Origin of the sequence: Streptomyces sp. ADI96-02 (genome assembly GCF_003846185.1) — a bacterium.
GTDB lineage: Bacteria > Actinomycetota > Actinomycetes > Streptomycetales > Streptomycetaceae > Streptomyces.
Genome location: NZ_ML123034.1, coordinates 400212 through 455100, shown reverse-complemented (window position 1 = coordinate 455100; position 54889 = coordinate 400212). Strand labels below are relative to the sequence as shown.

The 54889-nt window shown below is 73.6% G+C and carries 54 protein-coding genes and 3 pseudogenes (1 of these 57 running past the window's edge); 27 read left to right on the top strand and 30 right to left on the bottom strand.

Annotated features, from left to right (window positions below; translation table 11 throughout):
- Window positions 1-547, bottom strand: the 5' portion of a protein-coding gene (locus EES43_RS02020; RefSeq protein ID WP_124267049.1) for an aspartate aminotransferase family protein. Its footprint begins 776 nt before the window's first position; only the first 547 of its 1323 coding nucleotides appear in the window; the start codon lies at window positions 545-547; the stop codon falls past the left edge of the window.
- A 234-nt stretch (window positions 548-781) separates the two neighbouring features.
- Here EES43_RS02020 and EES43_RS02015 point away from each other — a divergent pair, with 234 nt between their 5' ends.
- Window positions 782-1735: a LysR family transcriptional regulator gene (locus EES43_RS02015; RefSeq protein ID WP_124267048.1), complete on the top strand. Its 954-nt coding sequence runs from the start codon at window positions 782-784 to the stop codon at window positions 1733-1735.
- A 73-nt stretch (window positions 1736-1808) separates the two neighbouring features.
- On the opposite strand, the gene EES43_RS02010 is transcribed toward EES43_RS02015, so the two are convergent.
- Window positions 1809-2282 (bottom strand): DUF5709 domain-containing protein, encoded by a 474-nt coding sequence (locus EES43_RS02010; RefSeq protein WP_124267047.1) that lies wholly within the window; start codon window positions 2280-2282, stop codon window positions 1809-1811.
- A 92-nt stretch (window positions 2283-2374) separates the two neighbouring features.
- A complete protein-coding gene (locus tag EES43_RS02005) occupies window positions 2375-2701 on the bottom strand; it encodes a plasmid stabilization protein (RefSeq protein WP_124267046.1) in 327 nt (108 codons plus the stop codon).
- 646 nt (window positions 2702-3347) lie between these two features.
- On the opposite strand from EES43_RS02005, the gene EES43_RS02000 reads away from it, so the two are divergent.
- A complete protein-coding gene (locus EES43_RS02000) occupies window positions 3348-4613 on the top strand; it encodes a cation:proton antiporter (RefSeq protein ID WP_206429979.1) in 1266 nt (421 codons plus the stop codon).
- 72 nt (window positions 4614-4685) lie between these two features.
- Here EES43_RS02000 and EES43_RS01995 read toward each other — a convergent pair whose 3' ends face one another.
- The 3 genes from EES43_RS01995 to EES43_RS01985 all read right to left on the bottom strand — a co-directional run bounded on the left by EES43_RS01995 (window position 4686) and on the right by EES43_RS01985 (window position 7219).
- On the bottom strand, window positions 4686-4868 hold the full coding sequence (locus EES43_RS01995) for a hypothetical protein (protein ID WP_124267045.1): 183 nt from the start codon (window positions 4866-4868) through the stop codon (window positions 4686-4688).
- A 464-nt stretch (window positions 4869-5332) separates the two neighbouring features.
- Entirely contained in the window at window positions 5333-6400 is a 1068-nt protein-coding gene (locus EES43_RS01990; RefSeq protein ID WP_124267044.1) for a Rieske 2Fe-2S domain-containing protein, read from the bottom strand.
- Between the two features lie 147 nt (window positions 6401-6547).
- Window positions 6548-7219, bottom strand: a complete 672-nt coding sequence (locus EES43_RS01985; protein ID WP_241192309.1) for a DUF6518 family protein — start codon at window positions 7217-7219, stop codon at window positions 6548-6550.
- 175 nt (window positions 7220-7394) lie between these two features.
- Between EES43_RS01985 and EES43_RS01980 the strand changes: the two genes are divergently transcribed.
- From EES43_RS01980 to EES43_RS01960, 5 genes are all read left to right on the top strand, one after another.
- Window positions 7395-8084 carry a M24 family metallopeptidase gene (locus tag EES43_RS01980; protein WP_124267043.1) on the top strand — a complete coding sequence of 230 codons (690 nt, stop codon included), beginning with the start codon at window positions 7395-7397 and terminating at the stop codon, window positions 8082-8084.
- A gap of 234 nt (window positions 8085-8318) precedes the next feature.
- Window positions 8319-8942 (top strand): molybdopterin-dependent oxidoreductase, encoded by a 624-nt coding sequence (locus tag EES43_RS01975; protein WP_124271743.1) that lies wholly within the window; start codon window positions 8319-8321, stop codon window positions 8940-8942.
- A gap of 19 nt (window positions 8943-8961) precedes the next feature.
- Window positions 8962-9645 carry a pyridoxine/pyridoxamine 5'-phosphate oxidase gene (locus EES43_RS01970; protein ID WP_124267042.1) on the top strand — a complete coding sequence of 228 codons (684 nt, stop codon included), beginning with the start codon at window positions 8962-8964 and terminating at the stop codon, window positions 9643-9645.
- 104 nt (window positions 9646-9749) lie between these two features.
- Entirely contained in the window at window positions 9750-10322 is a 573-nt protein-coding gene (locus tag EES43_RS01965; protein ID WP_124267041.1) for a PadR family transcriptional regulator, read from the top strand.
- Window positions 10323-10452: 130 nt separating this feature from the next.
- Window positions 10453-12171 (top strand): acyl-CoA dehydrogenase family protein, encoded by a 1719-nt coding sequence (locus tag EES43_RS01960; protein ID WP_124267040.1) that lies wholly within the window; start codon window positions 10453-10455, stop codon window positions 12169-12171.
- Between the two features lie 111 nt (window positions 12172-12282).
- Here EES43_RS01960 and EES43_RS01955 read toward each other — a convergent pair whose 3' ends face one another.
- The 3 genes from EES43_RS01955 to EES43_RS01945 all read right to left on the bottom strand — a co-directional run bounded on the left by EES43_RS01955 (window position 12283) and on the right by EES43_RS01945 (window position 15881).
- The gene (locus EES43_RS01955; protein ID WP_124267039.1) at window positions 12283-13590 is read right to left on the bottom strand and encodes an amidohydrolase family protein; all 1308 of its coding nucleotides are present in this window, start codon (window positions 13588-13590) and stop codon (window positions 12283-12285) included.
- 64 nt (window positions 13591-13654) lie between these two features.
- The gene (locus EES43_RS01950; protein WP_124267038.1) at window positions 13655-14944 is read right to left on the bottom strand and encodes an amidohydrolase family protein; all 1290 of its coding nucleotides are present in this window, start codon (window positions 14942-14944) and stop codon (window positions 13655-13657) included.
- Between the two features lie 205 nt (window positions 14945-15149).
- Window positions 15150-15881, bottom strand: coding sequence for a GntR family transcriptional regulator (locus EES43_RS01945; protein WP_124267037.1), 732 nt, complete (start codon window positions 15879-15881; stop codon window positions 15150-15152).
- Between the two features lie 149 nt (window positions 15882-16030).
- Here EES43_RS01945 and EES43_RS01940 point away from each other — a divergent pair, with 149 nt between their 5' ends.
- Window positions 16031-17212, top strand: a complete 1182-nt coding sequence (locus tag EES43_RS01940) for a low temperature requirement protein A (protein ID WP_124267036.1) — start codon at window positions 16031-16033, stop codon at window positions 17210-17212.
- 68 nt (window positions 17213-17280) lie between these two features.
- Here the strand turns inward: EES43_RS01940 and EES43_RS01935 are convergent, their stop codons facing one another.
- From EES43_RS01935 to EES43_RS01925, 3 genes are read right to left on the bottom strand one after another with little or no spacing between them, the layout of a single operon-like run.
- Window positions 17281-18066 (bottom strand): 3-oxoacyl-ACP reductase, encoded by a 786-nt coding sequence (locus EES43_RS01935; protein ID WP_124267035.1) that lies wholly within the window; start codon window positions 18064-18066, stop codon window positions 17281-17283.
- 5 nt (window positions 18067-18071) lie between these two features.
- Window positions 18072-19466: an aldehyde dehydrogenase family protein gene (locus tag EES43_RS01930; protein WP_124267034.1), complete on the bottom strand. Its 1395-nt coding sequence runs from the start codon at window positions 19464-19466 to the stop codon at window positions 18072-18074.
- Between the two features lie 50 nt (window positions 19467-19516).
- Complete coding sequence (locus tag EES43_RS01925) at window positions 19517-20881, bottom strand: glutamine synthetase family protein (RefSeq protein WP_124267033.1); 1365 nt, start codon at window positions 20879-20881, stop codon at window positions 19517-19519.
- 73 nt (window positions 20882-20954) lie between these two features.
- On the opposite strand from EES43_RS01925, the gene EES43_RS01920 reads away from it, so the two are divergent.
- From EES43_RS01920 to EES43_RS01910, 3 genes are all read left to right on the top strand, one after another.
- The gene (locus EES43_RS01920; protein WP_124267032.1) at window positions 20955-21737 is read left to right on the top strand and encodes a FadR/GntR family transcriptional regulator; all 783 of its coding nucleotides are present in this window, start codon (window positions 20955-20957) and stop codon (window positions 21735-21737) included.
- Between the two features lie 205 nt (window positions 21738-21942).
- A complete protein-coding gene (eat, locus tag EES43_RS01915; RefSeq protein WP_124267031.1) occupies window positions 21943-23412 on the top strand; it encodes an ethanolamine permease in 1470 nt (489 codons plus the stop codon).
- Between the two features lie 96 nt (window positions 23413-23508).
- The gene (locus tag EES43_RS01910; RefSeq protein ID WP_124267030.1) at window positions 23509-24252 is read left to right on the top strand and encodes a gamma-glutamyl-gamma-aminobutyrate hydrolase family protein; all 744 of its coding nucleotides are present in this window, start codon (window positions 23509-23511) and stop codon (window positions 24250-24252) included.
- Window positions 24253-24300: 48 nt separating this feature from the next.
- On the opposite strand, the gene EES43_RS01905 is transcribed toward EES43_RS01910, so the two are convergent.
- On the bottom strand, window positions 24301-24882 hold the full coding sequence (locus EES43_RS01905; RefSeq protein ID WP_124267029.1) for a TerD family protein: 582 nt from the start codon (window positions 24880-24882) through the stop codon (window positions 24301-24303).
- Window positions 24883-25223: 341 nt separating this feature from the next.
- On the opposite strand from EES43_RS01905, the gene EES43_RS01900 reads away from it, so the two are divergent.
- Together EES43_RS01900 and EES43_RS31100 are read left to right on the top strand one after the other, a co-directional pair.
- On the top strand, window positions 25224-25652 hold the full coding sequence (locus tag EES43_RS01900) for a BlaI/MecI/CopY family transcriptional regulator (RefSeq protein WP_124267028.1): 429 nt from the start codon (window positions 25224-25226) through the stop codon (window positions 25650-25652).
- Window positions 25649-25771, top strand: a pseudogene (locus tag EES43_RS31100) (M56 family peptidase); the annotation flags it as partial. The gene EES43_RS01900 and the pseudogene EES43_RS31100, both read left to right, overlap by 4 nt.
- An 82-nt stretch (window positions 25772-25853) precedes the next feature.
- Here the strand turns inward: EES43_RS31100 and EES43_RS01890 are convergent.
- Both EES43_RS01890 and EES43_RS01885 read right to left on the bottom strand, forming a co-directional pair.
- A pseudogene (locus tag EES43_RS01890) lies at window positions 25854-26399 on the bottom strand (FAD-dependent oxidoreductase); the annotation flags it as partial.
- 118 nt (window positions 26400-26517) lie between these two features.
- Window positions 26518-27111 carry a DNA polymerase ligase N-terminal domain-containing protein gene (locus tag EES43_RS01885; protein ID WP_124271742.1) on the bottom strand — a complete coding sequence of 198 codons (594 nt, stop codon included), beginning with the start codon at window positions 27109-27111 and terminating at the stop codon, window positions 26518-26520.
- A gap of 249 nt (window positions 27112-27360) precedes the next feature.
- On the opposite strand from EES43_RS01885, the gene EES43_RS01880 reads away from it, so the two are divergent.
- The gene (locus EES43_RS01880) at window positions 27361-28353 is read left to right on the top strand and encodes an aldo/keto reductase (RefSeq protein ID WP_206429978.1); all 993 of its coding nucleotides are present in this window, start codon (window positions 27361-27363) and stop codon (window positions 28351-28353) included.
- A gap of 37 nt (window positions 28354-28390) precedes the next feature.
- Here the strand turns inward: EES43_RS01880 and EES43_RS01875 are convergent, their stop codons facing one another.
- The 3 genes from EES43_RS01875 to EES43_RS01865 all read right to left on the bottom strand — a co-directional run bounded on the left by EES43_RS01875 (window position 28391) and on the right by EES43_RS01865 (window position 31079).
- On the bottom strand, window positions 28391-29599 hold the full coding sequence (locus tag EES43_RS01875; protein WP_124271741.1) for a serine/threonine-protein kinase: 1209 nt from the start codon (window positions 29597-29599) through the stop codon (window positions 28391-28393).
- Window positions 29600-29864: 265 nt separating this feature from the next.
- A complete protein-coding gene (locus tag EES43_RS01870; protein ID WP_124267026.1) occupies window positions 29865-30554 on the bottom strand; it encodes an HAD family hydrolase in 690 nt (229 codons plus the stop codon).
- 42 nt (window positions 30555-30596) lie between these two features.
- Window positions 30597-31079 carry an Lrp/AsnC family transcriptional regulator gene (locus EES43_RS01865; RefSeq protein WP_124267025.1) on the bottom strand — a complete coding sequence of 161 codons (483 nt, stop codon included), beginning with the start codon at window positions 31077-31079 and terminating at the stop codon, window positions 30597-30599.
- Between the two features lie 258 nt (window positions 31080-31337).
- On the opposite strand from EES43_RS01865, the gene EES43_RS01860 reads away from it, so the two are divergent.
- On the top strand, window positions 31338-32840 hold the full coding sequence (locus EES43_RS01860) for an FUSC family protein (protein WP_124271740.1): 1503 nt from the start codon (window positions 31338-31340) through the stop codon (window positions 32838-32840).
- A gap of 87 nt (window positions 32841-32927) precedes the next feature.
- Window positions 32928-33995: a lactonase family protein gene (locus EES43_RS01855; protein ID WP_124267024.1), complete on the top strand. Its 1068-nt coding sequence runs from the start codon at window positions 32928-32930 to the stop codon at window positions 33993-33995.
- Between the two features lie 136 nt (window positions 33996-34131).
- Here the strand turns inward: EES43_RS01855 and EES43_RS01850 are convergent, their stop codons facing one another.
- From EES43_RS01850 to EES43_RS01840, 3 genes are all read right to left on the bottom strand, one after another.
- Window positions 34132-35064 (bottom strand): sirohydrochlorin chelatase, encoded by a 933-nt coding sequence (locus tag EES43_RS01850; RefSeq protein ID WP_124267023.1) that lies wholly within the window; start codon window positions 35062-35064, stop codon window positions 34132-34134.
- A gap of 135 nt (window positions 35065-35199) precedes the next feature.
- Entirely contained in the window at window positions 35200-36252 is a 1053-nt protein-coding gene (locus EES43_RS01845) for an N-acetylglucosamine kinase (RefSeq protein ID WP_124267022.1), read from the bottom strand.
- Window positions 36249-36926, bottom strand: a complete 678-nt coding sequence (locus EES43_RS01840; protein WP_124267021.1) for a uracil-DNA glycosylase — start codon at window positions 36924-36926, stop codon at window positions 36249-36251. The genes EES43_RS01845 and EES43_RS01840 overlap by 4 nt, the downstream gene beginning before the upstream one ends.
- Window positions 36927-37327: 401 nt before the next feature.
- On the opposite strand from EES43_RS01840, the gene EES43_RS01835 reads away from it, so the two are divergent.
- From EES43_RS01835 to EES43_RS01820, 4 genes are all read left to right on the top strand, one after another.
- Complete coding sequence (locus tag EES43_RS01835; RefSeq protein WP_124267020.1) at window positions 37328-37801, top strand: hypothetical protein; 474 nt, start codon at window positions 37328-37330, stop codon at window positions 37799-37801.
- A gap of 96 nt (window positions 37802-37897) precedes the next feature.
- Entirely contained in the window at window positions 37898-38293 is a 396-nt protein-coding gene (locus EES43_RS01830; protein ID WP_124267019.1) for a hypothetical protein, read from the top strand.
- Between the two features lie 137 nt (window positions 38294-38430).
- Entirely contained in the window at window positions 38431-39537 is a 1107-nt protein-coding gene (locus EES43_RS01825; protein WP_124267018.1) for an NADH:flavin oxidoreductase/NADH oxidase, read from the top strand.
- Window positions 39538-39611: 74 nt separating this feature from the next.
- A complete protein-coding gene (locus tag EES43_RS01820) occupies window positions 39612-40340 on the top strand; it encodes a class I SAM-dependent methyltransferase (RefSeq protein WP_124267017.1) in 729 nt (242 codons plus the stop codon).
- Between the two features lie 39 nt (window positions 40341-40379).
- Here the strand turns inward: EES43_RS01820 and EES43_RS01815 are convergent, their stop codons facing one another.
- Together EES43_RS01815 and EES43_RS01810 are read right to left on the bottom strand one after the other, a co-directional pair.
- Window positions 40380-41741 (bottom strand): FAD-dependent oxidoreductase, encoded by a 1362-nt coding sequence (locus tag EES43_RS01815; RefSeq protein WP_124267016.1) that lies wholly within the window; start codon window positions 41739-41741, stop codon window positions 40380-40382.
- 66 nt (window positions 41742-41807) lie between these two features.
- The gene (locus EES43_RS01810) at window positions 41808-42491 is read right to left on the bottom strand and encodes a DUF305 domain-containing protein (protein WP_206429977.1); all 684 of its coding nucleotides are present in this window, start codon (window positions 42489-42491) and stop codon (window positions 41808-41810) included.
- A 170-nt stretch (window positions 42492-42661) separates the two neighbouring features.
- Between EES43_RS01810 and EES43_RS01805 the strand changes: the two genes are divergently transcribed.
- Window positions 42662-44152: an LVIVD repeat-containing protein gene (locus tag EES43_RS01805; RefSeq protein WP_124267015.1), complete on the top strand. Its 1491-nt coding sequence runs from the start codon at window positions 42662-42664 to the stop codon at window positions 44150-44152.
- A gap of 344 nt (window positions 44153-44496) precedes the next feature.
- Here EES43_RS01805 and EES43_RS01800 read toward each other — a convergent pair whose 3' ends face one another.
- The 5 genes and pseudogenes from EES43_RS01800 to EES43_RS01780 form a co-directional block, all read right to left on the bottom strand.
- Window positions 44497-44676: a hypothetical protein gene (locus EES43_RS01800; RefSeq protein WP_124267014.1), complete on the bottom strand. Its 180-nt coding sequence runs from the start codon at window positions 44674-44676 to the stop codon at window positions 44497-44499.
- Between the two features lie 57 nt (window positions 44677-44733).
- Window positions 44734-45057: pseudogene (locus EES43_RS01795) on the bottom strand (HAD family hydrolase); the annotation flags it as partial.
- A 17-nt stretch (window positions 45058-45074) separates the two neighbouring features.
- Window positions 45075-45782 carry a phosphatase PAP2 family protein gene (locus tag EES43_RS01790; RefSeq protein ID WP_124267013.1) on the bottom strand — a complete coding sequence of 236 codons (708 nt, stop codon included), beginning with the start codon at window positions 45780-45782 and terminating at the stop codon, window positions 45075-45077.
- A gap of 34 nt (window positions 45783-45816) precedes the next feature.
- Window positions 45817-46752, bottom strand: a complete 936-nt coding sequence (locus EES43_RS01785) for a M56 family metallopeptidase (protein ID WP_124267012.1) — start codon at window positions 46750-46752, stop codon at window positions 45817-45819.
- Window positions 46753-46849: 97 nt separating this feature from the next.
- On the bottom strand, window positions 46850-47476 hold the full coding sequence (locus tag EES43_RS01780) for a DUF5134 domain-containing protein (protein WP_124267011.1): 627 nt from the start codon (window positions 47474-47476) through the stop codon (window positions 46850-46852).
- Window positions 47477-47679: 203 nt separating this feature from the next.
- Here EES43_RS01780 and EES43_RS01775 point away from each other — a divergent pair, with 203 nt between their 5' ends.
- Complete coding sequence (locus tag EES43_RS01775; protein ID WP_124267010.1) at window positions 47680-48252, top strand: GNAT family N-acetyltransferase; 573 nt, start codon at window positions 47680-47682, stop codon at window positions 48250-48252.
- Between the two features lie 50 nt (window positions 48253-48302).
- On the opposite strand, the gene EES43_RS01770 is transcribed toward EES43_RS01775, so the two are convergent.
- A complete protein-coding gene (locus EES43_RS01770; protein ID WP_124267009.1) occupies window positions 48303-48986 on the bottom strand; it encodes a glycerophosphodiester phosphodiesterase in 684 nt (227 codons plus the stop codon).
- Between the two features lie 306 nt (window positions 48987-49292).
- Between EES43_RS01770 and EES43_RS01765 the strand changes: the two genes are divergently transcribed.
- Genes EES43_RS01765 through EES43_RS01755 form a run of 3 tightly spaced genes read left to right on the top strand, consistent with a single transcriptional unit; the run spans window position 49293 to window position 52542 of the window.
- On the top strand, window positions 49293-50690 hold the full coding sequence (locus EES43_RS01765) for a DUF6421 family protein (protein ID WP_124267008.1): 1398 nt from the start codon (window positions 49293-49295) through the stop codon (window positions 50688-50690).
- A gap of 26 nt (window positions 50691-50716) precedes the next feature.
- Complete coding sequence (locus tag EES43_RS01760; RefSeq protein WP_124267007.1) at window positions 50717-51484, top strand: SDR family NAD(P)-dependent oxidoreductase; 768 nt, start codon at window positions 50717-50719, stop codon at window positions 51482-51484.
- Complete coding sequence (locus tag EES43_RS01755) at window positions 51481-52542, top strand: threonine aldolase family protein (protein ID WP_206430160.1); 1062 nt, start codon at window positions 51481-51483, stop codon at window positions 52540-52542. Before EES43_RS01760 ends, EES43_RS01755 begins: the two co-directional genes overlap by 4 nt.
- A gap of 127 nt (window positions 52543-52669) precedes the next feature.
- Here the strand turns inward: EES43_RS01755 and EES43_RS01750 are convergent, their stop codons facing one another.
- Window positions 52670-53392: a lysophospholipid acyltransferase family protein gene (locus EES43_RS01750; RefSeq protein ID WP_124267005.1), complete on the bottom strand. Its 723-nt coding sequence runs from the start codon at window positions 53390-53392 to the stop codon at window positions 52670-52672.
- Window positions 53393-53624: 232 nt separating this feature from the next.
- Between EES43_RS01750 and EES43_RS01745 the strand changes: the two genes are divergently transcribed.
- Complete coding sequence (locus EES43_RS01745; RefSeq protein ID WP_124267004.1) at window positions 53625-53951, top strand: TlpA family protein disulfide reductase; 327 nt, start codon at window positions 53625-53627, stop codon at window positions 53949-53951.
- Between the two features lie 196 nt (window positions 53952-54147).
- Window positions 54148-54654, top strand: a complete 507-nt coding sequence (locus tag EES43_RS01740; protein ID WP_124267003.1) for a flavin reductase family protein — start codon at window positions 54148-54150, stop codon at window positions 54652-54654.
- Window positions 54655-54889 lie beyond the last annotated feature (235 nt).

Below are 54889 nucleotides of genomic sequence, written 5' to 3'. Positions count from 1 at the left end.
GCGCCCCGTCCGCGCCGACGATGTCCGGGCGGAAGCGGTCCGGCACCGGCAGGGCGAAGTTGCCGGGCACGGCCGGTCCGTACCCCTTGCGCCCCGCGCTGTACGTGGCGTTGGCGGCGGCCTGCGTCATGCCGTGCCAGGACCGGGCGAACGAGACGATCTCATGGCGGCCGGTGACGAGTTTCGCCATGCGCACCGCCGCCTCGTTGGACTCGGCCCCGGTGGTGAGGAGCAGCACCTTGTCCAGCGGGCTCGGCAGCGTCGCGGCCAGCCGGTGCGAGAGTTCGACGACGGGGCGGCTCAGCATGCCGCTGTGCAGATGGTCCAGGACGCCGACCTGCCGCCGGACCGTCTCGACGATCCGCGGGTGCGCGTGTCCGAGGATCGCGCTCATCTGGCCGGACGTGAAGTCCAGCAGCTCACGGCCCGACTCGGTGAACAGCGACGTGCCCGCCGCCCGCGCGATGATCTCCGGTGAGAAGGCCGCACGACCGCTGTAGCGGATGAGGTGGCGCTCGGCGTCGTCGTGGGGTGCGTGTGTGTCCATGGACCGACGGTAGACGCGGGGCGGGTCGTCCGGGAACAGCTCGACCGTGACAGCCGTCGAGCGGCTCTCACCCGCCGCCGGAGCCCGTCGCACCCGGACCGCGCGGGTTCTCGGCGAAGGCCGCCTGCCCCAGGGCCCCGTCCCGTGGTATTGGTTCGACGTTCACGACGCCAGGGCGTCACCACCGCCGCGACCGGGCGACGGGATCGCGTCGCAGCCATGCCGGGAGGGAACGTGTTCGACACCGAGGCACTGCGTCTGCTGGTGACCGTGGCCGAGACCGGGTCGTTCACCAAGGCGGCCCTGAAGCTCAGTTACACGCAGTCCGCGGTTTCACGGCGTATCGCCTCGCTCGAACAGCACGCGGGCGGGCCCCTGTTCGACCGGCTTCCGCGCGGGGTGCGGCTGAACTCCGCCGGACGCGCGTTGCACCGCCACGCCGTGGACGTACTGGAGAGCCTGGCCGGAGCGGAACGCGAACTCGCCGCGCTGCACGCGGGCCGCGGCGGACTGCTGCGCGTCGGCGCGTTCGCCACCGCCAACATCTCCCTGGTGCCCACCGCGCTCCGCGCGCTGCGGCGGCTCAGGCCCGACGTCGAGGTCACCGCGGTGGAGGGCCGGAGCAGCGCTCTGGTGGCGCGTCTGCTGGAGGGCGAACTCGACCTGGCGGTCGTCAGCGACTACCCGTCCGGTCTGCCGCCGGCCGACGGTGTCACGATGGCGGCTCTGCTGCGGGACGAGTTGCTCGTCGCGCTCCACCGCGACCATCCGCTGGCCGGCTCCGGAACCGTCGACCTGAGGGACCTGCGCGACGAGGTCTGGCTCCAGAACGCCTCCGCGGACAGCCCCGGCATGCTGGCCGACGCGTGGGCCCGCGCGGGCTTCACACCGAGGAGGGTCATCAGGATCGCCGAGTGGGCGGGGAAGTTCGGCTACGCCGCAGCCGGACTGGGGGTCGCCCTGGTCCCCTCGCTGGCGATCCGGGCCGTGCCGGCCGGACTCGCGCTGTGCCGACTCGGCCGCCTCCCGCCGCAGCGGACCGTGCACACAGCCCTGCCCGCCGCCCCGGTGCCGGCGGCTCTGGTGCTGCGGGACCTCCTCCGGGAGGCCGCCGACCACGCCGCGCTGCCCGGCCCCGGCCCGGCCTCCGGAGGCTATGAGGGAGGGGGCGGCGGCTCGCACCCGTAGGCGCGGGGCCGGACGGCTTCCGCCCGCCGGGCCGGTGAGCCATCGGTGCGTCCGGCCGGTCGGTCCCCGTCCGTCACGCGCCGCGGGGCCTCTCGTCGTCCGGTTCGTCGACGACGTGCACGGCGGCCTCCTCGGCCGATGCCGCTCCGCCGTCGATGCCGACGTCCTCGGCGAAGCCGTCCGTGTGACGTCCGTCGGGGTCCTCCGCGGCGCTGAGCCGTCCGGCGCGCTCCTCGTCGCCGGTCCGCTCCCGCGGTTCGCCCTCGCCCTCGGCGAGGTCGCCGATGCCGTCGCCGCCGGGCGGTTCCACGTCCTCGACCTCCTGGGCGAGCCGCTGGTCCAGGGACTCGCCACGGCTCTCCTCCGCGCCCGTCGTGCCGAACTTGTCCACGGCCAGGGGGCGTTCGGGCGGCGAGTAGCCCTCTTCCAGCTGATCGTCCAGATCGCGTTCGCCGAGGGTGTTCTCCATGTCCAGCTCGTCGTTCGGCGCGTCCTGGCCGTCGTCCTGCGGCTGGTAGACGTCGTCGCCGCGTGCGTCTGCGGGCATGACCTGCTCCTCTGCTCTTCGGTCCGGCCGCCTGCCCGGGGGCCGGTCGCGTCGTCGCCGTGTGCCCGCCCCGGGCGGGAGCTTCGGAGCGGTCAGCGTCCCAGCGCCCTGCGCAGCTCGTCCTTGTTCATGGCGGAGCGCCCCTCGATGTTCTTCTTCCTCGCCTCCGCGTACAACTGGTCCCTGGTGGGGCCCTGCGCGCCCCGGTGGGACCTCTCGCCACCGCGGGCGTAGGCGGACTTCCCGTCCCGCGTGGACGTTCCGCTCGCCGTCCGCGACTCGCCGGACCGGGCCCGTTCCTTGTTCACGGTCCGGGCGGCGATCTCCTTCGCGCGGCGTTCGGACGTGCCCCGCTCCTCCTGGCTCTCCTTGATGTGTTCGTACTGGCGTTCGCGCTTGGCGCTGGATCCAGCAGGCATGACGTTCTCCTTCTCCGACCCGCCGCCCGGAGGGCGCGAGGTCGTTCGTCGGCGAGGTCGAGTCACTTCCGGATGGACGCTCACCCGCGTTTCCCCTGCACGCCCCACTAAACAACGCCGACCCGGCGGCGGCATACGCGACCGGGTTCCGCGCCCGTCCATCCGGCTCCGGCAGGTGGATGCGCCCGGCGCGCCCGCCACCGGCGCGCGGGGGCGAATTCCGAGCCGAGCGCCGCATGCGCGGCCCGCCGACGCCCGGCGCACGGGAGAGCCGACGCCCGACGCATCGCGGAGCGGTCATGCGGCGCGCGTGGCGGGTCCACTGGAGTGACAGGGCTCGGACGCGAGCCCGCGAGGTGCTGCGCGTGCCGGAGCACGGCGGAGACGAGAGACGGGCTGCGCGCCCGCACGCGGCGGGACCGGGTGTCCGTGCCCGCACGCGGCGAGGGGACGGAAGCCGTACGGGAGCGGGCGGCGGGCCCACCCGCCCGCAAGCCGGTTCGAAACCGGACGCAGGGGTAGGCGGCGCGGCGACCGGTCCGCCGGTCGCCGGCCGGCAGCCGGCCGAGGCGGGACCCGCGTCCGTACGCGTCCGGCGGAGAGCCGCGGCGGCACGGACGGACACGACAGAAGGGAGCGGCACCACGTGTCGATCACCACCACGGGCGCGGTGTACGGCTGCCTCGGCATCGGAGCCCTCCTCGCCGCCGCACTGCCGCGCCTGCTCTCCCGCCTCCCGGTCTCCGTACCGATCGTGTTCCTGGCGGCCGGAGTGGCGCTCTACCTGCTGCCGCTGCCGCTGCCCCGGGTCGACCCGGTCGCGGACGGCCCCTGGGTGCGGCACCTCGCCGAACTCTGCGTGATCACCTCCTTGATGGGGGCGGGACTGGCCATCAACCGCCCCTTCGGGTGGCGGTCCTGGGCGGCCACCTGGCGGCTCCTCGGCCTGGCGATGCCCCTCACCATCGGCGCGACGGCGCTCGCCGCCTGGTGGCTGCTCGACTGGCCGCCGTCCGCCGCGCTCCTGGTCGCCGCCGCGCTCGCCCCCACCGACCCCGTACTGGCCTCCGAGGTACGGGTGGGAGAACCGTCCGCCGCGGAGTACGACGAGGACGAGGTCCGCTTCGCCCTGACGAGCGAGGCGGGGCTCAACGACGGGCTCGCCTTCCCGTTCGTCCTGGCGGCCGTCGCCCTCGCCGCGGCGGGCGACGTCTGGTCCGCCGACTGGCTGGTGCACTGGGCGTGGAGCGACGTGCTCGTCCGCGTCGTCGTCGGCGTGGCGGTCGGCGCGGGCATCGGCGTCCTGCTGGGCCAGGTGCTCTTCCAGTCCCGCGCCAGGTCGCTCCGCCTCGCCGAACACGGCGAGGGCTTCGTCGCGCTCGCGGCGACGTTCCTGTCGTACGGCGTCACCGAGGCGCTGCACGGGTACGGCTTCCTCGCCGTCTTCGCGACGGCGTGCGCGCTGCGCCGGTCCGAGCGGAGCCACGGCTACCACAAGGTGATGCACGGCTTCGTCGAGCAGATCGAACGCCTGCTCATGGCGCTGCTCCTCTTCGGCGTCGGCGCGTTCGTGGCCACCGGCGGCCTGGCGTCGCTGACCTGGCGGGGCGCGGCGATCGGCGTGCTGCTGCACCTCCTCATACGCCCCGTCACCGGGTGGCTCGCGCAGCTTCGCGGTCCGGGAGCGCCCAAGGAGCGGGCGGCGACCGCGTTCTTCGGCATCCGGGGGATCGGCTCGCTCTTCTACCTGGCCTACGCCTGCGGCGAGGGAGATTTCGGACCGTACGAACGGGAGATGTGGGCGGTCGTGGTCTTCACCGTGCTGATATCCGTCGTCCTGCACGGCATCGCCGCGACCCCGGTGACCTCCTACCTGGACCGGCTGTCGGGCGACGACCGGCGACCTGCCTGACCTTCCTCGGTGCGTCGGCGGGCCGGGTCCGGTTCCCGGGTGCCGCTTCGTGTCTCAGCGCCGCTTCGTCCCTCAGCGCCGCTTCCCGTCGCCGTCGTCGGCCGCACCGGGATCCACGGGCCAGCGCGCCTCCTGCCGTTCCTCCTCGGTGCGCCGGTCGAGCTCCTCGGCGTCGGGGCGGCGTGGCATGCCGCGGCTGTGACCGTGCTCCGGATCCCCTTCGACCGCTTGGTTGGACTTGTGGTGATGAGCCATCGCCTTCTCCTCAAGGCCATGCGGACGCCATCGTGGAGCGGATGCCTTGTCGGCCCGACCGCTGTCCTGGACCCGACCGCTTGAGCGGAGGGGAAAGGCGGATGGCCGTGCGCTCGACACCGGCGCCTCGCCGTCGACACCGTCGCTGCCCGACGGACGGACCTGTGCGCGTGGCGTGCCCGCCGCTCTCCGGGGGCCGTCGGCCGCGATCGTGTCGGCTAGTCCCGTCGCCGGGGAGCCTTCTGGACACGGCGCTCCCGGTGCGGGAGGGACACTCACACTCAAACCCGCCGCCGGGAGGGCCGCAACCGGGGGAGCGGGTGCCCGCCGCGGTCGCATCGGTCCGCGCCTACGTGGTGAGTGCACGTACCGTCGCGTGCCCGGCGTGCCCGGCGTGCCCGGCGTGCCCGGCGGATTCGGGAGTGCGACCCCTCGGCCACCGGTCCGGCGGAGGGCCGCCGCCGTCACGCCGGCGGGGCGGCCTCAGCGCCGCTCCTGGCGGCCGGCCCGGGATAGAACCGTCGGGCCCAGCGCCGGAACGGGCCGATCGGGCCGTCGCCGGGAGCGAGCCGGGGCGGCTGCTGGTACTGCTTGTGGTGCCAGATGGGGAAATCGGCGGCGGTGAACTCGCAACTCGACCGGAAGACGGCCCGGTCCAGAAGACGGGCCGCGCTCCTGCTGACCGCCCGGGCGAGCGGAGGCGGCAGCCGGGCGGGTTCGGCGAAGGCGATGCGGTTCAACTGACGGAACTGCATACGGTTGGGCGCGATCGCCGTCGGCATCACCATCGTGCACATCCGCAGTCCGAAGCGCGGGGTGTGCACATCGGCGTGCAGGCAGGCGAGCCCGTAGCCGTCCACCCGAACGTCGACGGTGAAGTCGCCCACCATCGGGGCCGTCTCGTGGGCGCGCATGGACACGTGGAACGCGGCGTCGTCATAGGCCACCGGTCCGCCGATCTCGGCCTTGGCCCAACCGTGCAGGGTGGCGAAGTGCCCGAGGTCGACCGAGTTCTCGATGACCTCCTGGACGTTTCCCGCGAGCTCCCAGGCGGCGGTACGGGCGGGCCGGTGGCCGATCTCGTGCCACGCGGGAATCGACCAGTCCGGCTCCCGGCCGTCGTGGTGCCGCCAGACGAACACCGCGCCGTTCACCTCCAGTACGGGCAACTGCGTCAGCGGGGAGCGCGGCGGCGGAGTGCCGTATCCGGTGCGCACGCACGTGCCGTCCGGGCCGAACGAGAAGAAGTGGAACGGGCAGGTGAGATCCTCCCCCTCCACCTTCGCCAGGCCGAGATGGGCGCCCAGGTGCGGGCAGTACGGCCGTACGGCGCGCAGCGCTCCGGTACCGAGCCGGTAGAGCACGACGTCCTGTCCCGCCAGCGGCCGGGTCAGCACCGCACCCGGCCGCAGCTCGTGAGAGAAGGCCAGCGCGGACCAGCCGCTCGGATACGGCAGGGCGGGCGCCCCCGCCACGTCGGCCGGTGTCGGACCTTGGCTGATGGCACGCCCGTACTCGCGCGAAACTCCCACGACCTCCCCCTCCACGATGGGTCGCCCGGAGACTGCCCACCCCGCTGCGTGATCCTCTCGCCGCGCCGACGTTCACCCGAAAGGGGGGTGAGGGGGCGATGGTTGACGGGTGAGCGGGCCAGGGCCCAGGCGGCGGCGTGGTCCGGCTCAGACGGAGAGGGAGTTCAGGGGTATCGTCACGAGCGCGTGGGCGAGCAGGGCGCAGGGCACGGCGGCCAGCAGGGCCAGGCCGCGCTCCCGATGGCTGCGGGCCATGAGCAGCGGAACCAGCAGGAAGGCCGCGAGGCAGGCCCACGCCTGCGGGGCGTAGTGGAGGGTCCAGGCGTACATGATGCCCTCCATGCCGAAGAGTCCGGCCAGTGCGGCCAGGGCGGTTACGCGTCGCCACGGGCTCTCCCCGCGCCACCACAGGCCCGCGACGCCGAAGAGGGGACCCGCGACGAACGCCATGGCGAGCCAGACGAGCGGGAAGAAGAGGGAACCCGCGCCGGAGCGGCCGAATTCGGCGTAGCCGTAGTATCCGACGACCAGCCCGGCCTCCGCGCACAGGCCGGCGATCGCGGCACGGCGCGGAGAGCCCGACCGTTTCAGCAGCGCCCCGGCGGCGAACGCGACAACGGTCCAGGCGGCAGCGGAATTGGCGATCTGGTTCCAGGCGCCCGGGAGGACGCCCTGGCCCAGGTTGGTGAGGACGCCGAGCGCCAGGCCGCACGCCAGCGCCACCGCGACCGGGGTGGCCGCGGGCTGCCACCCCGGTGTCCCCACGGAATCGATCGTGGTGCTGGTGCTGGTGCTGGTGCTGGTGCTGGTGGTCGTCATGATGCCTCCGGGATCGTCCTGCTGGCGGACCACGCACTATACGTAAGGTGTATAGATGGTCGTGCGGCGACACGGACCGAGACGTGGTTGCCCGGCCCGCAGGGGCCGCCTACGGTCGGCACGGTCCGGTCCCGCCTTTCGCCCTGAACCGGACCTTCGACCCATGGGGGGACGCATGACCACCGAAGTCGGCCGCACCCGGAGCCTGCTGGAAGCCCAGGCCAAGGCCGCCGAGCTCTTCGCCGAGGTCGAGACACGAGGACTGGTCGCGCCGGGCCGGGGGGAGCGGGCCGTGAGCGACGCGGTCCGGGATCTGGCGAACGAGATGTTCGGCCCCACCCGCCACTGGCACAAGCGCATCGTGCGCTCGGGTCCGAACACCCTCCACCCGTACAAGGAGAACCCCCCGGACCGGACCATCGGCGAGGACGACATCGCCTTCGCCGACTTCGGCCCGATCTTCGAGGAGTGGGAGGCCGACTACGGCCGCACCTTCGTCCTCGGTGACGACCCGGTCAAACACCGTCTGCGCGACGACCTCCCCGAGGTCTTCGCGGCCGGCCGCCGCGCCTTCGAGGCCGATCCCGCCATCACCGGGGCGGCGCTGTACGCGGAAGTCGACCGGCTCGCCGTCGAACGCGGCTGGCGGCTGGGCGGCTGGCACGCCGGCCACCCGGTGGGCGAGTTCCCGCACGAGAAGATCGACGGTGCGGACGTCGAGTCCTACGTCACCCCCGGAAACGAGACCCCGCTGCGCCGCCTCGACCGCGCCGGACGCGTCTGCCACTGGATCCTGGAGATCCACCTGGTGGACCCGGACCGCGGCTTCGGCGGCTTCCACGAGGAACTGCTGGACCTCGGCTGACGAGACCGGCTCGCGAGCGCTGATCCGGTCGGCACCCGCCCGGCCGGGGCCCGCCCGAGGCATGACCGGGAGCGGCCGGCCGGCCGCTGCCGCGCCGCCTGATCCCGCAGATGCGAGTTGTACGATCGTTCGCGACGCTCTGTGTCAGGCGATGAGGTGGACCGCCCGGCAGATGCGCCTGCCAGGACGCCGGGCGTGGAGGGCGGGAGCGCGGTGGAGAGCGGGAGGCGGGGCGTGGCGGGCGGTGACCGAGGGACCCGGACCGAGGAGGGAGCGCTGCTCCCGCCGGGGCAGCACCTGGTCCGGGGATGGCCGGTCTCGCACTACGGTCCGGTGCCCCGCTTCCGCCCCGAACGGTGGGATCTGCGGATCACCGGAGCCACCGCCGACGGCGACGAACACCGCTGGAACCTGGAGGAGTTGAGTCTGCTCCCGCACACCACGGTCGTCGCCGACCTGCACTGCGCGACCGGGCCGACCTCCACCGGGCACGAGTGGTTCGGCGTTCCCGCGCGGCTGATGCTCGAACTGGTGCCGCCCGCGCCCCGGGTGACGCAGGTGATGGCCTGGGCGGAGTACGGCTACGGCGCCAACCTCCGCCTGTGCGACCTCACCTCGCGCCGGTCGCTGCTGGCCACGCACCACCAGGGGGATCCGCTCACGGCCGAGCACGGCGCCCCCCTCCGCCTCGTCGTCCCCCACCTCTACGGCTACAAGGGTCCCAAGTGGCTGCGCTCACTGGAGTACCTGACCGAGGACCGGCGAGGCTTCTGGGAGGAGCGCGGATACCACCGGATCGGCGACGTCTGGCGGGAGCAGCGCTACTCCCACCAGGAGGAGCCGGACGGGAACCCCTGACGGACGACCGGAGGCGGAGATGGCCGGAGCAGAGGAACGAGCACGGAAGGCGGGCGACGTACGCGCGTGGCTGCGGGGACTGGATGTCTTCGCCGGGCCGCTGCCGTCGTTCGACCCGGAGGAGTCGCCGGACGATCCGGTGGAGCTGTTCGTCACCTGGCTGCAGCGGGCGGTCCAGGACGGGGTCCCGGAACCGCACGCGATGACGCTCTCGACGGTCGACGCCGAGGGCCGGCCCTGGGCGCGGGTGCTGATCCTGAAGAACCTGGACGCGGCGGGATGGCAGTTCGCCGTCCACGGCCTGAGCCCGAAGGGACGGCAGCTCGCGGACCGGCCGCAGGCGGCGCTGACCTTCCACTGGCCCCGGCAGGGCCGCCAGGTCCGGGTGCGCGGTCCGGTGACCGCCGAACCGGCCGAGCGGAGCGCCGAGGACTTCCTGGCGCGTTCGCCGGGGGCGCGGGCCGAGGCCCTGCTCGGGCGGCAGAGCGGGCCGGTGGGCGACCTGGCGGAGCGCGACGCGGCCATGGCCCGGTCACTCGGGCGCGTCGAGCGGGAGCCCGGCCTGGTGGCGGAGGAGTGGACCCTGTACACCCTGGCCCCGGTCGAGGTCGAGTTCTGGCAGGCGGACCCGGGACGCAACCACACCCGCCTGTCCTTCGCCCGGACGCCGACGGGCTGGGAGCGACGCCTTCTCTGGCCCTGAGGCCGGCACGCCCGATGACGCCCACCAGGGGCGGCCGGGTGAGCCGCGTCTCACCCGGCCGCCCCGGCTTGTCCATGCAACGAGTTGCATAGCAGGATCGCGGCATGGCGCTCGAACACGCGATCCTCGTGTCGCTGCTGGAGAAGCCGGGATCCGGCTACGAGCTGGCCCGGCGGTTCGAGCGGTCCATCGGGTACTTCTGGACCGCGACCCACCAGCAGATCTACCGCGTTCTGGGCCGGATGGAGGCCGATGGCAGGCTCATCGTCCGCGAGGTGCGGCAGCAGGGCCGGCCGGACAAGAAGGAGTACTCCGTCGCGGCCCCGGGCCGCACCGCCCTGTCGGCATGGCTGCACAAGCCCATCGAACCGGAGAGCCTGCGGCACGACCTGGCCGTGAAGATCCGCGGAGCGGCCTTCGACGACCCGGCGGCGCTGATCCGCGAGGTCGAACGCCACCACCAGGAACACCGGGACCGGCTCGCCCGCTACCTCGCCGGGGAGCGGCGCGACTTCCCGGGGTCGGACCCGGCCGCCCCGTCCGAAACGCCGGACGCCGGGAGGGAGTTGCAGCACGTCGTGCTGCGGGGCGGTATCGCCTTCGAGCGCATGACGATCGCCTGGCTCGACGACGTCCTCGCCACCCTCCACCGGCTCCGGGCCGGGCCCGTCCCGTAACCCTGGCGCGCGCGACGACGGCCGCGGCCCCTCGACGCGTCGTCGGAACGCCCGCGCCGGTCCCCGTCCCGGCGCCGCGACGAGCCCCGCGCCACCACACCCTCACTCACGGAAGGCACCTCCACCCCTCATGGCCGACTCCCTGCTCTTCAACCCGCGCACCTACGACCCGCGGCACTTCGACCCGGAGACCCGCAGGCTGCTGCGCGCCACCGTCGACTGGTTCGAGGAGCGGGGCAAGCGGCGGATCATCGAGGACTACCGCTCCCGCGCCTGGCTGGGCGACTTCCTGGAGTTCTCCGCGAAGGAGGGCCTGTTCGCCACCTTCCTCACCCCGGCCGCCGCCGGGGAGCGGGACGACCAGCGCTGGGACACCGCGCGGATCGCCGCCCTCAATGAGATCTTCGGGTTCTACGGCCTCGACTACTGGTACGCCTGGCAGGTGACCATCCTCGGCCTCGGGCCCGTCTGGCAGAGCGACAACGCCGACGCCCGCGCCCGTGCCGCGCAACTCCTCTCCCTGGGAGAGGTGTTCGCCTTCGGACTGTCGGAGAGGGCCCACGGGGCCGACATCTACTCCACCGACATGCTGCTGGAGCCGGACGGCGACGGCGGCTTCCGGGCCACCGGTTCCAAGTACTACATCGGCAACGGCAACGCGGCCGGACTCGTCTCCGTCTTCGGCCGGCGCACCGACGTCGAGGGCCCCGACGGCTACGTCTTCTTCGCCGCGGACAGCCGCCACCCGGCGTACCACCTCGTGCGGAACGTCGTCGACTCCTCCAAGTACGTCAGCGAGTTCCGGCTGGCCGACTACCCGGTGTCCCCCGCCGACGTCCTCCACACCGGCCGCGCCGCCTTCGACGCCGCGCTCAACACCGTCAACGTCGGCAAGTTCAACCTCTGCACCGCCTCGATCGGCATCTGCGAGCACGCGATGTACGAGGCCGTCACCCACGCCTCCCGACGCGTCCTCTACGGCCGGCCCGTCACCGCCTTCCCGCATGTGCGCCGCGAACTGACCGACGCCTACGTGCGGTTGGTCGGGATGAAGCTGTTCAGTGACCGCGCCGTCGACTACTTCCGGTCGGCCGGCCCCGACGACCGCCGTTATCTGCTGTTCAACCCGATGACGAAGATGAAGGTCACCACGGAGGGCGAGAAGGTCATCGACCTGATGTGGGACGTGATCGCCGCCAAGGGCTTCGAGAAGGACACCTACTTCGCCCAGGCGGCCGTCGAGATCCGGGGCCTGCCCAAGCTGGAGGGCACGGTCCACGTCAACCTCGCCCTCATCCTCAAGTTCCTGCGCAGCCACCTGCTGGACCCGGTCGACCACCCGGCCGTCCCGACCCGCCTCGACCCCGCCGACGACGCCTTCCTGTTCCGGCAGGGACCGGCCCGCGGCCTCGGCTCCGTACGGTTCCACGACTGGCGCGCCGCCTACGACGCGTACGCCGAGGTGCCGAACGTGGCCCGCTTCCGCGAACAGGCGGACGCGCTCTGCGAGTTCGTCCGGACCGCGGCGCCCGACGAGGAGCAGAGCCGCGACCTCGACCTGCTCCTCGCCGTGGGCCAGCTCTTCGCGCTCGTCGTCCACGGCCAGCTGATCCTGGAACAGGCCCGGCTGACCGACCTGGACGAGGAGCTGCTGGACGAGCTGTTCGCCGTGCTCGTACGGGACTTCTCCGCACACGCTGTCGACCTGCACGGCAAGGACTCCGCCACCGCCGAGCAGCAGCGCTGGGCGCTCGACGCGGTGCGGCGCCCGGTCGTCGACGCGGCGCGGTCGGCCCGTGTCTGGGAGCGGGTCGAGGCACTGTCGGGAGCGTACGAGATGACGCCGTAACCGTCGCGCACCCGGCGCGGCTCCCCTCGCCGTTTGCCCGCCGCCCCGGGCCGCCTGCCGCCCGGGGCGGGGACCGGCGGCCGGGTCCCCCACAGAACCCGGCCGCCGGGGTCAGTGGCCGGCCGGCTCCCCGTCCCGGGCGACGATCCGTCCGGCGCGCACGACCAGCTCGCGCCGGGGCAGGTCGACCACCACCTGCGGCAGGCACTCGCCGCGCACCAGCAGGAAATCGGCCGGCGAACCGGGCTTCAGGTCGACCACCGGAAGGCCGAGGAGCCGCGCTCCGCCGTCGGCGCCGGCCCGGAAGGCCGCCTCCAGCTCTTCGTCGAGGCGGGCGGCGCGCACCCACGCCAGCAGATGCGAGCGGTGCAGCATGTCGGCGTTGCCGAACGGACTCCAGGAGTCCCGTACGCCGTCGGAGCCGAGACCCACCTCGACCCCGTGCTCACGCAGCCGGTCGATCGGCAGTACCAGGTCCGAGGAAGGCGCCACCGTCGTCAGCGAGATCCCGGCCTCCGCCAACTCAGATGCCAGGGAGTCGAGTTCACGCTCGGGAAGGCCCGGCACGCAGAAGACATGGCTCACGGTGACCTTGCCCTGGAGGGACAGCGCCTTCGTGCGGGCGATGATCGCGCGCAGGGACCGAAGACCGGTCGCGGCCCGCTCGTGCAGGTGGATGTCGACGCCCACGCCGTGCCGGTCGGCGATGCCGAAGACGATGTCGAGCTGTTCGTCCAGCGCCTCGTCGAAGCCGATCGGGTCGATGCCGCCGACCCGGTCGACCGCGCCGCTGCGCGCGGCCTCCTCCAACAGCTCCCGCGTCCCCGGCGTCCGGACCACCCCGTGCTGCGGGAACGCCACGATCTCGACGTCCAGCGCATGCCGCAGCGCTCCGCGGGCGGCCCCGACCCCTTCGACGCCGACCAGGTCGAAGGCGGGCGCGACGTCGACATGGGCGCGCATGGCCCGGGTGCCCTGTGCCACGGCGTGGCCCATCAGACGCCGGGCGCGCTCGTGAAGAGGCGTGCGGAGCGCGTGGTGGAGCTTCACGTCCTCGGCGGTGTACTCGGCGAGGGAGCCCGCCGGGTCGCGGACCACCCACGGCTCGCCCCACGCCGTCTTGTCCGGGTGGATATGGGCGTCGACCAGCGTGGGCAGCGCGATCCCGCCCGCGCAGTCGACGATCGCGGCTCCGCGCGGCGCGGGGGAGCCGCTGACCACGCCGTCCACGACCGTGAGGTCGACGGGCCGCTCCGCGCCGAAGGGCCGCACGTCGCGGAAGACGGTGGCACGCGGTTGCCCGCCCGCCCGGTCCCGCTGCTCCGCGACCCGGTCGGCGGCGGACGCGGCGGACGCCGGGGACGGGACCGCGCCGGCAGCGGAGGAGACGGACTGTGCGGCGGAGGACGGTTCGTGCATCGAAGGCTCCTTGACCGGGGGAAGGCGGAGAGGGGGAGGAGCGCGGTCCGTGCGGACGGACGGCTCAGACCGCGAGACCGGCCCGCACCACGCGCACCGGCCGCGCCAGCACGGTGACGTCGGCGAGCGGGTCGCCGTCCACCACGAGCACGTCGCCCGCGAAGCCGCGCGCGAGCCGGCCGACCGAGCCGTCCAGGCCGAGAAGCCGCGCCGCGCCGGTGGTGGCCGTGCGGATCGCGTCGAGCGCGGACAGCCCCGCCGAGCGCATGAGTTCGACCTCGCGTCCGATCGGGTCGACCGTGCCGCCGGAGGAGTCCGTGCCCGCCGCCAGCGGAACGCCCAGCTCGTGCGCGGCCAGCACCGCCCGCTTGAGGACCGGCAGGTAGGTACGCCCGCGCTCCGCCAGTATCGGGTCCGAGGACTCGGCGAGCCCGGCGATCGCGGTGAGCGTCGGGGTGAAATACGTGCCCTTGCGGCGCATGGCGTGCAGGGTGCGCTCACCGACGAACGCGCCGTGCTCCAGCGAGCGGATCCCGGCCGTGACCGCGTCGTGGCAGCCCTGCTCGCTGTAGCTGTGGCACAGCACGCCCTTGCCGCCGCGGCGGGCGGCGGCCACGATCTCCGACAGCTGGTCGACGTCGTAGACCTGGGCGAGCGGATCCTGTTCCGGCAGTCCGGCGCGCTCGTTCACCCGGGTCTTGACGGTGTCGACGCCGCGCGCCAGGTTCACCTCCACCACGCGCCGCAGCGCCTCGGGCGAGCGCACGCCCTCGCGCAGGCGTGCCAGGGGCGCCAGGTCCGGGTCGGCCAGGATCGTGTCGCCGAGGTCCGGAGTGACGAAGACGCCCGCGGCACGCAGACGGGGCGCCCGCTCGGGGGCCTGGCGGGCCAGCTCCCGCACCGCGATGTCCTGGTAGAAGCCGGTCGATCCGCTGCGTGCGCTGGTCGCGCCCTTGCGGACCGCGTCGCGCGCCTCCGCCGCCGTGTTGAGGTGGATGTGCGCGTCGATGAGACCGGGCAGGATCCATCGGCCGTGGGCTCGCAGCACCGGAGTCCCGGCGGGCGCTCCCGGCCCGGTGCGACCCCGCCGGCCGGCCGACCGTACGACGCCCCCGACGATGACGACGACCGCGTCCTCGGTGACCTCGCCCGTCGCCGGGTCCAGCAGTGTGCCGCCCTCGACCACCAGGTCGCCGCCGCGGGCGGGGGAGTGGCCGGCGGCCCCGGTCGCCGCGGAGGCCGGGGGAGAGGCCGCGGCCAGGACCGCGGAGGTGCCGGCCAGGGCCGCCGCCCCGGCGAGCACGCCGCGCCGGGTCAGCCGGCTCGGCGGGGGCGGAGTGGACTCGACGCACATGGAGGGCTCCTTGGATCGCGGAAGGCGAACGGGGGCCTTTTGTATACCAGGATCTTCGGGTGTCTGGGAAGAAGGGATTCCGCTCGCCCGCATCTGCGCGTCATGCGGCGAATGATCCTGATGTAAGGCAAGGTGAGCGCGCGGATCTCAGCTGTCCAGGATCTTTGGTATACAAAGATGGAGCGCAGGGTCGGGTGCCGTTGGACTAGACGTCGTCGAACAGGGACCTCAGAGCCACGGCCCGGCTGTCGCGCACGTGCAGCAGCGTGCTCGCCGCCGCCGACTCCTCGTCGCCCGCCGCGATGTACCGGAACATCAACGCATGCTGCGCCCGCATGTGCGCGGGCTCCTCGCGCATCCCGAACAGCAGCCGGAGCTGGCCGCCCAACTGCTCCATCGTCCTGGCGAGGAGCGGGTTCCCGCTCAGTGCCACGATGTCCTCGTGGAACGCGGTGTGGGCGGCGACCTCGCGCGCGCCCTCGTCGTCGGACGCCGCCTCCTCGGCCCGGTCGAGAGAGGTCCGCAACGCCCTGAGGTGCGCCGGCTGCTCCGGTGCGGCGCACGCCACCCGTCGCGCCGCGAGCCGCGACGCCTGCACCGCGAGCGGCTCCCACACCTCGTACAGGTGCTCCACGTCCGCCCGCTCCAGCCGGCGCACCCGTACCCCGCTGTGCGGCAGCAGTTCGAGCAGCCCCTCCGCGACGAGCGCGCGCAGCGCCTCGCGCACCGGCACCCGGGACATCCGCAGTTCCTCGGCGATCTCGCGCTCCACCAGGCGGGCGCCCTGCGGATACCGGCGGTCGGCGATCCGCTGCCGCACCGCGTCCCGCGCCCGGGTGCTGAGCGAGGTGCGCCCGGCGGCGGCCCCACCGCCTTCCGGGAGGCCGTCCGGCCGCGTACCGTCACGTCCTGCGCTGCTGCCCGCCACGTACGCCATCCTCCGCTCGGCACGTCCCCGCCGAGGATACGCGGAGCGGCCCCGGGCCGCCCGGACACGGCGCGGCCCGGCGGGAGCGGCGGAACGGACGCCGGAGTGCCCCTGCGTCCTTGCGCCGCCAGGGGCCGAGGCTGACCCATGATCTCCTCATGAGCACTCACCGGCCGCCCGTCGAACGGCACGCCTCCTGGATCGAGCTGTTCTTCGACCTGGTCGTCGTCGCGGGCGTCCTCCAGCTCTCGCACCTGCTCCACGACGGCACGACCTTCGCCGACCTCGGCCTGTACGCGGTGCTGTTCCTGGCCTTCTGGATCGCCTGGGTCTGCTTCACGGTCTACGGCAACGTCGAGGGCGAACAGGCGTGGACGACGCACACGTTCCTGCTGGCGATGCCGGGGCTGGGCGTCATGGTCAGCGCCGTTCCCGGTATCCGTACCGATCACGCGGTGGCGTTCGCGCTCGCGTACGTGTTCCTGCGCTGGCTCTCGGGCCGGCTCTGGCGGCCCGGCCGGGTCGTCGTGGACTGGCCCCTGGTCCACCTCGGCGGCGGCACGCTGCCCTGGATCGTCTCGCTGTGGACGGACCCGCCGCTGCGGTACTGGCTCTGGGCCGCGGGCCTGGCGTTCGACCTGCTGATCATCCTCACCGCCTCCGGCAGCCGCCTGCTGCGGCGCGCCCAGGAACAGATCGCCCTCCTCGTCAGGCTGCGCGGGGCCCGCGAGCACGTGCCGGCGGTCGAGGCGGCCTACCCCGACCTGCCTCATCTGGTCGAGCGGCTGGGCCTGTTCGTCATCATCGTGCTCGGCGAGGGCGTCATCCAGATCACCTCCGCCGCCGGCTCCACCCCATGGGACATGGACCTGGCCGGGGCCGGTGCGGGAGCCTTCGTCCTGCTCATCGGCGTGTGGACGATGTCGCTGCGCTACGGTTCCGGCGGCGTGCCCCGCCCCGGCCCGCGCGACCTGCCGGTCCGCCTCGCCGTGGCGCTCCACTGGGTGACGTCCTGCTCGATCGCCGCGCTGGCCACCGGACTGGGGCTGGTCGTCGCCCACCCGCACGGCTCCACGCCGCAGTCGGTGCGTCTGCTGCTCTGCGGCAGCCTCGCCGTGTACTTCGCGGTCGGGGTGCTGGCCGCCCGGTTCACCGGCGCCCGGCTCGGGCGCAGCGCCGCCTGGGCGGCGCCCTGTCTGCTGCTGGCCGTCGCCCCGGTGGTGTTCGCCGGGCGCTTCGGGCCGGTGTGGCTGATCTGGCTCCTGGTCCTCGCGGTCGGCTGGCAGATCCTGTGCGTGGCCGAGCCCTTCCGGACCCGGCGGCACGCCCGAGCCGGGTGACCGGCCATCCGGCGGACCGGCGTCCCGCGGCGGCGGCCGGGAGCCCGACCGCCGCCGCGGAGCGGTGATCAGACCGGGGTGACGTACGCGCCGGAGATCCCGCCGTCCACCAGGAAGTCGGTGGCGTTGACGAACGAGGAGTCGTCGCTGGCCAGGAAGGCCACGGCGGCGGCGATCTCGGTCGGCTCGGCGAACCGGCCGACCGGGATGTGCACCAGCCTGCGCGCGGCCCGCTCCGGGTCCTTGGCGAACAGCTCCTGGAGCAGCGGGGTGTTGACCGGACCGGGGCACAGCGCGTTGACGCGGATGCCGTCGCGCGCGAACTGAACGCCCAGCTCGCGCGACATCGCCAGGACGCCGCCCTTGGACGCGGTGTACGAGATCTGCGAGGTCGCCGCGCCCATCCGGGCCACGAACGAGGCGGTGTTGATGACCGAGCCCTTGCCCTGGCGGCGCATGTAGGGGATCGCGGCCTTGCAGCAGAGGTAGACGGAGGTGAGGTTGACCTCCTGCACCCGGCGCCACGCCTCCAGCCCGGTCTCCAGGATCGAGTCGTCGTCGGGCGGCGAGATGCCCGCGTTGTTGAACGCGACGTCGACCGAACCGTAGGTGTCGAACGCCGTCTTGAACAGGGCCTCGACCTGTTCGGCGTCGGTGACGTCGGTGCGGACGAACAGGCCGGCCGACTCCTCGGCGGCGGCCTTGCCGCGCTCCTCGTCCACATCGGCGCAGACGACGTGCGCGCCCTCGGCGGCCAGTCGCCGGACGGTGGCCAGTCCGATGCCGCTGCCGGCTCCGGTGACGACGGCGGTGCGGCCGACCAGGCGGCGGCAGACAGAAGGGGTGTCGGTCATGGTGATCAGGCCTCCGTGCTGATGAAGACGTTCTTGGTCTCGGTGAAGGCGACCGCCGCGTCGGGACCGAGCTCACGGCCCAGGCCCGACTGCTTGTAGCCGCCGAAGGGGGTCGAATAGCGCACGCTGGAGTGCGAGTTGACGGAGAGGTTGCCGGCCCGCAGTCCCTGGCCGACCCGCAGCGCCCGGCCGACGTCGCGGGTCCAGACCGAGCCGGCCAGGCCGTACTCGGTGGCGTTGGCCAGCCGTACGGCGTCCTCCTCGTCGTCGAACGGCAGGACCACGGCGACCGGTCCGAAGACCTCCTCGACCGCCACCGGCGCGTCGGGCGCCACCCCGGCGAGGACGGTCGGCGGGTACCAGAAGCCCGGCCCGTCGGGCGCCGAACCGAGGATGGTCCGTACGCCGGGGCCGTTCCCGTCGCCGGCGACGAAGCTCCGCACCCGCTCCCGCTGGACCGCCGAGATCAGCGGGCCCATCTGCGTCCGCTCGTCGGCCGGGTCGCCCACCACGACGGCGGAGAGGGCCGGGGCGAGCAGGTCCAGGAAACGGTCGTGGACCGACCGCTCGACCAGGATGCGGGTGCGCGCGCAGCAGTCCTGGCCCGCGTTGTCCAGGAAGGACATCGGGGCGGCGCCCGCCGCGGCCTCCACGTCGGCGTCGGCGAAGACGATGTTGGGGCTCTTGCCGCCCAGCTCCAGGGTCAGCCGCTTCACGCGTTCCGCGCAGCGCGACATGATGTGCTTCCCGGTCCGGGTGGAGCCGGTGAAGACGATCTTCGCGACGCCCGGGTGCTCCACCAGGGCGCTGCCGGCCACCGGGCCCTCGCCGGGCAGCACCTGGAACAGGCCGTCGGGAAGACCTGCGGCCAGGGCGAGTTCGGCCAGCCGCAGCGCGGTCAGCGGAGTCGTCTCGGCGGGTTTGAGGAGGACGGCGTTGCCCGCGGCGAGCGCCGGAGCGAGCGCCCACGCGGCGATCGGCATCGGGAAGTTCCACGGGACGATGACGCCGACGACGCCCAGCGGCTCCAGGATCGTGAAGTCGATGCCGCCGGCCACCGGGATCTGCCGGCCCAGGAGCCGTTCGGCTCCGCCCGCGCTGTAGTCGAGCAGATCGCGGACGTTGCCCGCCTCCCAGCGGGCGTTGCCGATGGTGTGGCCGGCCTCGCCGACCTCCAGCAGGGCCAGTTCCTCGACGTGTTCGTCGACGACGGCGGCGAAGCGGCGCAGCAGCCTGGCCCGGTCGGCGGGGGCCGCCGCCGCCCAGGTCCGCTGGGCGGCGCTCGCGCGCCCGACGGCGGCGTCCACATCGGCGGCGGAGGCGGCCGGGACGGTGGCGATGACCTCGCCGGTCGCCGGGTTGAGGACGTCCAGGGTGTGCGGTGCGGGGTGGTGGGACACGTACGGGCCTCGATCGGGTCGGGGTCGGGTCGGGTGAGCGGCGGAGCGGGTCAGAGGCGTTCGAAGGAGCGGCGCAGCTCCCAGTCGGTGACCGCGGAGTCGTAGGCGGCGAGTTCGACCCGTGCCATGTTCAGGTAGTGCGCGACGACCTCCTCGCCGAACGCCTCCTTCGCGATGGGGCTGGCGGCCCACAGCTCGGCGGCCTCGCGCAGCGTCGTCGGGACCTGCTCGTAACCGGCGGTGTACGCGTTGCCCGTGCAGGCGGGCGGCAGCGGCAGCCGGTGCTCGACCCCGTACAGGCCGGCGGCGACGAGCCCGGCCACCGCGAGGTGCGGGTTGACGTCGCCGCCGGGCAGCCGGTTCTCGAAGCGCATCGAGGGGCCGTGGCCGACCACCCGCAGGGCGCAGGTGCGGTTGTCGACGCCCCAGGCGACCGCGGTCGGCGCGAACGAGCCGGGCTGGAAGCGCTTGTAGGAGTTGATGTTGGGCGCGTACAGGAGGGAGAAGTCCCGCAGCGCGGCGAGCTGGCCGGCCAGGAAGTGCCGCATCAGCTCCGACATCCCGTCCGGCCCGTCGCCCGCCATCATGTTCGCGCCGTCCTCGTCGGTGAGCGAGAGGTGGATGTGGCAGGAGTTGCCCTCGCGCTCGTCGTACTTGGCCATGAAGGTCAGCGAGACGCCCTCCTGGGACGCGATCTCCTTGGCGCCCGTCTTGTAGACGGCGTGCTGGTCGCAGGTGGTCAGCGCCTCGTCGTAGCGGAAGACGATCTCGTGCTGGCCCGGATTGCACTCGCCCTTGGCGGACTCCACCGTCAGTCCGGCGGCCTGCATCTCGTTGCGGATGCGGCGCAGCAGCGGTTCGATGCGTCCGGTGCCGAGGATCGAGTAGTCGATGTTGTACTGGTTGGCCGGGGTCAGCCCCCGGTAGTCGCGGTCCCACGCCTCCTCGTAGCTGTCCCGGAAGACGATGAACTCCAACTCCGTGCCGACCTGGGCGCGGTGGCCCAGGGCCGCCAGCCGGTCGAGCTGGCGGCGCAGGATCTGGCGCGGGGCCGCCACGACCGGGCTGCCGTCGTGCCAGGCGAGATCGGCGATCAGCAGGGCGGTGCCCTCGTGCCACGGCACCGGGCGCAGCGTGGCGGCGTCGGGGACCATGCCGAAGTCGCCGTAGCCGTTCTCCCACGAGGACATCGCGTAGCCCTCGACGGTGCTCATCTCGGTGTCCACGGCCAGCAGGTAGTTGCAGCCCTCGGTACCGTGCTCCAGCACCTCGTCGAGGAAGAACCCGGCGGCGAACCGCTTCCCCTGGAGCCGGCCCTGCATGTCGGGGAACGCCAGCACCACGGTGTCGATCGAGCCGTCCACGACGCGGGAGCGGAGATCGTCGACGGAGAGCGGGGGTGTGCGGTCTGCCACGGGATTCCTCCTTGGGTGAACCGGGAGCCTTAAGGTATGACGGAGAACCATTGCTTGGGAAGGGGATCCGCCCATGGTGGCCAGAAGAAGAGCCGACGGCACTCGTCCGGCGGCAGCGGAGCCCGACGCGAGCGGGGCCGGGACCGGGGCCGGCCGGCTCGCCTCGGTGCTGCGGCCCGTGCGGGCGGGCAACGGGTTCGAGGAGACGCTGGAACAGGTCCTGCAACTGCTCCGCCTCGGCCTGGTCCCGCCCGGCGGCCGGCTCCCCTCCGAACGCGAGCTGGCCCAGCACCTGCGCATCAGCAGGGTGACCCTGCGCGACGTGCTCAAGGTGCTCCAGGAGCAGGGCATGGTGGAGAGCCGGCGCGGACGCTACGGCGGCACGTTCGTCCTGCCGCGCTCCGGCGTCCTCGACGGCAGCGACGAACTGCGCCGCAGAGTGGCCGCCGTGGACGTGGAGGACACCCTGCGCTTCCGCGAGGTGCTGGAGACCGGGGCGGCCGGACTGTGCGCGGCCGGGCTGGAACCGGAGGGCGCCGCCCGGCTGCGCGAAGCGCTCCACGCCACCCGGGGCGCGCGGCTGGAGGACTACCGCCGCCAGGACACCCTGCTCCACCTCACGCTCGCCGAACTCTCCGGCTCCGCCTCCCTCGCCGCCCGGTACGCCGCCGTCCGCGCCACGCTGAACGAACTGCTGGACTGCATCCCGCTGCTGGTGCGCAACCTGGAGCACTCCCAGCGGCAGCACGCGGCCGTCGTGGAGGCGGTCCTGGACCGGGACGCGGACGCGGCGCGCGAGACGATGCGCGAGCACTGCTGCGGCACGGCCGCGCTCCTGCGCGGCTTCCTCGCCTGAGCGCCCCCGGCTCGCGCTCGGCGCACTCCGGTGGTCCGCGTGAGCGCATCCGTAACCGCTCTTTAACGCACGCCCCTTGTGCTTTCCCTGAGCGTTCCACAAAGGTGTGGCGGTGAACCTTTGATCGACGAATCTTTGACGCAGGCCCGCTTCGCCTCTCTCCTTCCTCGGTATCGAGCCGTCGACACACGAACTGGAGCGCCACATGGCCCAGGGAACCGAATCACCCGCAGGTCCGCCCGGCACCGCGAGGGCGGGGACGTCCCCGACGGACGCGTACCTGCACCGCCGGACCCTGCGCCGCGGCAGCGCCGGCTGGCTGCTGCTCACCGGACTCGGGGTCGCCTACGTCGTCTCCGGCGACTTCTCCGGCTGGAACATCGGCCTGTCCAAAGGAGGGTTCGGCGGACTCGCGGCGGCCATGGTCCTGATGGGCCTGATGTACGCCTGCCTGGTCTTCGCCCTGGCCGAACTCTCCGCCATCCTGCCGACGGCGGGCGGCGGTTACGGCTTCGCCCGGCGCGCGCTGGGCACCTGGGGCGGCTTTCTCACCGGCACGGCCATCCTCATCGAGTACATCCTCGCGCCCGCCGCCATCGCGCTCTTCATCGGCGACTACGTCGAATCGCTCGGACTGTTCGGGCTCACCTCCGGCTGGCCGGTCTACCTCGCCTGCTTCGTGATCTTCATCGGCATCCACCTCTGGGGCGTCGGCGAGGCGCTGCGGTTCAGCCTGGTCGTGACCGCCATCGCGGTGGCCGCGCTGCTCATCTTCGCCGTCGGCGCGTTCACCGAGTTCGACGCGGCCCGCCTCGACGACATCCCGGTCGACACCACCGCCTTCGGCTCCTCCTCCTGGCTGCCCTTCGGCCTCCTCGGCATCTGGGCGGCCTTCCCCTTCGGCATGTGGTTCTTCCTCGGCGTCGAGGGCGTACCGCTCGCCGCCGAGGAGGCCAAGGACCCGGTCCGCTCGATGCCGAAGGCGCTGGCCATCTCGCTGGCCGTCCTGGTCGGCCTCGCGGTCGTCACCTTCCTCGCCGCCACCGGCGCGCAGGGCGCGAACGCCATCAAGGAGGCCGGCAACCCGCTCGTCGTGGCCCTGGAGGGCGACGACGGGCCCACCGCCCTGAGCCGCTTCGTCAACTACGCGGGCCTGGCCGGGCTGGTGGCCTCCTTCTTCTCGCTCATCTTCGCCGGATCGCGCCAGCTCTTCGCCCTCTCGCGGGCCGGCTACCTGCCGCGCTTCCTCTCGCTGACCAACCGCCGCAAGTCGCCCTACCTCGGTCTGGTCATCCCCGGCGCCATCGGATTCACGCTCGCCGCGTGGAGCGGCGACGGCGGCCGGATGCTCAACGTCGCCGTCTTCGGAGCCACGATCAGCTACGCCCTCATGGCCCTCTCCCACATCGTCCTGCGCCGCCGCGAACCCGGCCTGCCCCGCCCCTACCGCACGCCCGGCGGCGCGCTCACCTCGTCGGTGGCGCTCGTTCTGGCATGCTCGGCACTGGTGGCGACGTTCCTGGTGGACCGGGACGCCGCGTTCATCGCGCTCGGTGTGTACGCGGTGGCGCTCGCCTACTTCGCCTTCTACAGCCGCCACCGCCTCGTGGCCGGCGCTCCCGAGGAGGAGTTCGCCGCCCTCGCGGCGGCCGAGGCCGAACTCTCGCGGGACTGACCGGCCCCGCGAACGGGCGACCCGCCCCGCGCCGCCGCCGCTCCGTGCGCGGCGGCGCGCACCACGACCGCACACGTCATCCGAAGGAGACGTTCCATGCCCCGGCCCGTCATCGGCGTCAGCACCTACCAGGAACCCGCCCGCTGGGGCGTGTGGGAGATGCCCTCGGTCCTCCTGCCCGAGGCGTATCCGCGCCTGGTCCGCGCGGCGGGCGGTCTCGCCGTGATGCTGCCGCCCGACGACACCGCCGACGCGGCGAGGGAGACCGTCGCCGCGCTCGACGGCGTGGTGATCGCCGGGGGAGCGGATGTGGAACCCGTCCGCTACGGGGCCGCTCCCGACCCCCGGACCGGGCCGCCGGCCCGCGGACGCGACAGCTGGGAACTGGCCCTGATCGAGGCCGCCGTCGAGCAGAACGTCCCGCTCCTCGGCATCTGCCGGGGCATGCAGCTGCTGAACGTCGCCTTCGGCGGCACGCTCCACCAGCACCTGGACGGCCACTCCGGCGGCCTCGGCGTCTTCGGCGGCCACCCGGTCCTCCCGGTGCCCGGCACGGCGTACGCGGCGGTCGTTCCGGAGGAGACCGTGGTGCCCGCCTACCACCACCAGGCCGTCGACCGGCTGGGCGCCGGGCTGATCGCCTCGGCGCACGCGCCGGACGGAACGGTGGAGGCGCTGGAGATGGCCGACCACGAGGGCCTCGTGCTCGCCGTGCAGTGGCACCCGGAGATGGGCGAGGACGTCCGCGTGATGACGGCGCTCGTCCACGCGGCCCGAGCCCGCCGCGCCCTGCCGGGCGGCGGCCCCGGCTCCGGCCGGGCCGTACGCCTGCCCGCCTGAGCGGCGGCACGCGGACGCGGGCGCGCCGGGCGGCGCGCGGCGGGCGTCCTACAGGTGCCGCGCGACCTCGGGCAGCAGGTCCTGGAAGGTCCGCCCGTCGGCCGCCGCCCCGATGGCCGTCATCTGCCAGCCCGTGCCGCCGCGCCGCACCTTGGCCATGATCTGCGCGGTGTGCCGTCCGCCGCCGGTCAGCGTGTAGCGGGCCAGCTCCTGGCCGGTGCTCTCGTCGACCAGGCGGCAGAAGGCGTTGTCGACCTCCTCGAAGGTCTGCCCGGTGAAGGAGTTCACCGTGAAGACGATCTGGTCCACCTGGGCGGGCACGCGGCGCAGGTCCACCACGATGGACTCGTCGTCGCCGCCCGCGCCGGCTCCGCCCACCCGGTTGTCGCCGGTGTGCCGGACCGAGCCGTCGTCGCTGGTCAGATGCTGGAAGAAGACCACGTCCTGCGGCTCGGCCCCGGCGAACAGCACGGCCGAGGCGTCCAGGTCGATCTCGCGGGCGGTCAGCCGGGCCAGGAAGCCCTTGCGCGGCGCGGACTTCCAGCCCAGGCCCATCCGGACGACGCCGAGTTCACCGCCGTCGGACTTGGTGAGGCTGACCTGCTGGCCCTTGGAGAGATTGATCGTCATGATGCCGCCTTCCGTAGGGAGTGCGCGCCGGGACCGGCACGGACGGTTCGGAGCCTGACGCCGGCAACGACGACGCCGCTCGGCCCCGAGGCGCAACCCTGCCCGACGGCGAGGAACTCACCCGCCGTGCCGTGCCGGGACGGCACGCCGAAGACCGTCGCGGCCGTCGCGGTGCGACGCTCCACCTCTACAGTACTGTAGAGGTAGAAGGCCGGGCGATGGGCGGAAAGCGGCCGGAGAAGCGCCGGACGGCTCCCCCGCGCGGCGGCTGGATACGTTTTCCCGGTGCCCGGCGGGTGAACGGCCGCGACCGGGCGGACGAACGAAGAGGGGGTCGGGCCGTGGACGCCGAAGCAGCCGGGAGCGGACGGGAGACGCCCCGCAGGCGGGGCCAGGGCGAGCTGGAGGCCGCGGTGCTCTCCGTGCTCGGCGAGGCGAGCGAGCCGGTCACCGCGGCCTGGGTGCTGCGACGGCTCGGCGGCGGCCTCTCGTACAGCACCGTGATCACGATCCTGACGCGGCTGCACGCCAAGCAGGCCGTCGCGCGCACCGGCCCCCGGCGCCCCGTCCTGTGGCAGCCCGTCGCCGACGAGGCCGGCCTCGCAGCTCTGCGCATGCGCCGGCTGCTGGACAAGCAGAGCGACCGGGACGCGGTGCTCTCCAGCTTCGTCTCCGTCCTGTCGCCGGACGACGAGGACCTGCTGCGGTCCCTGCTCGCCGAGAGCGGTCCCGACGCCGCCGGTCCGCCCGCGGACCGGCCGAAGGGCTGACGACGGGCGTCTTCGTCTATCTGCCTCTCGTCCTGCCCCTGACCGCACTGCCGATCGCGCGCCCGGCGGAACAGCGCCTCCACCCGCGCAGAGCCGCACACCTGCTGACGGCCGTCGCCGGTCCCGTACCCAGCGGGGTGGCCGCCCCGCTGGGCCCGGTTCCGCCGGACCGGGGCTGGTCGCCGGCCCTCACCCCGGCAGGTAGTAGCGGCGGGCGGCGGTGGCGATCTGCCGCTTCGGGTCACGCTCCAGGCCCATGGGGAGGGCGAGCCGTGCCGAGGCCCCGTCGGCGGCGATGACGACCGGCGCGCGGAAGGCGACCGGTTCGGCGGAACCGGCGGACGCGGTGACGTCCACGGTCCGGCCCGACCGGTCCGTCAGCGGCCCCTCGGCCTTCCACCCGGTGTGCAGCCGCGCCCCGGCGGCCTCGGCGTGCCGGGCCAGGATGTCGTCGAAGTCGTGCCGGGTGCGGGTGAGGCCGAAGTCCGGAAAACGGCCCAGCGCGGGCCAGTCGATGTGCACCCGGTGCTCGCCGGCCACCCAGCGCATCCCGCGCGAGCGGGTCCAGCCCGGCGCGCGGATGTCGACGCCCATCCGGATGAGCTGGTGGACCGCGCGCGGCGTGAGGCCGTCGCCGCACACCTTCTCGCGGGGGAAGCGCGACTTCTCCAGCAGCAGTACGTCCACTCCGGCCCGGGCCAGGTGGTAGGCGGCGGACGAGCCCGCCGGCCCCGCTCCCACCACGATCGCCTGGGCGTCCTCGCCGGAGCGCGGGGTCGTTCGGGTAGCGCCGCGGGCGGCGTGCGGACCTTCGCCCGCGCCCGCGTGAGCCCCGCGCCCGCGTGAGCCCCCGGGCCCGCGTGGATCACCCCCTGCGCCCCCGGGCCGCCGAGGCGACCTGGTGCAGCGTCCGCCCGGTGCGCGCGGACCGCGCGTGGTAGGGGTCGGGGGAGCCGGGCCGGTCGCGTACGGCGAGGCGGTCGTTGGCCTTGATCAGCAGCCACGCCTCCCGGCCGCCGCTGTCCGGCTCGTCGCCCACCCGGAAGCGGATGAGGGCGTACTCGCCGTGCAGCTTCGTCCCGTACAGCCAGAACGTGGCGTGTCCGAGCGCCAGCGAGTCGGCGAAGGAGACGCGGTCGCCCTGCCGGTCGTGGCCGAGCGGGCGGTAGGTCCCCTGATCCCAGACGATGACCGTGCCGCTGCCCGACTCGCCCTGCGGGATGACACCCTCGAACTCGCGGTACGCCAGCGGATGGTCCTCCGTCTCGACGGCCAGCCGCCGGTCGCTCGGGTTCTCCGACGGCCCCCGGGGCACCGCCCAGGACTTGAGCACGCCGTCGACCTCCAGGCGGAAGTCGAAGTGCATGCGTCGCGCGTCGTGGATCTGCACGACGAAACGGGGCCGCGGGGCCCCGTCGGCGGCAGGTCGGGCAGGGCCGTCGGCCCCGGGTCGCGCCACTCGGTGGATCCTCACGCCGTACTCCCTCCGCCCGCGCCGTCCACGCACGGGCGGCGCCGCCAACGTCGCAGCACAGCCGTGTCGCGGTCCTTCTCTCCACTCTGCCGCCGCCCGGAGCGGACCGCACGGCGGGCCCGGTCGCGTTCGGGCGCATACGCCCGGGGCGCGGTCCGTTCCCCGCTCCGGTCGGAACAGGCCGGTGACGCACGTGCGGCGCTGCCTGAGATCAAGAAGGGAAAGCGGAATAATATGATCCTCATGGAACAGCGCACACTCGGCAGGACCGGCCGTGACGTCTCGGTCGTCGGACAGGGCACCTGGCAGATCGGCGGCGACTGGGGAGAGGTCGCGGAGGCGGACGCCTTCGGCGTCCTCGACGCGGCCGTCGACTCCGGCGTCACCTTCTTCGACACCGCCGACGTCTACGGCGACGGCCGCAGCGAACAGCTCATCGGCCGCTACCTCAAGAACCGCCCCGACGCGAACGTCTTCGTCGCCACCAAGATGGGCCGCCGCGCCGACCAGGTGCCGGAGAACTACGTCCTGGACAACTTCCGGACCTGGAACGACCGTTCGCGGGCCAACCTCGGCACCGACACGCTCGACCTCGTCCAACTGCACTGCCCGCCCACCAGCGTCTACTCCTCCGACGCCGTCTACGACGCCCTGGACACCCTGGTCGCCGAACAGCGCATCGCCGCCTACGCGGTGAGCGTCGAGACCTGCGCGGAGGCCCTGGCCGCGATCGCCCGCCCCGGAGTGGCGAGCGTGCAGATCATCCTCAACCCCTTCCGCCTCAAGCCGCTGGACGAGGTCCTTACGGCGGCGGTCGCGGCGGGCGTCGGGATCATCGCCCGCGTCCCGCTGGCCTCCGGACTGCTCTCCGGCAAGTACACCAAGGACACCGTCTTCGGCCCCGAGGACCACCGCTCCTACAACCGCCACGGCGAGGCGTTCGACCAGGGCGAGACGTTCTCCGGCATCGACTACGCGACCGGGGTCGCCGCCGCCGCCGAGTTCGCCGAGCTGGCCCCCGAGGGCGCCACCCCCGCGCAGACCGCGCTGCGCTGGATCATCCAGCAGCCCGGCGTGACCAGCGTCATCCCCGGCGCCCGGTCGGTGGAGCAGGCCCGTGCCAACGCCGCCGCGGCCTCGCTGCCGCCGCTGCCGCAGAGCACGCTGGACGCGGTGCGCGAGCTGTACGACCGGTCGATCCGCGCGGAGGTCCACCACCGCTGGTGACCCGGCGGAACACAGGGCGCGGAGCGCGGGCGGGACGTCAGTCGTCCTGCCCGTCCTCCGCGTCCTCGCTCTCGCCCCGGCGCACGTCCCCGCCCTGCTCGGGCGGACCTGCGGACGGATCGCCCGTGCCCTGGCCGCCCGGCACGGAGGCGTCCCGCACCGGGGTGCCGGACGGGCCCGGAGCGGGCGTGCCCGCCGAGCTGGAGTCCGGCGAGAACAGGATCATCCCCAGATACACGGCGGCCAGGAACGTCGCCGTGCCCGCGATGGCGCTCGCCACCCGGGGACGGCGGCGTATCGCCTCGCGGGTGCTGCGGCGGCGGGCCGGAGCGGACCGGGGCGCGGTACTGCGTCTTCGCCCCGTCGGCTGCGGCAGCCGGTACGTCATCGGGCCCGCCGGAGCGGCCGGCGCCGACGGCGCGGGGGCGGCGGCCGGCCCGGCGGCCGAGCGCCGCGCGGGGGAGTGCATCGGCAGGGGCTCGGGGCGGCCCCGCCAGGCGTCGGTGCGGAACCAGTCCGACACCTGCTGCGCGGTGGGCCGCTCCTCGGGAGTCTTGGCCAGCAGTCCCAGGAGGTAGGAGTCGAAGGCGGGCGAGATCTCCACGCCCCGCTGCCGCAGCGGCACCGGCGGGGTGTCGACGTGCTGGTACAGCGTGGCGGTGGCCGTGTCCGACTTGAACGGGGGCTGCCCGAGCAGCAGTTGGTAGACGACGCAGCCGAGCGAGTAGATGTCCGAGGCGGAGTCCGCCGTCTGCCCCAGCGCGCGTTCGGGAGCCAGGTAGAGGCTCGTGCCCACGATCTGGCCGGCCGTCGTCAGCGCGGTCGACGGGTCGTCGACGAACTGTGCGATCCCGAAGTCGCCGATCTTCACCGAGCCGTCCGCGTCCAGCATCAGGTTGCCCGGCTTGATGTCCCGGTGGACGACGCCCTGGCGGTGGGCCGCCGTGAGACCGGCCGCGGCCTGGCCGGCGATCTGCGCCACCTGCTCGGGATGGACCCGCTCCTGGGCGGCGAGCAGCGAGCCGAGGCTCTGCCCCTCGACCAGCTCCATCACGAGGTAGAAGCGGTCCTCCCAGGCCCCGAAGTCGAACACGGCCACCAGGTGCGGGTGGCTCAGCCGGGCGGCGGTCTGCGCCTCCAGCCGGAACCGGGCGGTCGAGGAGGCGTCCGCCTGGTCCCCCAGCAGCAGCTTCACCGCCACGGCGCGGCCCAGCACTTCGTCGGCCGCGCGCCACACCTCGCCCATGCCGCCTCGGCCGATGGGGGATATCAACCGGTACCGACCAGCTACCAGCACCTGTTTCACCTATCTCGAAGGGTGGCCCGTTGCGACTGCCGGCCCACCTCGCGCCACGGCCCTCTGCGGAGCCGGAGCCGGGGTGGTGAACGACATGATCAGGATATCGGTCCGGCGGACCCCGGATGTCCCGGCGTCCCCTCGCCGCGCGGGCCCGGCGCTCCGCCCCGCGCCCGGCGGACCGCCGGTGAAAGGCCGCCGCAGGCGGGCCGGTTCAGCCCAGCAGCCAGGTGCGGGCGGCCTCGGCCGAGAACGCCGGCTGACCCTCGGCGAACAGCAGGTCAGCGGCCGTGAACGCCGGGTCGCAGGCCGTCGCGGGCACATAGGGCACGGCGATGCAGCGCATGCCCGCCGCGCGGGCCGCCGCCGCCCCCGGCGCGGCGTCCTCCACCACCACGCAGTCGGCCGGCTCCGCCCCCATCCGCCGGGCCGCCTCCAGGAACACGTCGGGCTCCGGTTTGCCGCGCGCGACCTCCTCCGCCGAGACGTACAGCGGGATGTACGCGTCCAGCCCCGTCACCGCCAGCACCGCGCCGATCGCCGCCCGGGACGAGCCCGAGGCCACCGCCATCGGGATCCCGTCGGCGTGCAGGCGCTCCACGAAGATCCGCATCTGCGGGAAGACCCGGGTCGAGGCGCCCGCGAGCTCCAGGTACAGGGCGTTCTTGCCCGCCAGCAGTTCGTCGACCGGCGCCTCGATCCCGTACTCGGCGCGCAGGGCGCTCAGCGTCTCGCGGGTGCCGATGCCGATGAAGCGGGTGTGGTCCTCCCAGCCGAAGTCCCGCACTCCGTACCGGGCGAGCAGGCGGCGGCCCGCTTCGAAGTAGTTCGGTTCGCTGTCCACCAGCGTCCCGTCGAGGTCGAAGACGACGTGCGGGGCGGCGGGGGAGGGTCGGGGCGTCATGGTCTCCAGCATGCCGCAGCCCCGTGCCGGGACCGGGCCCGGTCAGTCCCGGTGTCCCGCCGCCCGGCCGACGGCCTCCACCAGCGGCAGCACCCGGTGGCCCACCCGCTCGCGCAGCGCGACGTCCGTCCGCGTCCGGACGACGCCGGGCAACTGGATCAGCCGCTGGATGACGTCCTCCAGATGACCGTTGTCGCGGGCCACGACCCGGGTCAGCAGATCACCGCCGCCCGTGGTCGAGAACGCCTCGATGATCTCGGGGACCGCCACCAGCGCCTCGCCCACCTCCACCAGATACCCCTGAGTGACCTCCAGGCGGACGAAGGCGAGGACCGGGTGGCCGAGCGCGGCCGGCGAGAGGGCGGGCCCGGTCCCGGTGATCACGCCGTCCCGCTCCAGGCGGTCGAGCCGGGCCTGCAGCGTGCCCCGGGCCACTCCCAGGACGCGCGCGTACTCGCGCACGCTGGTGCGCGGCTGTTCGATCAGCAGCCGCAGGATCCGGGTGTCGAGCGCGTCCACCGCCATGGTCCGTTGGCCTCCTCATGGTCCGTCCGATCCGGCGTGAACTGTACCAATGGCACAGCACTCCTCGCGCGATTTGAGCCACCTGCCCCACGGATGCTTACCTTGGCCCGTAGAGGGCGCTGCGCAGCGCCGGGACGGCGACGACGCCGCTTCCGGGTCACGCGGCGCCTTTGTCGTGCCGTGGCTGTCGTCGCGCGCCCGCCGGGGACGCGCGGGACAGCCCTCAGCGAAAGGGGCGGTCGCACCGTCGTGAAGAGGATGTTCGTGGCCCCCGATCCGGGGCGTGTGCGTCTGCGGGTCTCCCTGCGGGCCGTACTCGGCATCGCCCTGGCCGTCGCCGCGGCCGAACTGGCCGGCCTCTCCCTGACCGCCTCCATCACCGGCGGTCTCGCCGCGCTCCTCGCCCTGTTCACCGTCGGCGACGCCACCGTGCGCCGGCAGGCGGTCACCACGCTCCTGCTGCCCGTCGCGGGCCTCCCGGTCCTGGCCCTGGCCTCCACGCTGCACGGGCAGCCATGGCTGCGGGCCGGGTGCTGGCTGGCCGTCGTCCTCGCCGGGGTGTACGCCCGCCGCTGGGGCCCGCGCGGCCACGCGCTGGGGATCTTCGCCTTCATGATGTTCTTCAGCACCCAGTTCCTGCACGCGGTGCCCGCCCAGCTGCCCGAGCTGTACACCGCCGTGGCGCTCGCCGTCGCCGCGTCCTGCGCCGTCCGGTTCGGCCTGTGGTGCGTCGAGCGGCGCACCCCGCCGCCGGCCCAGCCCGCGCCGCTCACCGGCCGCGGCCTGGCCCGCCCCACCACCCGCCAGGCACTCCAGGCCACCGTCGCCTGCGGCATCGCCCTGGTCCTGGGCCAGATGCTCTCCCCGGACCGCTGGTACTGGGCCGTCGGCACGGCCTGGTGGATCTTCGTCAACACCGCCTCGCGCGGCGAGACCCTGGTGCGCGGCCTGCGCCGCGTCGTGGGGACCGTCGCCGGGATCGCCGTCGGCCTCCTCGTGGCCGTGCCCCTGCACGGAGCGCCCGCACCCACCGCCGCGCTCGTCGCCGTCTGCGTCTTCGGCATCTTCTACACCGCGGCCCCCTCGTACAGCTGGATGACCTTCTTCGTCACCGTCATGGCCGGGCTCCTCTACGGGCTCCTCGGCGTGCTCCACCCCGGCCTGCTCTGGCTGCGCTTCGAGGAGACCGCGGCCGGCGCCCTCGGCGCGGTGCTCGGGGTGGCCCTCGTCCTGCCCGTCACCACGCACGCCACCACCGACGCCTGGATTCGCCGGGCCCTGCACTGCGTCCACCGCTGCACCGGCGTCGCGGCCCGGCGGCTGGCCGGTGACGAGGACGCCGACCCGGCGCCGCTCGCCGTCGAACTCGAACTCCTCCTGGGCCGCGCCCGGCTCTCGCTCGCCCCGCTCGTCCACCCCGCGAGCCCGCTGCGCGCCCGCAAGGCCCGTGCTCGACAGGTGCTGGAACTCCTGGACGCCTGCGCCCGCGAGGTACGCGGCCTGGCCCGCGTCGCCGCCGACCCGGACGCCTCGCACGACGCCCGCCTCACCGCGGCCTGCGACCGGGTCGAGGCCGCCGTACTGGCCCTCGCCCCCTCGAAGCGCCCGCTGCCCGGCCCGTCGGCCGTGCCGCTCCCCGCGCCCCACCACCACCCGGGGGCCGAGGCGGCGCTCGCCCACCTGCACGCCCTCGAACGGGCCCTCGCCGACCTCGCGGCCCCGCTGCACAGCCCGCCGAGGGCCCCGCTCGCCTCCGCCTGAACCGGCCTCCGGGCTGGTCTGGACCACACAGGCCCGCCTGCTACCGTCGCCCCGGGAGATCGCGGCGACGGCGAAGCGGGGAGCGGGATGGACGGCGGCAGTGCCGGACGGGCGTACATAGGGTCGTTCACCTCGGCGGGCGGGCACGGCATCACCGCCGCCTCGGTCGACCGGGACACCGGCGCGCTGACCGTGACCGGATCCACCGACATCCTGCCGGACCCCTCGTTCCTCGCACTCGGCCACGGCGGGGGACCCGGCGGAACGGTCCTGTACGCGGTGGGCGAGAGCGCCCCCGGGTCCGCGGCGGCCTTCGACGTCAGCGGCGAGGCGCCCGTTCCGCTGGGCCCCGTCCGCCCGGTCGACGGGGACGCCCCCACCCACCTCGCGCTCGCCCTGGGGCACCTGCTCACCGCCGACTACGGCTCGGGCGGCGTCACCGCGCTCCCCGTCCGCGCCGACGGATCCCTCGCCCCCGCGTCCTCGGTTCTCCGGCACCGGGGCGGCGGCCCGGACCCGGACCGCCAGGCGGGCCCGCACGCGCACCAGGTGCTCGCCGACCCCTCGGGCCGCTGGGTGCTCGGCGTCGACCTCGGCACCGACTCCGTACGCGTCCTCGCCCTCGATCCCCTCACCGGGGAGCTGCGGGCGCACGGTGAGAGCGCGCTGCGCCCCGGCACGGGACCGCGCCACCTGGCCTTCCACCCCTCCGGCCGCCGCGCCTACGTCCTGAACGAGCTGACCCCGACCCTCACCGTCTGCCGCTGGGACGCGGGGGCGGGCCGTCTCGAACCGCTCGCCGAGACCGAGGTGCTGCCCGAGGGCGCGTCCGGCGGCGGCGCGGAGCGCAGCTACCCGTCGGAGGTGGTCGTCGCGCACGACGGCCGCCGTCTGTGGACCGCCAACCGGGGCCACGACAGCATCTCCGTCCTCGCCCTGGACGAGGACGGCGGGTGCGCCGGCGCGGTGACGACCGTGGACTGCGGCGGCCACTGGCCGCGCCACCTCGCGCTCGACGCGAGCGGCCGATGGCTGTACGCGGCCAACGAGCGCTCCGGGAACGTCAGCTGGTTCGCCGTCGACGAGCGGACGGGCATCCCGCGGCACGCGGGCTCGATCGAGGTCCCGGCGGCCTCCTGCGTGGTCCTGGCCTGACGCTTGATGCCTGACGCCTGACAGGGCCTGAGGTCGACCGCAGACCGCAGGCCGCCGAACACGCCGGCCCGGACCGGGACGTCGTCCGGTCCGGGCCGAGGCGTGCCGCTCCGCTCCCGAGGCGTGGCGCCGGGCGTCAGTGCGCCTGAGCGCCCTGGACCCCCTGCGGCGTCGCGGGCGTGATGCCGAGCGCCGTGGCGTACAGCGACAGGGCCAGCTTGCCGACCGCCGGGTACGCGCCCAGCGGCTGGGCGGTCGCGCAGCCCGCCTCCTTCGCGGCGGCGTCCAGCAGACCGGGGTCGATCTCCGGGCCCACCAGGTACGGGGCCAGCGCCAGCTGCGTGGAGCCCGAGCTCTGCAACTGCTCGGCGACCGAGGCGATCGAGCCCTCCACGTCCAGCGCGGCGGCCATCACGGGCACGGCGAGCCGGGCGGCCAGCAGCATGCCGGTGATCCCGGCGGCCCGCACGGCCTCGTCGCCGCCGACGGTGGCCAGCACGATGCCGTCGGCGGCGGTCGTGACGGTGAAGAGGCGGGCGCGGTCGGCACGCGCCAGACCGGCTTCCGACAGCCGTACGTGCAGTGCCTCCGCGAGCAGCGGGTGCGGGCCGAGCACGTCGGTCACCTCGACCTGGGTACCGCTCTCCATCACTGCCTGCCGTATCCGCCGGATCAGCGTGCCGTCGGGGCCCGCGAGCAGCGGCACCACGACGGAGGCCGGGCCTTCGGGCTCGGCGACCTCGCGGCCGGCGGCCAGGCCCTGCTCGTAGCGGGCGACGCGCTCGGCCGCGGAGTGGGCCAGGACGGTGGCGAGCGACGGGTACTCGGCGTCGTCGCCGTCGAGGTAGCCGATCCCGGCGTTCAGGCCGGGCAGTTCGGAACGGGCGATGCTGATCACCTCCTCGGCCAGACCGCGCGTGGCCGAGGAGGGTGTGCCGGGAACGGCGAGAACGAGCGCGGCAGCGCCCTCGGGCGCGACCACCGGCTCCGGGCGGCGGTGCCGTCCGGACTGGCGAGGTCGCGGCATTCGTACAGGCAGGCCGGAAGCGGGCCCAGTGGGGGTGCTCATGGCGCCGCATGCTACTGGTTTTGCCTGCTCCTCCGTTCAGGGAGGGTCCGGTCGAGCGTTAACTATCCGCTTATGTCCGATGAGTGATGTACCGGTGAACCATCCCCGTCTGTCGGTGTGCTCTTCGTGCCGAGTTCAACCGTTCCGGGCGGGGTTCGCCGCGGGCTCCGCGCCCCGCGGCCCCTCCGGCACGAACAGCATCGTCGGATGGCGCGGCAGCCGCAGATCGTCCACCGCCAGAGCACGCGCGATCCTGAGCGCGCCCGTCAGCGGGTCGCCGCCGCCCGTGGTCACCCGCGCCGCCGGCACGCGTCGCGCCAACTCCTCGCGCAGCGGTACGAGCAGGGGGTCGCCCATCCGGAACAGGCCCCCGGTGAGGGCGACTTCGGGGTTCGGGTCGTCCGCCGGGCAGACGGCCGCCGCCGCGTCGGCGATGTGCGCCGCGGCCGTCCGCAGGATGGTGTCCGCGACCGCGTCCGCACCGGCGCACGCCGCCACCTCGGGGGCGAACGAGGCCAGGACCGCCGGCCGGTCCGCCCGCGGGTAGAGCAGCCCCGGCAGCTCCTCGGCCGGCCCGAACACGGCGTGCAGGCGCTCCAGCAGGGCGGGAGAGCCGCCGTGCCGTCCGTCGTGCGCGCGCATGGCGGCTTCCAGCCCCGCCCGGCCGATCCACGCACCGCCGCCGTTGTCACCCAGAAGATGTCCCCAGCCGTCCGCCCGGCGCCACACCGTCAGGTCCGTACCGAGGGCGATCATGCCCGTGCCGGCCGCGACGACCGCACCGGGACCTTGGCCGACCGCGCCCGCGAAGGCCGTCACCGCGTCGGCGGCCAGCGCCGGCCGCCGCACTCCCAGCGCCCGCTCGAGCGCGTCCGGCAGTTCCGCCCGGAGCCGGCCGCCCAGGGTGGCCATACCGGCCGCCCCGACCGCCAGCGCCGCGACCGTGCCGCCGCCCTCCTCCGGGGCGCTCGCCCCCGCCCGGACCAGCAACTCCCGTGCGGCGGGCAGTATCTGCGCCAGCAGATGGGCCGCGTCGATCCCGCCGGGCCCCGTCCGCACGGGCTCCGCGCAGACGGCCGTCAGCGGCTCCGCCGATGCGTCCGCCCGGCCGAGCGCCACCCGCAGCCCCGACCCTCCGGAGTCGACCCCGAGGACGTACGCGCCGGGAGCCGCGGGCCGCGTGGTCACGGCAGGCGCCAGTCCACCGGCTGTGCGCCCTGGCGCTCCAGCAGTTCGTTGACCCGGCTGAAGGGCCGCGAGCCGAAGAAGCCGCGGTCCGCCGACATGGGCGAGGGGTGCGAGGACTCGATCGCCGGGAAACCGCCCAGCCGGGGACGGAGGTTGCGGGCGTCGCGTCCCCACAGGACGGACACCAGCGGCGTGCCCCGGGCCACCAGCGCGTCGATGGCCCGCTCGGTCACCTCTTCCCAGCCCTTGCCCCGGTGCGCGGCCGGTCGCCGGGGCGCGGTGGTCAGCGCCCTGTTCAGCAGCAGTACGCCCTGCCGCGTCCACGGCGTGAGGTCGCCGTTGGACGGCCGGGGGAGGCCGAGGTCGGCGTGCAGCTCCCGGAAGATGTTCTCCAGGCTGCCCGGCAGCGGCTGGACCTCCGGAGCCACCGCGAAGCTCAAGCCGATCGCGTGACCGGGCGTGGGGTACGGGTCCTGCCCGACGACGAGCACCCGCACGTCCTCGAAGGGCTGTTGGAACGCCCGCAGCACATGTGCCCCCGAGGGCAGGTACGTACGGCCCGCGGCGATCTCCGCGCGGAGGAAGTCGCCCATAGCGGCGATGCGTTCGGCCACGGGTTCGAGGGCGTCGGCCCACCCCGGCTCGATGATCTCTTTCAACGGTCGTGCTGCCACGTGCCGCACTCTACTGCTGATAGGACCACTCCGATGAACTGGCGTCGGCCTCGCACCGTCCCTCCGCCGGGGCCGTCCCGCGGGCGCGGGGAGCGGACCCCGCTCTCCGGGCGCTCGGCGGCCTCGGCCGGCCGGGGGCCGGAACCGTCGTCGCGGGCCGAGCCGCGGTGGGGCAGGGCACCGCCCCGGCCTCGAACGGCGGCCCGCGGGGGCGTGCAATCGGGTGGACAACGGGCAGTGGGGCGCCCCGCGTGCCGAGGAGGGGGAAGCCTCCGCACACGGCCGCGACGGGGCGAGGCGAACCCGCCGGGCCGCCGCGGCGGCCTGCGGCAACGGCTCACGGGCCATTGAGCTGGAGTGCCGTCCCGCCCCTCGCCACGTACTCATACGGAGGAAGACACATGACCCGTGCGCCGGCACGTACCCCGCGCTCACGTCACACGCTCACCCTGACCGCTGCCGTGGCCGCGGTGACCCTGGCGGGCGCGCTGCCCGCCGGGGCCGCCTCGCCGGCCGCCCATCCGCAGGGATGCTCGGTGCGCACGCTGCAGGGCGACTTCGGCGGGAACTACTCCGGGACCTCCGCCGGCACCGGCCCGCTCGCGTTCCAGGGTCTGGTGACCTTCAACGGCGACGGCACCGCCACCGCCAAGGCCACCCTCATGTCCGAGACCTCGGGTCCGACGAGCATCACCGCCGTCATCGACTACACGCTGAAGCGGGACTGCACCGGCACGATGACGTCGCAGCGCAGCAACGGGCAGACCATCCACTACGTCTTCACGGTCGTCGCCGACGGCACGGAGCTGGCGCTGCTGCAGACCGATCCGGGGTTCGTCGTCACCGCCCGGCTGACACGCGTCCGTCGCGGCTGATCCGGACGGCGGTCCCCGGTCCCCGGGGGCGGGCGGACCGCCGCCGGCTGACATCCTGGAGGGAAGGAGCGCCGGGAGACCACGAGGAGCAGACCCATGGGCAGCGGGATCGCGGACGCCGACGGCCGTGACGTGCGGGTCGAGGCGGTGGCCGGGGAGGCCGGCCGCGTCACGCTCCGGCTCGCGGCCCCGGCGGGCGGGCCGCCGTGGTCGTGCGCGCCGGACGCGGCGCGGAGGCTGGCCGCGGCCCTGGTCCGGGCGGCCGAGGAGGCGGAGAGCGCGCCCGCGGCGCGGCCCGTGAGGGTCGAGGCCGGTGAGCTGCGCCGGGGCGACGTCCGCGACGGCGACCGGGCCATGACCGTGGAGAGCGTGCGCGGGGACGGCTCCGCGGTCCATGTCACGTGGACGTCGGGAGCCGGTCGGCGCTGGACCCAGACGTACGACGTCGGCGCGGCCGTCAGCCTCAGGCGTCGCCTGCCCGAGGGCCGCTGACGCCCGCCGACGGCTGGTCGTACGACGGCTATCGTATTTCGACGATTGTCGTAGTACGGTGTTCATCGCACCAGTGAGCGGTCGACCGACCGCCCGTGCCCAGCGGTCCGTCCGCACCAGCTGAAACGGAGTCCGGCGTGAGTGTCCTTTTCGATCCCTATGTGCTGCGGTCGCTGACCGTCCCCAACCGTGTCTGGATGGCTCCCATGTGCCAGTACAGCGCGGACGCCCACGGACCGGACACCGGCGTCGCGGGCGACTGGCACTTCCAGCACTACGCGTCCCGCGCCACCGGAGGCACCGGCCTCATCCTGCTGGAGGCCACGGCCGTCAGCCCCGAGGGCCGCATCAGCCCCGCCGACCTCGGCATCTGGAACGACCGCCAGGTGGAAGCGCTGCGCCGTATCACCGGCTTCCTGGCCGACCGGGGGACCGTTGCGGGCATCCAGCTCGCCCACGCCGGCCGCAAGGCGTCCACCGACCGGCCCTGGCGCGGCGGCGGTCCGCTGGAGGCCGACGGAGCCGGGTCCGAGGGCTGGCCGACCGTCGCCCCGAGCCCGCTCCCGTTCGCCGACGGCGACCCGCTCCCCGCCGAGCTGACGACCGAGCAGATAGCCGAAGTGGTGCGGCAGTTCGCCGACGCCGCCCGCCGCGCCCTGGCCGCCGGCTTCCAGGTCGCCGAGATCCACGGCGCCCACGGCTATCTGATCGGCCAGTTCCTCTCGCCGCACAGCAACCGCCGCACCGACGAGTACGGCGGATCCTTCGAGAACCGCATCCGCCTCGCCCTGGAGGTCGTGGACGCGGTCCGCGCGGTCTGGCCCGAGGACCTGCCGCTGTTCTTCCGCGTCTCGGCCACCGACTGGCTCACCGAGAACGGGGCGGACGAGCGCACCGGCTGGACCGGTGACGACACCGTCCGCCTCGCCCGCGAGCTGCGCGCGCACGGCGTCGACCTGCTGGACGTCTCCACCGGCGGCCTCGCGCCGGACGTGGACATCCCCGTCGGCCCCGGCTACCAGGTGCCCTTCGCCGAGCGGGTGCGCACCGAGGCGGGACTCGCCGTGGCCGCCGTCGGGCTCATCACCGACCCCGTACAGGCCGAGAAGATCGTCGCCGACGGCCGCGCCGACGCCGTCCTGCTCGGCCGGGAGCTGCTGCGCACCCCGTACTTCGTCCGGGACGCCGCACGCGAGCTCGGCGGCGAGGTCCCCGTACCCCAGCAGTACGGCCGCGCCCTCTGACGCCCGCCCGCGGGCTCCGGCCGTTCACGGCCCGGGGCCCGCGGGGGCGCTCCCACGCCGGTAGGCTGGCCGCGATGTTCACCGAACAGGGCCCCACCGTGCGCGAACTCGCCGTCCAGGCGCTCTCCTCGACCGAGCGCGGATACGACCTGCTCGCCCCGAAGTTCGACCGCACGCCCTACCGGACGCCGGACCGCGTGCTCGACGCCGTCACCCGGGCGCTCGCCCCGCTCGGCCCCTTCGCCGCCGGGCTCGACGTGTGCTGCGGAACCGGCGCGGGGATGGACGTGCTGCGCACGGTGTGCCGCGAACACGTCACCGGCGTCGACTTCAGCGCGGGCATGCTCGCGCGCGCCCGGACCGTGCACCCGCCCGCCGGCGACGGGCCCGCGGTCCACTGGGTGCGGGCCGACGCCCGAGCGCTCCCGTTCCGGCCGTCCTTCGACCTCGCCCTGAGCTTCGGCGCGTTCGGCCACTTCCTGCCCCGGGAGCGCCCCGGCCTCTTCGCCGAGGTGCACGGGGCGCTGCGACCGGGCGGCCTGTTCGCCTTCCCGATCGGCGCGCCTCCCCCCGTCGGCTCGCGCGCCTACTGGTCGTTCCTCGGCTTCGACGCGGCCATGCGGGTGCGCAACGCGCTGTGGCACCCGGAGTTCATCATGTACTACCGCACCTTCCGCCTCCCCGACGTCCTGGACGACCTGACCCGTACGGGCTTCGCCGTGCGGCTGCCGCCCCTGGCCGAACTGGGGTGGCGTCCCGACGGCAGCCCCCGCGCCCGCCTCGTGGTGGCTGCCCGGAAGTGACCGCCGGACGCCGCCGTGCGACCGCGGCCCGGCCGCCGTTCAGCGGCTCCCGCCGCGCGCCGCCGCCAGCAGCCCCGGCCAGTCGTGGATCTTCACCGGGCCCCGCCCGAGCGAACGCCCCAGGGCCGCCTCCGCCCGTTCGATCGACAGCCAGCCGTCCCACTCCACCGGGCGCAGCCCCCAGCCGCGCAGCACGGCGAGCGGATCGGACGCCGCGCCCCGACGCGCGAGCAGGGGCGCGTCCTCGATCAGCGAGTCGACCGTCTCCTTCGCGCACGACCGGTTCGAACCGATCACACCGGTCGGCCCGCGCTTGATCCACCCCGCCACGTACTCGCCGGCGGAGGGCACGCCGTCCCGCAGCACCCGCCCGGCCCGGTGCGGCACCGTCCCGCGCGCCGGGTCGAACGGCAGGCCGGGCAGCGGCACCCCTCGGTAGCCGACGGCCCGCAGCACCAGCTGCGCCTCGACGTCCTCGTACACCCCGGTGTCCCGCACGCCGCCGGAGCCGTCCGGAGCGGTCCGCGCGAACCGCACCCCCGCCACCCGGCCGCCCCGCTCCAGCAGCTCGACCGGACGGAGGAAGAAACGCAGGGCGATGCGGCGCTCCGGGGCCGGTCCGGGCGGCGCGGCCGGCCGCGACCAGGCGCGCAGCACGTCCAGGTTCCGCCGCACCGCGGCCGGCAGCGGCGCCGCTCCGGGCACGCCCGCGTACGCCGGATCGAGCGCCAGTTCCGCCGGGTCCACCAGCATCCGCGCGCCGGGCAGCGCTCCCAGCTCCCGCAGTTCCTTCGTGGTGAACCGCGCCTGGGACGGGCCGCGCCGGCCCGCGACGCACACCTCGCGCACCCGGCTGCCGGCCAGCGCCGTGAGCGCGTGCCGGGGGACGTCGGTGGCCCGCAGCTCGTCCGCTCCGCGCGCCAGGATCCGCGCGACGTCGACCGCGACGTTGCCCACCCCGATCACCACGGCCGAGCGCGCCTCCAGCGCGAAGTCGTCGGCGGCGATGTCCGGGTGCGCGCTGTACCAGGAGACGAACCGGGTGGCGGAGTAGCTTCCGGGCAGATCCTCGCCGGGCACCGACAGCGGACGGTCGGCCGCCGCGCCGACGCAGTAGACGACCGCGTGGTAGAGCTCCGCGAGACGGGCCGGTCCGACGCCGTCCGCTCCGCCGACCGGGACGTTGCCGACGAAGGTGACCCGCTCGTCCTCCAGGACGGCCCGCAGGCTGTTCTGGAGCGATTTGATCTTCTCGTGGTCGGGCGCCACCCCGTACCTCACGAGCCCGTACGGGGCGGGCAGCCGGTCCAGCACGTGGACGCGTATCCCGGGCTGCCGCAGCAGGGCCTGGGCGGTGTAGACCCCGCTGGGTCCGGAACCGACGACGGCGACACGGAGCACGGCGCACCTCTTCCGCAGGGTGCTTCCAGCATCGCACCGCGCGGCGGGATACGGGCCGCGACGGGCTCAGGTCATCAGCCCGCGCATCCGGTCGATCTCCACCGTCTGCTGGGCCACGACGTCGCTCGCCATCTCCTCGACGATCACGTCGTTGCCGTCGGAGAGCGCTTCCGTCGCCATCGTGATCGCTCCCTGGTGGTGGGTGATCATCAGCTTCAGGAAGAGCTCGTCGAACGCCTTGCCCTCGGCCGCGCGCAACTCCTCCAGCTGCGCCTCGGTCGCCATGCCCGGCATGGTCCCGTGGTCGTGGGACTCCTCGGCGCGGCCCCGGTCGTTCCTCTGCAGCCACCCCTCCATGGCGCCGATCTCCGGCCTCTGGCCCGCGGATATGCGTTCCGCGAGGCGCTTGACCGCGGCGTCCGAGGCGCGGTCGGGGACGAGATCGGTCATCACGAGCGCCTGCCCGTGATGGGCGATCATCATCCGCGCGTAGCGGAAGTCGGCCGAGTTGGCGGTGTCACGGCCGGCCTCCTCGGCGGCCTCCTCGGCCGTCAGCGTCCGCGCGGGTTCACCCGGTCTGCCCGGCGCCACCACCCCCGGCCCCGTGTCCTCGGCCGCCCTCGGCTTCGCGTCCCCGCCGCCCGAGTCGCAGCCTCCCAGGGCGAGTACGGCAACCGCCGCCGCCGCGAGGGCGGTTGCGCGCAGCCGACCGGACCGGCGGTGAATCAACACGGCGACCTCCTGTGCCACATGGGTGTGTTGCGATCCGTTCCGAGGACAACCCTTGCACGCTTCCGCAGACAGAAGATCAGAAACTTTTATTACGTCTCTGTTGCCATCTGTTGATGTGTACATGGGAGGGACGATACTGCCGGGGTCCGCGAACCGTTCGATCCCGAACGGAGACAAGGGAGGACGCAGTGACCTCGTTGCACACCACCCGCGTGCGGCGCAGACGTCTGGGCGCGGTTGCAGCCGCGGCCGGACTCCTCGCCACGCTGCTCACGGCCACCACCGCGGCCGCGACGCCCGACCCGGGAGACGCCCCGGACCGAAGCGAATCCGTCACCACCAGCCAGCAGGCCGAGGCGAGGGAGGCGATCAGGAGCGGTGACATACCGGGTGTGGACGAGATCGTCCACAGCCAGAACATCAAGCACCTGACGAACGTCCCCAAGGGCGCCCTCAAGGGCACCAACACGGACCTCGCCTTCCAGGGCGACTACGCCTTCACCGGCAACTACGACGGCTTCGTGATCTTCGACATCAGCAAGCCGAAGAAGCCGCGGACCGTCGCCGAGGTCCTCTGCCCCGGCTCGCAGAACGACATCTCGGTCTCCGGGAACCTGCTGTTCCTGTCCACCGACTCCTCGCGCAGCGACGACTCCTGCTCCAGCACCACGCAGCCGGCCACGGAGAAGTCCTCGTGGGAGGGCATCAAGATCTTCGACATCAGCGACAAGCGGCGGCCGAAGTACATCGCCGCCGTGGAGACCGCCTGCGGCTCGCACACCCACACGCTGGTGCCCGAGGGCAAGAACGTCTACGTCTACGTGTCCTCGTACTCCCCGAGCGACACCTTCCCCGACTGCCGGCCTCCGCACGACGGGATCTCCATCATCAAGGTGCCGGTCAAGGCGCCGCAGAAGGCCCGGATCGTGAACTTCCCGGTGCTCTTCCCGGACGGCGGCAACCCGGGCGCGCCCCAGAACCCGGGCGTCACCAAGACGACGGGCTGCCACGACATCACGGTGCTGCCGTCCAAGGACCTGGCCGCCGGCGCCTGCATGGGCGACGGACTGCTCTTCTCCATCGAGGACCCGGAACGGCCCCGGATCATCGACCGGGTCCAGGACAACGTGAACTTCGCCTTCTGGCACTCGGCGACGTTCAACCAGGACGCGGACAAGGTCGTCTTCACCGACGAGCTCGGCGGCGGCGGCGCGGCCACCTGCAACGAGCGGATCGGTCCCAAGCGCGGGGCCGACGGCATCTACGACATCGTGGGCGAGGGCGACCAGCGCAAGCTCGTCTTCCGCAGCTACTTCAAGATCGACCGCCACCAGGCCGACGTCGAGGTCTGCGTCGCCCACAACGGCTCGATCATCCCGGTGAAGGGCCGTGACGTGATGGTCCAGGCGTGGTACCAGGGCGGCATCTCCGTCTGGGACTTCACCGACTCCGCCAAGCCCGAGGAGATCGCCTTCTTCGAACGCGGCCCGGTCACGCTCGACGGCGTCACCACGGCGGGCCCGTGGTCGTCGTACTACTACAACGGCCACATCTACTCCAACGACATCGCCAAGGGCTTCGACGTACTGAAGCTCGACGACCGGCGCACCGACCCGGCGAAGCGGATCCGCCTGGACGAGCTCAACGTGCAGACGCAACCGGAGTACTTCGACAACTGACCCCGGGACGGACCGGCAGCTCCCGTCGGTTCCGCGCCAGGACCGCACCAGGAGGCCGGCGTGCGCCGGGCGGACGCCCCGCCCGGCGCACGCCGGCCTCCGCGCGTGGCCCGCGGACGGCGGCGGTCCGAATATTCATTGACCGATCAGCCGGGTGGGGACATGCTGTATCTCTGCGTCGGCGGATTCCGCATCTGCCGTCCCCGGCGCGGTCCGCGGCCGTTCCCGAGGCACGGCCGCGGGGACGCGCCTGGATTCCGGCGACGCGGGGGATCGCCGGAATCGGGTGCGTTCCACGCGCGCCGAGGTTCTCCGGGCGCGGACGGGCGAGGCGGGCCCAGGGCTCAGGCGGCGCTTCGGTCGTTGCCGCCGGTCGCCGCCGCCCACTCCACCAGCAGGCGCTGGTAGTCCGCCTCGTCCTGCGGGGACAGGTAACCGCCCGAGCGCTGCCAGAGGTCGCGGATCTCCGCGTTGACCTCGGTCGCGGAACGCACGGAAACGGACGACGAAGGGCTAGGGGACATGCCTACCAGGCTAAGGCCCCGATCCGGCCCGGAACCCCTTTCGGAACGGGATTTCCCTCACACCTTCCTCACACTCCGGCCGCAGTCGTGGACGCACCGCCGCGTCCGCCCGGCACCCAGCCCCAGCGACCGCAGCCCGTCCGGCCGCCGCCCCACCGGCAGATGCTCCACGAACCCGACCTCGCACCCGACGGCCGCCGCTCCGGCGTCCGCGTGACGGTCGTCACCCACCATCACCACCTCGGCCGGGTCCCGCCCGATCAGGGCGCAGGCGGCGCGGAACAGCCGCGCGTCCGGCTTCTGGAGCCCGTGCGCGTACGACAGCGCGCAGCCGTCGACGAGCCCGTCCAGCCGGTGCGCGCAAAAGCGCACCGGGCGGAGCGGGACGCCGTCGCCGCTCAGCCCCGCCGGGACGCCGCCTCGGCCTCCGCCTCCACCGGAGCCCGGCGGGCGGTGTACCCGGCCACGGTGAACGCCACCACGGCGACGCCCAGCAGCACACCCGCCACCACGTCCGTCAGCCAGTGCACGCCCAGGTACAGCCGGGTCGCGCCCACGCCGACGCCCGACACCACCGCCACGGCCGCCGCTCCGCGCCACAGCCGCCGGCCCGCTCCGCACAGCCGCAGCACCCACACGAGCAGGCCGCAGCTCACGACGGCCGTCATGGCGTGGCCCGAGGGGAAGGCCGCGTAGTTCGCCGAGTCCACCGGATCGGGCCACTGCGGGCGCTCACGGCCCACAGCCGCCTTCATCCCCTGCTGGACGAGGACGGAGACCAGGCTCGCCCCCGCCACCCACAGGGCCGCGTGCCGCGCTCCGCGCCACCACAGCGTGATCACGGCCGCGGCGATCAGGGCCCGCATCGTCCAGGGGTCCCACACCCAGTCCGTCAGCACCCGGTTGGCATGGACCATCCCCGGCTCCGCCACGGCGCGCCGGTGCAGGCTCTCGGCGACCGACCGGTCCAGGGCGATCAGCGGGGACCACTCGGCCACGACGAGGACGAGCAGGACGAGGGCCAGGCCGCTCGTGACGGCCCCGGCGACCAGGGCGGGCCCGGGGCGGGAGGAACGATCCGGCGGGGCGCATGTGGGGGAGTGCATGGGGGCGATCCTCGCGGACGACGGGGCCGTGTGCCTAACCGAGCGCCCTGAGCCCCGGCACGAAGGCCACCGCGACCGGTACGACCGGCACCAGCGCGGCGGCGGCGGTCAGCCGCAGCCGGCGGCCGGCCGTCAGCCGGTCGGCCGGGGTCAGCAACCGGTTGACGCGGAGCGGCACTTGGGCGTCCGGCGGGGGACAGGGGCCGAAGACGCCCCGGTCCTCGTTGAGTCCGACGAGCGCGAGGGCCGTCGTGAGCCTGCCGAAGCGGCGCGAGGCCACGTCGTCGGCGGCCAGTTCGACCAGCCGGTGCATCTCGTCGCGGAACGCGGCGAAGACGGGAACCTGCGGGAATCCGACGGCCAGCGCCGAGGAGCAGTGCAGCAGCCAGTCGTGCCGGGCCTGGGCGTGGCCCTGTTCATGGGCGAGCACCGCGTCCAGTTGACGGCCCTTCAGCCGGGACAGCGCCGCGGTGGTGATGACGAGCCGGGGCGCGGCACCCGGCAGCCACCAGGCGTCCGGGCGCTCGCCCTCCAGCACGACGAGCCGGTCGGCGCCCGGCTCCTCTCCCGGCAGGAGCGGCGCGCGGACCAGCAGTTCGGCGCGGCGCAGCCGGCGCCGCCGCCGGGCCCGCCGGATCTCGCGGACGAGCATCGCGCCGCTCCACAGTCCGCCCAGGGCCAGCAGCACCGCGATGACGGCCGACCACGGACCGTAGCCCGCGAGCGCGTACGCCTCGACCACGGCGTGCGGTGCGGGGGCGAAGACATGGCCGCGCACCGCCTGCCAGGCCGCAGCGGCGCTGAACGTCATCGACAGCGCGAACGAGACCAGCACTCCGGCCACCACGCACTGCCACACCCACAGCGCCACGACCGGCTCGCGCTCCGGCCACCGGGCACGCGCCATCAGTCGCGGGGTCACCAGGGCGGTCAGTGCACCGAGCAGCAGCAGCGCGAAGGAGACCAGCATGCCGTCAGCCTATGAGGGGCGGGTCGGTGACGGGTACGGCTCTGACCGGCAAGTGACGTACGCCACGGTTTGGCGGGCCTGCGTCTCACCGGTCGTCTCACAGAGTGAGCAGCATCGCGAACATGGCGAGCCCCATCGTCATCCGGCAGGCCAGCGTCAGCTCCGGCCGGCCGCCCGCCGGAGTGCCCGGACCGCCCGGGACGGAACCGGCCCCCGGACCGCCCGGGACGGAACCGGCCCCCGGACCGCCGGGGACGCCCGCGACGCCGACCGCGGGTATCAGACGCCCGGCGGAGCGCAGCACGTAGAACGCGTAGTAGACGAGCAGCGCGCCCGTCAGCAGGGGCACGCCTCCGGCCGCGCCCGCCGTCGCGTGCCCCGCGTGCCCGCCCTCCGAGGCCCCGGGAGCCATCGCCACCGCCATGTAGACCATCGCCAGCGAACCGACCAGGTGGTGCAGGTGGTGGCCGCCGTGCCGGGAGGGCCACAGCGCCCGCAGCGCCGCCGCGCCGAACAGCACCGCGTACACCGCCCACGCCCAGTCGGGGGGCGTCAGAAGAGCGGCCGGCACGGCCATCACCGCCATGCCGAAGCCCATCACCGCCTCCGCGCGCGCGGTTCGCCGCTCCTGCCGCGTCCCGGAGCGGGTGCGCGCCAGGCAGTAGGCGCCGCTCACCGCGCACAGCGCCGTCAACAGCCAGCCGGTCAGGGCCCCTCCGTGCACGACGTGCCTCCCCTCGGTACGTACGGCTCCGATGCCGGGTCGCCTAGTCGATGCCCGTACCCCCGTGCCCGAACCCGGCGCACGGGGGTGCGCGAGGGGTGCGCCGGGGCCCGCGAGGGGCGCTGGGGGTCGCGCTACTCTCGACCGGAACGTACGGAGCAGTGAGCACGCGTACGGCAGCAGAGGAACGGAGACCTCCCACGATGGACACCGCCACCACGCCCCCCGGCGCGCCCCCGTTGACCTTCCGCGACGCGACCGAGGACGACGTTCCGGCGCTGGTGGCGCTGATCGAGTCGGCCTACCGCGGCGACTCCAGCCGTACCGGCTGGACCACCGAGGCGGACCTCCTCCAGGGGCAGCGGACCGACGAGGACGACGTGCGCGCGGTCCTCACCGCACCGGCGGCGCGGCTGCTCGCGGTCGAACGGGCCGGCGAGCTGATCGCCTGCTGCCAGCTCGAACACCGCGGCGAGGCCGCCTACTTCGGCATGTTCGCGGTCCGCCCCGGCCTCCAGGGAGGCGGGCTCGGCAAGGTGGTCATCGCCGAGGCGGAGCGCGTCGCGCGCGGCGCCTGGGGCGTCGGCGAGATGCACATGACGGTGATCTCGCTCCGCGAGGACCTGATCGCCTGGTACGAGCGCCGGGGCTACCGCCGGACCGGACGGCTCACCCCGTTCCCGTACGGCGACGAGCGCTTCGGCATACCGCTCCGCGACGACCTCGCCTTCGAACTGCTCGTCAAGGAGATCGGGGACGGCCTCCCGCAGTCGTAGCCGCGAACGCCCGGGGCGCGCCGGGACGGTGCGGGGAGGACCGGCCGGGCTCAGGCGGTGAAGCGGCCGGTCCGGCGGATCTCGGGGAAGTCGGTCGTGACGCCGTCCAGGTTCAGCGCACGGGCCAGCCGCAACTGGTCCTGCGTGTTCACCACCCAGCCGATCACCTTCAGGCTCTCGCCGTGCGCCTGCTCCACGACCTCCAGCGTGAGCCGGCGGATGTTCAGCGCGAGCGTCGCCGCGCCCGCCGCCTTCGCCCGGTCCACCACGTCCGCGCCCCAGCGGCTGGCGATGAGCACCGTCCGCACCCCCGGAACCAGGCGGGCGATCTCCGTCACCGCCTCGTCGTGGAAGGAGGACACCTCCACCCGTCCGACGAGGTCGCGCGCGCGGATCACCTCCGCCAGCGCCCGCGCCGCGGCGACGTCCTTGATCTCGGCCTGGATCGGGGCCCCGACGGCGTCCAGGACCTCCTCGAACACCGGGACGCGCTCCCCCCGGCCGGCGTCGAGCCCGCGCAGCTCCGCCAGCGTCTTTCCGGCGATCGGCCCCGTCCCGTCGGTCGTGCGGTCGACGTCCGCGTCGTGCATCACGGCGAGCGCGCCGTCCTTGCTCAGGTGCAGGTCCAGCTCGATGGCGTCCATGCCCGCCGCCTCGGCGCGGACGAAGGAGCGCAGCGTGTTCTCGGGCTCGACGCCCATCACTCCGCGATGGCCCAGGGTGAGAAAGGACAAGACGACCTCGATTCCGTCAGTGGCTCCGCGTCGGTGGCTCCTGCCCGTGCGGAGGCCGGGCCATGCGGAGGGTAACGGGCCGCGCCCGCGATGTCTGCCGCCGCGCGGTCTCGTTTCTCCCGCGGAACGGCGGCAGTCCGCCAGGACGCGACGACTGACGGAACTGAGCGCCTACCGGGCGGCCGACAGGAAAAACAGCGGTGACCATGGGGGGTGGGCAGGATATTTTCCGGACCCCTACTTGTGGGGTAGGAGGGTGCGCGGATACGGTTGCTGGACGCGAGGTTCTCCCGTGGAGGAAGTGTTATGACGGAAATTCTTGTGCACGACGCCACCGGTGGCGCGATAGCTGCTGCCCAACGTGTCGTTGAGCACCCGGCCTGGCCCGCGCTCAAGGACGCCGTCGAACAGATCCGCCCCTGGCAGTCCAAGGACGGCTCCATCGACTTCGAGGCCGAGGACGCCCCGTCGCCGGCCGCCGCCGAGGAGGCCGTGGGCCGGGTGACCGCGGCCGTCGAGGAGCTGTCACCGCTGCTCCCGCACGACGCCGCCTACCACCGCGCGCTCGTCGCGGACCTGCGCCGCTGGGCCGCCGACGGCTTCGGCGTCCCGGACTTCCTCGACTCGCTGCTCGCCTTCCAGCCCGCGAAGAGCCGCGCCGACGGCCTCCAGCACCTGGTCGTCTTCGCGATGTACACGCAGAACGGCAACCCGGACCGCAACCTCGAAGCGGTCGTGCTGCGGATGGTCTGGCCCGACTGGCTCGCCGAGCTGGAAGCCACCCGCTACGACAACCCGCTCTTCTGCGGCATCACCTTCGAGGACTTCACCTCCGGGTACGACACCAACTCCGCCGTCCTGTTCCCGGAGACCATCGCCGTGCGCGAGGCCCCCGAGCGCTTCAGCTGGGGCGGCATCTTCTGCGACCGCGAGGCCGCCCGCTTCCGCCGCGTCACCGAGGCGTCCGTCGACCTCCTCGGCCTGGAGCTGCCCGACGACATCCGCGCGATGATCGGCGACCAGCAGCGCTGCGAGCAGGCGTTCGTCCTGTGGGACATGGTCCACGACCGCACCCACAGCCACGGCGACCTCCCGTTCGACCCGTTCATGATCAAGCAGCGCCAGCCGTTCTGGATGTACGGCCTGGAGGAGCTGCGCTGCGACCTCACCGCCTTCAAGGAGGCCGTGAAGCTGGACGCCGAGGGCAACGCCCACGGCCGCGACGTCCAGTACGCGGTGCTCTTCGACCGGATGTTCCGCTTCCCCGTCACCGGCGAGCGCGTCCGCAACTACGACGGACTCGGCGGCCAGCTGCTCTTCGCCTACCTCCACAAGCACGACGTCATCCGCTGGACCGACAACACGCTGAAGATCGACTGGGACCGCGCCCCGCAGGTCACCAACCAGCTCTGCGCCGAGATCGAGAAGCTCTACCGCGACGGCATCGACCGCCCCAAGCTGGTGCACTGGTTCGCCGCGTACGACCTCGTCTCCCAGTACCTCTCGCCGCACCCCGGCTCCACCTGGGCCAAGGGTCCCGACGCCCTGGACCTCACTCTCCCCCCTCGCAAGCTCGTCGACGACGTGCTTCCGGACGAGTTTCCCCTGAGCATGTTCTATGAGGCACTCGCCAAGAAGCTCAAGCACGTGATTGCCTCCACCAAGGGAATCACCGCGGCCGGGGCCGAGCAGGCAGCCGCGTGAAGACAACTCCCAGGGAGGCGGTGTCCATGAACAACATCGGCAAGGGCAACGGGAGCAGCGCTCTCGACGGGGCCGTGATCGCGGTGGCCGGCGCGGCCGGCCCCGCCGGGCGCGCGGCCCTGCTGCGGCTCGCGGAGGCCGGGGCGACCGTCGTCGGCTGCGACGCCAACCCGGAGCGGCTGGCCGAGGCGGTGGACGCGGCGCGCTACGCCCACGGCGGCGCGACGGTCACCGGCGAGACGGTCGACCTGCTCGACGTCGACGCCGCGCGGGACTGGGCCAAACGCACCGAGGCGGAGTTCGGCCGGGTCGACGGGCTGGTCCACCTCGTCGGCGGCTGGCGCGGAAGCCCCTCCTTCGCGGAGACCAGCCTCTCCGACTGGGACGTGCTGGAGAAGCTGCTGATCCGCACCGTCCAGTCGACCTCGCTGGCCTTCCAGGAACCCCTTCAGCGCAGCGACCGGGGCCGCTACCTCCTGATCAGCGCGGCCGGGGCCGGCAAGCCCACCGCGGGCAACGCCGCCTACGCCTCCGCCAAGGCCGCGGCCGAGGCGTGGACCCTCGCGCTCGGCGACGCCTTCCGCAAGGAGGGGGGCGAGGACGGCCCCCGCGCCGCCGCCGCGATCCTGGTCGTCAAGGCACTGGTGCACGACGCCATGCGCGCCGAGCGCCCGAACGCGAAGTTCGCGGGCTTCACCGACGTCACGGAGCTGGCCGAGGCCATCGCCGGCGTCTGGGACCGGTCCGCCGCCGAAGTGAACGGAAAGCGCCTGTGGCTGACCCCGCAACCGTGAGGACCGACGCGCGACGTCACCACGACCCGCGGGTACGCGGCTTCGCCAGTGACAACTACGCCGGCGCGCACCCGGAGATCCTGGCCGCCCTCGCCCTCGCCAACGGCGGCCACCAGGTCGCCTACGGCGAGGACGACTACACCGGCCACCTCCAGCGGGTCATGCACAGCCACTTCGGAGCCACCGCCGAGGCCTTCCCGGTCTTCAACGGCACCGGCGCCAACGTGGTCGCGCTCCAGGCGCTCACCGACCGCTGGGGCGCCGTCGTCTGCGCCGAGTCCGCGCACATCAACGTGGACGAGGGCGGAGCACCCGAGCGCATGGGCGGCCTGAAACTGCTCACCGTGCCCACCCCGGACGGCAAGCTCACGCCCGAGCTCATCGACCGGCAGGCGTACGGCTGGGACGACGAGCACCGGGCCATGCCGCAGGTCGTCTCGATCACCCAGAACACCGAGCTGGGCACCGTCTACACGCCCGACGAGATCCGCGCCATCTGCGACCACGCCCACGAGCGCGGCATGAAGGTGCACCTCGACGGGGCCAGGATCGCCAACGCCGCCGCCTCGCTGGACGTGCCGATGCGCACGTTCACCAACACGGTCGGCGTGGACGTGCTGTCCTTCGGCGGCACCAAGAACGGGGCGCTGTTCGGCGAGGCCGTCGTCGTGCTCAACCCCGACGCGGTCCGCGCGATGAAGCATCTGCGCAAGCTGTCCATGCAGCTCGCCTCCAAGATGCGCTTCGTCTCCGTCCAGCTGGAGGCGCTGCTCGCCCGCGACCTGTGGCTGCGCAACGCCCGGCACGCCAACGCCATGGCCCAGCGGCTGGCCGAGGGCGTCCGGGCGATCGACGGCGTGGAGATCCTCCACCCGGTCCAGGCGAACGCGGTCTTCGCCCGGCTGCCGCACGAGGTGAGCGAGCGGCTCCAGAAGCGCTTCCGCTTCTACTTCTGGGACGAGACCGCCGGGGACGTCCGCTGGATGTGCTCCTTCGACACCGGCGAGGACGACGTCGACGCCTTCCTCCAGGCGCTGAAGGAGGAGATGGCGAGGTAGTCCTCCGCCGTCCCGCCCGCAGCGGCGGACGACCGCGGCCGACCGGAAGTCGATGACTCCGGTCGGCCGCTTCGTCGTGTGTGCCGTGTGCCGTGTGCCGCCCGCCCGCCGGGCGGCGCGTCCGGCCTCAGCCGAGCTCGCGCACCTCGGCGGGGGTCGGAGCCGTGCCGCCGAGGTGGGCCGGCACCCACCAGGTGTCGCTCGCGTCCTTGGGCCGCACCGGGTAGGCCCGCTGCGCGGCCTCCAGCAGCTCCTGCACGCGCTCGCGCAGCCGCCGGGTGATCGCACCGGCGTACTGGTCGGAGGGAGCCTCCAGAGGCTCTCCGACCCGGATCGTGATCGGGATGTGGCTGCGCCGGAAGTTGCGCTCCCGTCCCTTCGTCCAGATCCGCTGCGTGCCCCACAGCGCCATCGGGATCAGCGGGACACCGGCCTCCTGGGCGAGGCGCGCGGCGCCCGACTTGAAGCTCTTCAGCGTGAACGACTGGGAGATGGTCGCCTCGGGGAAGACGCCGACGATCTCACCGGAGCGGAGCGAGCGGAGCGCGTGGGCGTACGCGTCCTCGCCCTGGTTCCGGTCGACCGGGATGTGCTTCATTCCGCGCATCAGCGGCCCGGACACCTTGTGCCGGAAGACCGACTCCTTCGCCATGAAGCGGACCAGCCGCTTCTGCGGCAGGGCGCCGAGCCCCGTGAAGATGAAGTCGAGATAGCTGATGTGATTGCTGACCAGCACCGCACCACCGGTCTTCGGGATGTGCTCCGAACCCTGAGTGTCGATCTTCAGGTCGAGCGCCTTGAACAGGGTGCGAGCGGCGCCGATGACCGGTCGATAGACGAGTTCTGCCATCTGGAGAAGACCCTTCTTCAGTGCCTGGGGAGGGTTCTCCCGGCGGAAGTTACGCAGCCGTAGGTATTCGGCATTGTGGCGATCGTGCCCCATGGACGAGCCGCTGGCCAGTCCCGAAGAGCGCTGGACGCGAGATTCTCGTCACGTGCTCACCGCCCGGGGAGCTGGGGGAATGCCACGGGCCCGGCCGGTGCTGACCGACTGCGACGGACTGTTACGAGGAGGAGATCAGGTGGACGGCCGGACATCCGGACAACGCCTCGACGCGGCACGCCTCGGCGCGGAACTGGGGGAGCGGGCCACACTCGTCCAGTTCTCGACCGCTTTCTGCCAGCCGTGCCGGGCGACCCGCCGCACGCTCGCGGAGGTGGCCGCGATGGTCGAGGGGGTCGCGCACATCGAGATCGACGCGGAGGCGCGTCTCGCGCTCGTGCGGGAACTGGACATCACCGCTACGCCGACCGTCCTGGTGCTCGACTCCGGGGGCGCGGTGGTGCGCCGGGCCTCGGGGCAGCCGCGCACCGCCGACGTCGTCGCCGCGCTGGGGCACGCCATATGACGGACCGTGACGCATCTCCCACATCGTGGTACGCGCTTGACTGCACCCACCACGCATCGTCAGTCTGACGTTATGCCGCCAGAACTCCTTCTCCACGGCCGGGTCCATGTGGACCTCGTACGTCACGCGAGCGCGCGCTGTCCGGGTGCCTGAGCAACCACGGCCCCGAAAGCCCCTCCCGCAGAAGGACACCTCCATGACGGCCACGCCCGACCTCGCCGCGGCCCCGGCGGCCACATCCGAACTCCTGCGCTCCGTCTTCCGCCGCCACGCCGCGGGCGTCGCGGTGATCACCGCGGCCGGAGAGCGCCCGGTCGGTTTCACCGCGACCTCGCTGAACTCGGTCGCCGCCGAACCGCCCCTGGTCTCGTTCGGGATCGGGACGTCCTCCTCCAGCTGGCCGGTGCTGGCCGAGGCCGGACACGTCGGCGTCCACATACTCGGCGAGCACCAGCGGGAGCTCGCCGCGACGTTCGCCCGCAGCGGAGCCGACCGCTTCGGCCCGTCGACCGAGTGGCGTCCGGGGCCCGAGGGCGTGCCGCTGCTCGGCGGCGTGCCGGCGTGGCTGGTCTGCCGCGTGGTGGCCCGGGTCCCGGCCGGTGACCACGTCATCGTCATCGCCGAGGCCGTGGCGGGCGACCCGTCCGGCGAGGGCCGTCCGCTGGTGTACCACCAGGGGCGGTTCACGGCTCTGCGAGACTGAGGGGACGCTGCCCGTGCACAGACCCGCCGCGTTGGCAAGGTCACAGTGCGCGGCGCTTGCTCCGGGGTGAGCGAATGGGTGTACTGGCGAGTAATATTTTTGGTCGGAGCCTCGGTCGCTCTGACCGGAATCGGCCGCATGAGGCGCCTATGCTGCGTGCGACAAGGCAGCCCGGAAATGACGATGCAGTAGGAGAGCCGGCGTGAGCTTGAGGATCGTTGTCTGTGTGAAGTAC

Excerpts from the sequence above, each read along its gene's own strand:
- EES43_RS02010 (WP_124267047.1), bottom strand. The coding sequence starts at position 2,282 with ATGCCCGCAGACGCACGCGGCGACGACGTCTACCAGCCGCAGGACGAC.
- EES43_RS01855 (WP_124267024.1), top strand. The coding sequence starts at position 32,928 with ATGGACGGCGGCAGTGCCGGACGGGCGTACATAGGGTCGTTCACCTCG.
- EES43_RS01995 (WP_124267045.1), bottom strand. The coding sequence starts at position 4,868 with ATGGCTCATCACCACAAGTCCAACCAAGCGGTCGAAGGGGATCCGGAG.
- EES43_RS01820 (WP_124267017.1), top strand. The coding sequence starts at position 39,612 with ATGTTCACCGAACAGGGCCCCACCGTGCGCGAACTCGCCGTCCAGGCG.
- EES43_RS01865 (WP_124267025.1), bottom strand. The coding sequence starts at position 31,079 with ATGGCGGTGGACGCGCTCGACACCCGGATCCTGCGGCTGCTGATCGAA.
- EES43_RS01955 (WP_124267039.1), bottom strand. The coding sequence starts at position 13,590 with ATGCACGAACCGTCCTCCGCCGCACAGTCCGTCTCCTCCGCTGCCGGC.
- EES43_RS01870 (WP_124267026.1), bottom strand. The coding sequence starts at position 30,554 with ATGACGCCCCGACCCTCCCCCGCCGCCCCGCACGTCGTCTTCGACCTC.
- EES43_RS01980 (WP_124267043.1), top strand. The coding sequence starts at position 7,395 with ATGACCACCGAAGTCGGCCGCACCCGGAGCCTGCTGGAAGCCCAGGCC.
- EES43_RS01920 (WP_124267032.1), top strand. The coding sequence starts at position 20,955 with ATGGTGGCCAGAAGAAGAGCCGACGGCACTCGTCCGGCGGCAGCGGAG.
- EES43_RS01860 (WP_124271740.1), top strand. The coding sequence starts at position 31,338 with ATGTTCGTGGCCCCCGATCCGGGGCGTGTGCGTCTGCGGGTCTCCCTG.
- EES43_RS01800 (WP_124267014.1), bottom strand. The coding sequence starts at position 44,676 with ATGTCCCCTAGCCCTTCGTCGTCCGTTTCCGTGCGTTCCGCGACCGAG.
- EES43_RS01875 (WP_124271741.1), bottom strand. The coding sequence starts at position 29,599 with ATGGGCGAGGTGTGGCGCGCGGCCGACGAAGTGCTGGGCCGCGCCGTG.
- EES43_RS01945 (WP_124267037.1), bottom strand. The coding sequence starts at position 15,881 with ATGGCGTACGTGGCGGGCAGCAGCGCAGGACGTGACGGTACGCGGCCG.
- EES43_RS01850 (WP_124267023.1), bottom strand. The coding sequence starts at position 35,064 with ATGAGCACCCCCACTGGGCCCGCTTCCGGCCTGCCTGTACGAATGCCG.
- EES43_RS01950 (WP_124267038.1), bottom strand. The coding sequence starts at position 14,944 with ATGTGCGTCGAGTCCACTCCGCCCCCGCCGAGCCGGCTGACCCGGCGC.
- EES43_RS01760 (WP_124267007.1), top strand. The coding sequence starts at position 50,717 with ATGAACAACATCGGCAAGGGCAACGGGAGCAGCGCTCTCGACGGGGCC.
- eat (WP_124267031.1), top strand. The coding sequence starts at position 21,943 with ATGGCCCAGGGAACCGAATCACCCGCAGGTCCGCCCGGCACCGCGAGG.
- EES43_RS01775 (WP_124267010.1), top strand. The coding sequence starts at position 47,680 with ATGGACACCGCCACCACGCCCCCCGGCGCGCCCCCGTTGACCTTCCGC.
- EES43_RS01965 (WP_124267041.1), top strand. The coding sequence starts at position 9,750 with ATGGCGCTCGAACACGCGATCCTCGTGTCGCTGCTGGAGAAGCCGGGA.
- EES43_RS01910 (WP_124267030.1), top strand. The coding sequence starts at position 23,509 with ATGCCCCGGCCCGTCATCGGCGTCAGCACCTACCAGGAACCCGCCCGC.
- EES43_RS01935 (WP_124267035.1), bottom strand. The coding sequence starts at position 18,066 with ATGACCGACACCCCTTCTGTCTGCCGCCGCCTGGTCGGCCGCACCGCC.
- EES43_RS01750 (WP_124267005.1), bottom strand. The coding sequence starts at position 53,392 with ATGGCAGAACTCGTCTATCGACCGGTCATCGGCGCCGCTCGCACCCTG.
- EES43_RS01830 (WP_124267019.1), top strand. The coding sequence starts at position 37,898 with ATGGGCAGCGGGATCGCGGACGCCGACGGCCGTGACGTGCGGGTCGAG.
- EES43_RS01790 (WP_124267013.1), bottom strand. The coding sequence starts at position 45,782 with ATGCACTCCCCCACATGCGCCCCGCCGGATCGTTCCTCCCGCCCCGGG.
- EES43_RS01960 (WP_124267040.1), top strand. The coding sequence starts at position 10,453 with ATGGCCGACTCCCTGCTCTTCAACCCGCGCACCTACGACCCGCGGCAC.
- EES43_RS01905 (WP_124267029.1), bottom strand. The coding sequence starts at position 24,882 with ATGACGATCAATCTCTCCAAGGGCCAGCAGGTCAGCCTCACCAAGTCC.
- EES43_RS01765 (WP_124267008.1), top strand. The coding sequence starts at position 49,293 with ATGACGGAAATTCTTGTGCACGACGCCACCGGTGGCGCGATAGCTGCT.
- EES43_RS01835 (WP_124267020.1), top strand. The coding sequence starts at position 37,328 with ATGACCCGTGCGCCGGCACGTACCCCGCGCTCACGTCACACGCTCACC.
- EES43_RS01940 (WP_124267036.1), top strand. The coding sequence starts at position 16,031 with ATGAGCACTCACCGGCCGCCCGTCGAACGGCACGCCTCCTGGATCGAG.
- EES43_RS01970 (WP_124267042.1), top strand. The coding sequence starts at position 8,962 with ATGGCCGGAGCAGAGGAACGAGCACGGAAGGCGGGCGACGTACGCGCG.
- EES43_RS01785 (WP_124267012.1), bottom strand. The coding sequence starts at position 46,752 with ATGCTGGTCTCCTTCGCGCTGCTGCTGCTCGGTGCACTGACCGCCCTG.
- EES43_RS01880 (WP_206429978.1), top strand. The coding sequence starts at position 27,361 with ATGATCCTCATGGAACAGCGCACACTCGGCAGGACCGGCCGTGACGTC.
- EES43_RS02005 (WP_124267046.1), bottom strand. The coding sequence starts at position 2,701 with ATGCCTGCTGGATCCAGCGCCAAGCGCGAACGCCAGTACGAACACATC.
- EES43_RS01985 (WP_241192309.1), bottom strand. The coding sequence starts at position 7,219 with ATGACGACCACCAGCACCAGCACCAGCACCAGCACCAGCACCACGATC.
- EES43_RS01740 (WP_124267003.1), top strand. The coding sequence starts at position 54,148 with ATGACGGCCACGCCCGACCTCGCCGCGGCCCCGGCGGCCACATCCGAA.